General features: G+C 37.5%; 50 protein-coding genes and 1 pseudogene (1 of these 51 running past the window's edge). 35 read left to right on the top strand and 16 right to left on the bottom strand.

Translation table 11 applies throughout. From position 1 onward, the window contains the following. Both A6E06_RS09940 and A6E06_RS09935 read left to right on the top strand, forming a co-directional pair. Positions 1 to 1,674, top strand: partial view of an alkyl/aryl-sulfatase gene (locus A6E06_RS09940; RefSeq protein WP_065592394.1) — the 3' portion only. 294 nt of this gene lie to the left of the window's left edge; the window shows 1,674 of its 1,968 coding nt (coding positions 295-1,968); its start codon lies off the left edge, out of view; the stop codon is at positions 1,672 to 1,674. 247 nt (positions 1,675 to 1,921) lie between these two features. Continuing rightward, positions 1,922 to 2,206 carry a hypothetical protein gene (locus A6E06_RS09935; RefSeq protein ID WP_065592395.1) on the top strand — a complete coding sequence of 95 codons (285 nt, stop codon included), beginning with the start codon at positions 1,922 to 1,924 and terminating at the stop codon, positions 2,204 to 2,206. A gap of 36 nt (positions 2,207 to 2,242) precedes the next feature. Here A6E06_RS09935 and A6E06_RS09930 read toward each other — a convergent pair whose 3' ends face one another. Next, a complete protein-coding gene (locus tag A6E06_RS09930) occupies positions 2,243 to 2,728 on the bottom strand; it encodes a hypothetical protein (RefSeq protein WP_065592396.1) in 486 nt (161 codons plus the stop codon). 434 nt (positions 2,729 to 3,162) lie between these two features. Here A6E06_RS09930 and A6E06_RS20105 point away from each other — a divergent pair, with 434 nt between their 5' ends. Further along, complete coding sequence (locus A6E06_RS20105) at positions 3,163 to 3,285, top strand: hypothetical protein (protein WP_255310624.1); 123 nt, start codon at positions 3,163 to 3,165, stop codon at positions 3,283 to 3,285. A 42-nt stretch (positions 3,286 to 3,327) separates the two neighbouring features. On the opposite strand, the gene A6E06_RS09925 is transcribed toward A6E06_RS20105, so the two are convergent. Beyond that, complete coding sequence (locus A6E06_RS09925) at positions 3,328 to 4,017, bottom strand: DNA-3-methyladenine glycosylase I (protein WP_065592449.1); 690 nt, start codon at positions 4,015 to 4,017, stop codon at positions 3,328 to 3,330. A gap of 162 nt (positions 4,018 to 4,179) precedes the next feature. Between A6E06_RS09925 and A6E06_RS09920 the strand changes: the two genes are divergently transcribed. Both A6E06_RS09920 and A6E06_RS09915 read left to right on the top strand, forming a co-directional pair. Beyond that, entirely contained in the window at positions 4,180 to 5,109 is a 930-nt protein-coding gene (locus A6E06_RS09920; RefSeq protein ID WP_065592397.1) for a Gfo/Idh/MocA family protein, read from the top strand. A 49-nt stretch (positions 5,110 to 5,158) separates the two neighbouring features. Next, positions 5,159 to 6,130 carry a LysR family transcriptional regulator gene (locus tag A6E06_RS09915; RefSeq protein WP_065592398.1) on the top strand — a complete coding sequence of 324 codons (972 nt, stop codon included), beginning with the start codon at positions 5,159 to 5,161 and terminating at the stop codon, positions 6,128 to 6,130. Between the two features lie 101 nt (positions 6,131 to 6,231). Here the strand turns inward: A6E06_RS09915 and A6E06_RS09910 are convergent, their stop codons facing one another. From A6E06_RS09910 to A6E06_RS09890, 5 genes are all read right to left on the bottom strand, one after another. Then, the gene (locus A6E06_RS09910) at positions 6,232 to 6,891 is read right to left on the bottom strand and encodes a nitroreductase family protein (RefSeq protein WP_060992004.1); all 660 of its coding nucleotides are present in this window, start codon (positions 6,889 to 6,891) and stop codon (positions 6,232 to 6,234) included. Positions 6,892 to 7,138: 247 nt separating this feature from the next. After that, positions 7,139 to 8,146 (bottom strand): glycine betaine/L-proline ABC transporter substrate-binding protein ProX, encoded by a 1,008-nt coding sequence (gene proX, locus A6E06_RS09905; RefSeq protein ID WP_065592399.1) that lies wholly within the window; start codon positions 8,144 to 8,146, stop codon positions 7,139 to 7,141. Beyond that, entirely contained in the window at positions 8,143 to 9,237 is a 1,095-nt protein-coding gene (gene proW, locus A6E06_RS09900; protein ID WP_065592400.1) for a glycine betaine/L-proline ABC transporter permease ProW, read from the bottom strand. The genes proX and proW overlap by 4 nt, the downstream gene beginning before the upstream one ends. A gap of 4 nt (positions 9,238 to 9,241) precedes the next feature. Beyond that, the gene (proV, locus tag A6E06_RS09895; RefSeq protein WP_065592401.1) at positions 9,242 to 10,429 is read right to left on the bottom strand and encodes a glycine betaine/L-proline ABC transporter ATP-binding protein ProV; all 1,188 of its coding nucleotides are present in this window, start codon (positions 10,427 to 10,429) and stop codon (positions 9,242 to 9,244) included. Positions 10,430 to 10,892: 463 nt separating this feature from the next. After that, positions 10,893 to 12,005, bottom strand: coding sequence for an NADH:flavin oxidoreductase (locus tag A6E06_RS09890; RefSeq protein WP_065592402.1), 1,113 nt, complete (start codon positions 12,003 to 12,005; stop codon positions 10,893 to 10,895). 429 nt (positions 12,006 to 12,434) lie between these two features. Here A6E06_RS09890 and A6E06_RS09885 point away from each other — a divergent pair, with 429 nt between their 5' ends. The 5 genes from A6E06_RS09885 to A6E06_RS09865 all read left to right on the top strand — a co-directional run bounded on the left by A6E06_RS09885 (position 12,435) and on the right by A6E06_RS09865 (position 17,886). Beyond that, positions 12,435 to 13,901, top strand: a complete 1,467-nt coding sequence (locus A6E06_RS09885) for a peptide MFS transporter (RefSeq protein ID WP_065592403.1) — start codon at positions 12,435 to 12,437, stop codon at positions 13,899 to 13,901. 358 nt (positions 13,902 to 14,259) lie between these two features. After that, positions 14,260 to 15,744 (top strand): dipeptide/tripeptide permease DtpA, encoded by a 1,485-nt coding sequence (gene dtpA, locus A6E06_RS09880; protein WP_065592404.1) that lies wholly within the window; start codon positions 14,260 to 14,262, stop codon positions 15,742 to 15,744. 188 nt (positions 15,745 to 15,932) lie between these two features. Beyond that, positions 15,933 to 16,283, top strand: a complete 351-nt coding sequence (locus A6E06_RS09875; protein WP_065592405.1) for a rhodanese-like domain-containing protein — start codon at positions 15,933 to 15,935, stop codon at positions 16,281 to 16,283. A 174-nt stretch (positions 16,284 to 16,457) separates the two neighbouring features. Then, positions 16,458 to 16,694 (top strand): hypothetical protein, encoded by a 237-nt coding sequence (locus A6E06_RS09870; RefSeq protein ID WP_065592406.1) that lies wholly within the window; start codon positions 16,458 to 16,460, stop codon positions 16,692 to 16,694. A 64-nt stretch (positions 16,695 to 16,758) separates the two neighbouring features. After that, a complete protein-coding gene (locus A6E06_RS09865; protein WP_065592407.1) occupies positions 16,759 to 17,886 on the top strand; it encodes an HNH endonuclease in 1,128 nt (375 codons plus the stop codon). Here the strand turns inward: A6E06_RS09865 and A6E06_RS09860 are convergent. Together A6E06_RS09860 and A6E06_RS09855 are read right to left on the bottom strand one after the other, a co-directional pair. Continuing rightward, positions 17,881 to 18,465 carry a bifunctional 2-polyprenyl-6-hydroxyphenol methylase/3-demethylubiquinol 3-O-methyltransferase UbiG gene (locus A6E06_RS09860; protein WP_065592408.1) on the bottom strand — a complete coding sequence of 195 codons (585 nt, stop codon included), beginning with the start codon at positions 18,463 to 18,465 and terminating at the stop codon, positions 17,881 to 17,883. The two genes, A6E06_RS09865 and A6E06_RS09860, sit on opposite strands and share 6 nt — an antisense overlap. Positions 18,466 to 18,546: 81 nt before the next feature. Then, on the bottom strand, positions 18,547 to 19,590 hold the full coding sequence (locus A6E06_RS09855) for an alpha/beta hydrolase (protein WP_065592409.1): 1,044 nt from the start codon (positions 19,588 to 19,590) through the stop codon (positions 18,547 to 18,549). A 565-nt stretch (positions 19,591 to 20,155) separates the two neighbouring features. Between A6E06_RS09855 and A6E06_RS09850 the strand changes: the two genes are divergently transcribed. Further along, complete coding sequence (locus A6E06_RS09850) at positions 20,156 to 21,103, top strand: hypothetical protein (protein WP_065592410.1); 948 nt, start codon at positions 20,156 to 20,158, stop codon at positions 21,101 to 21,103. A gap of 75 nt (positions 21,104 to 21,178) precedes the next feature. On the opposite strand, the gene A6E06_RS09845 is transcribed toward A6E06_RS09850, so the two are convergent. After that, entirely contained in the window at positions 21,179 to 22,567 is a 1,389-nt protein-coding gene (locus tag A6E06_RS09845) for a DASS family sodium-coupled anion symporter (protein WP_065592411.1), read from the bottom strand. A gap of 645 nt (positions 22,568 to 23,212) precedes the next feature. On the opposite strand from A6E06_RS09845, the gene gbpA reads away from it, so the two are divergent. Then, a complete protein-coding gene (gbpA, locus tag A6E06_RS09840; RefSeq protein WP_065592412.1) occupies positions 23,213 to 24,688 on the top strand; it encodes an N-acetylglucosamine-binding protein GbpA in 1,476 nt (491 codons plus the stop codon). 573 nt (positions 24,689 to 25,261) lie between these two features. Beyond that, a complete protein-coding gene (locus A6E06_RS09830) occupies positions 25,262 to 25,753 on the top strand; it encodes a M48 family metallopeptidase (protein ID WP_065592414.1) in 492 nt (163 codons plus the stop codon). Between the two features lie 25 nt (positions 25,754 to 25,778). Here A6E06_RS09830 and A6E06_RS09825 read toward each other — a convergent pair whose 3' ends face one another. Beyond that, on the bottom strand, positions 25,779 to 26,135 hold the full coding sequence (locus tag A6E06_RS09825; RefSeq protein WP_255310625.1) for a YkgJ family cysteine cluster protein: 357 nt from the start codon (positions 26,133 to 26,135) through the stop codon (positions 25,779 to 25,781). A 311-nt stretch (positions 26,136 to 26,446) separates the two neighbouring features. Here A6E06_RS09825 and A6E06_RS09820 point away from each other — a divergent pair, with 311 nt between their 5' ends. Further along, positions 26,447 to 26,641, top strand: coding sequence for a hypothetical protein (locus A6E06_RS09820; protein ID WP_065592415.1), 195 nt, complete (start codon positions 26,447 to 26,449; stop codon positions 26,639 to 26,641). Positions 26,642 to 26,732: 91 nt separating this feature from the next. Here A6E06_RS09820 and A6E06_RS09815 read toward each other — a convergent pair whose 3' ends face one another. Next, positions 26,733 to 27,119, bottom strand: coding sequence for a hypothetical protein (locus A6E06_RS09815; RefSeq protein ID WP_065592416.1), 387 nt, complete (start codon positions 27,117 to 27,119; stop codon positions 26,733 to 26,735). A 331-nt stretch (positions 27,120 to 27,450) separates the two neighbouring features. On the opposite strand from A6E06_RS09815, the gene A6E06_RS09810 reads away from it, so the two are divergent. The 5 genes from A6E06_RS09810 to emrD all read left to right on the top strand — a co-directional run bounded on the left by A6E06_RS09810 (position 27,451) and on the right by emrD (position 33,319). Further along, positions 27,451 to 27,657 carry a DUF3283 family protein gene (locus A6E06_RS09810; RefSeq protein ID WP_065592417.1) on the top strand — a complete coding sequence of 69 codons (207 nt, stop codon included), beginning with the start codon at positions 27,451 to 27,453 and terminating at the stop codon, positions 27,655 to 27,657. Positions 27,658 to 27,748: 91 nt separating this feature from the next. Then, positions 27,749 to 28,471, top strand: coding sequence for a YebC/PmpR family DNA-binding transcriptional regulator (locus A6E06_RS09805; RefSeq protein ID WP_012551547.1), 723 nt, complete (start codon positions 27,749 to 27,751; stop codon positions 28,469 to 28,471). A 220-nt stretch (positions 28,472 to 28,691) separates the two neighbouring features. Next, entirely contained in the window at positions 28,692 to 30,203 is a 1,512-nt protein-coding gene (locus A6E06_RS09800) for a DEAD/DEAH box helicase (protein ID WP_065592418.1), read from the top strand. 348 nt (positions 30,204 to 30,551) lie between these two features. Next, positions 30,552 to 31,865 (top strand): diguanylate cyclase, encoded by a 1,314-nt coding sequence (locus A6E06_RS09795; protein WP_255312071.1) that lies wholly within the window; start codon positions 30,552 to 30,554, stop codon positions 31,863 to 31,865. Between the two features lie 251 nt (positions 31,866 to 32,116). Further along, a complete protein-coding gene (emrD, locus tag A6E06_RS09790; RefSeq protein ID WP_065592420.1) occupies positions 32,117 to 33,319 on the top strand; it encodes a multidrug efflux MFS transporter EmrD in 1,203 nt (400 codons plus the stop codon). Between the two features lie 118 nt (positions 33,320 to 33,437). On the opposite strand, the gene dbpA is transcribed toward emrD, so the two are convergent. Next, positions 33,438 to 34,826, bottom strand: coding sequence for an ATP-dependent RNA helicase DbpA (gene dbpA / locus A6E06_RS09785; RefSeq protein ID WP_065592421.1), 1,389 nt, complete (start codon positions 34,824 to 34,826; stop codon positions 33,438 to 33,440). A gap of 365 nt (positions 34,827 to 35,191) precedes the next feature. Between dbpA and A6E06_RS09780 the strand changes: the two genes are divergently transcribed. The 13 genes and pseudogenes from A6E06_RS09780 (at position 35,192) to A6E06_RS09715 (ending at position 51,807) form a co-directional block, all read left to right on the top strand. Next, the gene (locus A6E06_RS09780) at positions 35,192 to 36,640 is read left to right on the top strand and encodes a diguanylate cyclase (protein WP_065592422.1); all 1,449 of its coding nucleotides are present in this window, start codon (positions 35,192 to 35,194) and stop codon (positions 36,638 to 36,640) included. An 84-nt stretch (positions 36,641 to 36,724) separates the two neighbouring features. Next, complete coding sequence (locus A6E06_RS09775) at positions 36,725 to 37,456, top strand: siderophore ferric iron reductase (protein WP_065592423.1); 732 nt, start codon at positions 36,725 to 36,727, stop codon at positions 37,454 to 37,456. A gap of 59 nt (positions 37,457 to 37,515) precedes the next feature. Continuing rightward, positions 37,516 to 37,965: pseudogene (locus A6E06_RS09770) on the top strand (TonB-dependent siderophore receptor); the annotation flags it as partial. Between the two features lie 916 nt (positions 37,966 to 38,881). After that, positions 38,882 to 39,544, top strand: a complete 663-nt coding sequence (locus A6E06_RS19780) for a hypothetical protein (RefSeq protein ID WP_065592425.1) — start codon at positions 38,882 to 38,884, stop codon at positions 39,542 to 39,544. Between the two features lie 797 nt (positions 39,545 to 40,341). Then, entirely contained in the window at positions 40,342 to 40,563 is a 222-nt protein-coding gene (locus A6E06_RS09755; RefSeq protein ID WP_065592427.1) for a hypothetical protein, read from the top strand. A 9-nt stretch (positions 40,564 to 40,572) separates the two neighbouring features. Then, complete coding sequence (locus A6E06_RS09750; protein WP_065592428.1) at positions 40,573 to 41,526, top strand: OmpA family protein; 954 nt, start codon at positions 40,573 to 40,575, stop codon at positions 41,524 to 41,526. A 158-nt stretch (positions 41,527 to 41,684) separates the two neighbouring features. After that, on the top strand, positions 41,685 to 42,212 hold the full coding sequence (locus tag A6E06_RS09745) for a hypothetical protein (RefSeq protein ID WP_065592429.1): 528 nt from the start codon (positions 41,685 to 41,687) through the stop codon (positions 42,210 to 42,212). A 137-nt stretch (positions 42,213 to 42,349) separates the two neighbouring features. Continuing rightward, positions 42,350 to 42,811 (top strand): hypothetical protein, encoded by a 462-nt coding sequence (locus A6E06_RS09740; protein ID WP_141676934.1) that lies wholly within the window; start codon positions 42,350 to 42,352, stop codon positions 42,809 to 42,811. Then, entirely contained in the window at positions 42,811 to 45,519 is a 2,709-nt protein-coding gene (locus tag A6E06_RS09735) for a TcfC E-set like domain-containing protein (RefSeq protein WP_065592431.1), read from the top strand. Before A6E06_RS09740 ends, A6E06_RS09735 begins: the two co-directional genes overlap by 1 nt. 7 nt (positions 45,520 to 45,526) lie before the next feature. Continuing rightward, the gene (locus A6E06_RS09730; protein ID WP_065592432.1) at positions 45,527 to 46,264 is read left to right on the top strand and encodes a hypothetical protein; all 738 of its coding nucleotides are present in this window, start codon (positions 45,527 to 45,529) and stop codon (positions 46,262 to 46,264) included. 54 nt (positions 46,265 to 46,318) lie between these two features. Next, positions 46,319 to 47,317 carry a hypothetical protein gene (locus A6E06_RS09725; protein ID WP_141676933.1) on the top strand — a complete coding sequence of 333 codons (999 nt, stop codon included), beginning with the start codon at positions 46,319 to 46,321 and terminating at the stop codon, positions 47,315 to 47,317. 159 nt (positions 47,318 to 47,476) lie between these two features. After that, positions 47,477 to 50,266, top strand: coding sequence for a PAN/Apple domain-containing protein (locus tag A6E06_RS09720; protein WP_176713284.1), 2,790 nt, complete (start codon positions 47,477 to 47,479; stop codon positions 50,264 to 50,266). Positions 50,267 to 51,063: 797 nt separating this feature from the next. Next, positions 51,064 to 51,807, top strand: a complete 744-nt coding sequence (locus A6E06_RS09715) for a hypothetical protein (protein ID WP_141676932.1) — start codon at positions 51,064 to 51,066, stop codon at positions 51,805 to 51,807. Here the strand turns inward: A6E06_RS09715 and A6E06_RS09710 are convergent, their stop codons facing one another. The 3 genes from A6E06_RS09710 to A6E06_RS09700 form a co-directional block, all read right to left on the bottom strand. After that, positions 51,808 to 52,197 (bottom strand): hypothetical protein, encoded by a 390-nt coding sequence (locus A6E06_RS09710; RefSeq protein ID WP_065592436.1) that lies wholly within the window; start codon positions 52,195 to 52,197, stop codon positions 51,808 to 51,810. It lies immediately after the preceding gene. Between the two features lie 443 nt (positions 52,198 to 52,640). Next, positions 52,641 to 53,507, bottom strand: a complete 867-nt coding sequence (locus A6E06_RS09705) for an AraC family transcriptional regulator (protein WP_065592437.1) — start codon at positions 53,505 to 53,507, stop codon at positions 52,641 to 52,643. Between the two features lie 466 nt (positions 53,508 to 53,973). Next, positions 53,974 to 54,600, bottom strand: a complete 627-nt coding sequence (locus tag A6E06_RS09700; protein ID WP_141676931.1) for a hypothetical protein — start codon at positions 54,598 to 54,600, stop codon at positions 53,974 to 53,976. Positions 54,601 to 54,881: 281 nt separating this feature from the next. Between A6E06_RS09700 and A6E06_RS09695 the strand changes: the two genes are divergently transcribed. From A6E06_RS09695 to A6E06_RS09685, 3 genes are all read left to right on the top strand, one after another. Then, a complete protein-coding gene (locus A6E06_RS09695; protein ID WP_065592439.1) occupies positions 54,882 to 55,805 on the top strand; it encodes an SPFH domain-containing protein in 924 nt (307 codons plus the stop codon). 9 nt (positions 55,806 to 55,814) lie between these two features. Further along, positions 55,815 to 56,267, top strand: coding sequence for an NfeD family protein (locus A6E06_RS09690; protein ID WP_065592440.1), 453 nt, complete (start codon positions 55,815 to 55,817; stop codon positions 56,265 to 56,267). Between the two features lie 175 nt (positions 56,268 to 56,442). Then, positions 56,443 to 57,671 (top strand): methyl-accepting chemotaxis protein (locus tag A6E06_RS09685; RefSeq protein WP_065640694.1); only part of this gene is annotated, 1,229 nt, incomplete at its 3' end.

The raw sequence follows: 57,671 nt of genomic DNA, 5'->3' as shown, positions 1-57,671 counted from the left end.
AATCCTTCTTTACTTCGCCAAGCAAAATTAAATAACATCAATGGGTTATTTAAAGTTAAAGACGGTGTTTACCAAGTTCGTGGTTTTGATTTATCAGTAATGTCATTCATTAAAGGTGATGACGGCTGGATTGTTATTGACCCACTTATTTCTCCAGAAACCGCTGCAGCAGGTTTAAAACTATTGCGTGATAATGTGGAAGATCTGCCTGTTACTGGCGTTATCTTTACTCACTCACACGTAGACCATTTTGGTGGCATTTTAGGCGTTACAACGCAAAAAGCCATTGATGATGGTGATGTGGCTATTGCGGCACCAGAAGGTTTTTTCACGTACTCTATTGCTGAAAATCTAATGGCAGGCACCACCATGTCGCGTCGTTCTTCATACATGTATGGCAACCTTCTTGATGCGAACAATAAAGGTATGGTTGATGGCGGTTTAGGTAAAACAACCTCAACAGGCTCACCTGGTATTGTAAAACCAACAGAAATTGCAGAGCATACCGGTCAAGAAATGACGATTGACGGTGTTGATTTAGAAGTGATGATGGCACAAGAATCAGAAGCGCCTTCTGAATTCATGTTCTATTTTCCACAATATAAAACCATGATGGCAGCAGAAGTAATGACGCATACCATCCATAACATTTCAACATTACGAGGAGCTAAGACTCGTGATGCTTCTTCATGGGGGACCTATGTAGACCAAGCTCTACATACCTACGGTGATAAAGCAGACACTATGATTGCGTCTCACCATTGGCCAACATGGGGACAAGAAAAAATAAAAGGTCAGCTAGCTAAAACTCGTGATATGTATAAATTTGTACATGACCAAACGCTACGTCTTGCAAACAAAGGGTATACGCCAAATGAAATCTCAGCAGAAATTAAATTGCCAGATTCATTAGGTAAAGAGTGGTACAACCGTGGTTACTACGGTACGGTTTCTCATAATGCACGTGCGACTTACGATTACTACTTCGGCGCATGGTGGGACGGTAACCCAGCCAATCTAAACCCATTAACACCAACGGAAGAAGGCACTAAATACGTTGAAGCGATAGGTGGCGAGAAGAAGGTAATTGAGCTTGCTGAAGCGGCAATCAAAAAAGGCGAATACCGTTGGGCGGTGACTCTGTTAAATAACGTGACTTTTGCAAATCCTAACAATATGGATGCACGTTATTTAGAAGCGGACGCAATGGAGCAACTAGGCTATCAATCAGAGTCTGGTCCTTGGAGAAACTATTATCTAGGCGGTGCTAAAGAATTACGTAATGGTATTAAACCAGTCGCAACGCCAAACACAGCAGCAATCGCCGTGAACATGCCGTTTAATCAGTTCATGAAATACCTTGGTGTGACAGTGAAACCTGATGTTGCAAAAGGCATGAACATTAAAGTAAATATTGATGTTAAAGGCGATGGTAAATACTCAATGGATTTAAGTAATTCAGTATTGAAGTCTTATACAGATACTCAGTTTGATAATGCGGATTTGAACATTACGTTATCGCGTCAAGCGTTTGAAAACATGATGTCGAAAAAATCAGTATTGAAAGATGAAATGAAAGCGGGAGAATTTACGGTTTCTGACCAAGCTAAATTCCAGCAACTGATGTCGGTATTTGATCAATTCAATTTATGGTTTGGTGTAGTTACGCCATAAAAAAGTAAGTAAAGAGTAATACAAAGCCTCGTTGAATGAAGGGATTCAACGGGGCTTTTTTGTATACATTTTCTGAGGTTAATGCGATGAACATCTCTTTTATAAAACAATTTCATTGATAATTATGGCTAGTTAAGTGATATTGATTCATATATTGTATGTGAGCCGTTAGCTCTAAAAATAAAATATCACGCCAATTTAAAATTAAAATCATTTTGAGACGTTTTATTTAATAGAGGAAACTAATATGGCTAAGTATCAATTTTTTTGTATCCCCAATAGTGACCGTAAGCAATATAGCTTCCTTGATATGAGTTCAAGCACATTTCTACGCGAGAAAACCATGATATTAGATAACGGTTTTGAGGTTGAAGATGATGTCATCTATGCAGATACTCCAGAAGAAGCTGTTGAAAAGTTCAAATCAAACTTTATTTATGCTGTTGATGAATATGGTAAAGCAGACCCTAGCTATAGTTTTTCTGTGTTTCTCCAATCTCTTTATAAAATGCTTTTTATTAAAAATAAATAATAAAGGCAAAAGATTGTTAATCACCTAGTGAAGACTTCAAAACAGATCGTCGAACGATAACTGAAGATGGTGCATAAAAATTACGCCTTTTGAATCTGGCACAATCCCATTAACGAGAGAGAGGGCGATTGTGTCTGTTATAGGATAAGAAAGGGTAAGTTGCGGGATTAAATAAAGGCTAATGTCGTCATTAATATAAGTAATTATTTGATCTTGTTCATAACCCGTCACTAGGCCAATCATCGCCCCTAAACGAAACGACAGTTTCTGTATGTTAAGGCTATCGTCCATACTAAAGTTCCAACCAATAAGCGTGGAGTTATTATTATAAGAATTGACAAAATGAGCAGCACTAAAGCCATTGTTAATACTAAAACCGATCAGTATATGGTTTTCGTTATAATCATAGTTTCGGTCTACATGGTGGTTACTGTAGCCTAAAAAAGCAATTTGAAGTGAAGTGGCGTGAGTATTAAATGGGCATGAGAATAAAATAAAACCACATATGACAATCCATTTCATATCGTTCCTTAAATTAAAACAGATGAAATATAAGAATAGTCAATAAAGACTGATTTTACTTAATTTTTTGTCAGGCAACAAAAATAACATTGCCACAAATACAATACCAAATACAACTTGTTTCGCTATAAAACCACTCTTGATGTTGGCGGCAGCATGGGCAAACTAACTTATTCATATATTCTCTATCATTCTTATTATCTATAGATCAAGTATGGGATTAATTTACGTTTAATCAAATTAATATTTGGGTTCATTAGGCTCATTTAGATGTAAGCAACATTTATATGTAATCGTTAGAAAAAATAACCGAGAGAGTTAGTTTTTCGTCGTATTTTTATGCGTTCTTTCACATGATTTTGGTTGTTGTCACATTATATACATGTTGTTATGTTTAAAATGAGCCACCGAAAAGATTTGCTCAAGGAGGAGTTATGTTGATATCGGAAGGGTTAAGCCCACTAACAGAATTGGTCATTTGGATGAGCTACGCAGTCACTATTATCATCGCAGTGCTTGCTGTTGGCATATTATTTGAGTTGAATAAAAAAGAATGATTAATGTTATAAAGCACCTCTACGATGAGGTGCTTTATATTTTCAGAGAACCCTGTTGTCACCACAGCTATATGCGATGATTTGACTTATTTCCGACAGGCTACGGTTAGACTCAATTTTCCACTGTGTAAACGCTTTATTGGCTGCCTGTTGCGCTCGCTTTGTATCTCTACCACTGTCTATAATTCCGCAATTACGTAAATGAGATTCCACATCGGAAGATAAAATAAAGGTATCAACCCCCATTTGACGCAATGCATAAGCGCCTGTGTTACCACCTAAACGCTTACCGTTTTTCTTTAAATATCCCCACAACCCTATGATGTCTTCGCTTGGCCAGTTTGCGACCATCTTCCCAAAAGAACCATATTTAAGGCTGGCGATATTAATCATCATTGCATTAGCGGGAACCGTCATTACTTTTGTTAAGTGGCGGATTATCCGAGGGTCTTGGGCTTTCTTTTCCCATGCTTCATCAGGTTGAAGCAATAAAGGTTGAATACGGAATTGGAAAAATACGTCTTCAAATTCTGGCCATTTCTTACGAACTACATTCCATGATATACCGCATTGGAATACTTTTTCAGTAAATGCCGCTAACCAACGATCATCAGGAATCGAAGCTAACTCTTGAGATGATAATGGCTTATGTAGCAACTGTTCTAATTGTGCTTCTCCGCCTTTACGTTCAATGGCTCGTTGGTAAATGGAATCAAATTTTTCAATGGTCATGATGTTCTCATCTGTCAAAACGGTATGAATAGATTGAAGCATAAATAGCATTATCTTTGTATGCCTTAGAATAAATATTGCTTAATAATCTTATGCATTCAAGAATGTTAAAAATATTTAAATTATACTAAGGCGTAAGAGACTAGATGAAAAAGGACAGAAATGAAAATTGGAATTATTGGCTTAGGTGACATTGCTCAAAAAGCGTATTTACCTATCATTACTCAACTTGAAGGTATAGAACCTGTTTTTTGTACTCGTAATTTTAATACGTTAAAACAATTGGCACAGAAATATCGTGTGGATCAAATTTGTGAAGATTACCAACAGCTCCTGAAACTCAATATTGATGCAGTAATGATCCATGCTGCAACCAGTGTGCATTTTGAGGTCGCCTCTTTTTTCTTAAAAAATGGTATTCCAACGTTTGTTGATAAACCTTTGGCTGATTCAGCAGAAGATGTTGAGAAGCTTTATGAAATAGCGGAAAAATACAATCAACCACTGTATGTGGGTTTTAATCGTCGTCATATTCCGTTGTATAATCAACATTTGCCTGAGCTTTCAAAAGGGGAGGTAGGGCAGCTGCGTTCATTGCGTTGGGAAAAAAATCGCTACGCCCTTCCTGGTGATTTACGTACCTTTATTTTTGATGACTTTATTCACCCTCTTGATAGTGTAAATCTTAATGCTCAATCTTCGATTATTGATCTCTATATCACCCACCAACAACAAGGAAATCAACTGTCACGGCTAGATGTGCAGTGGCAAGTAGGAACCGCATTGTTACACGCTTCGATGAACCGCAATTTTGGAATAACAACCGAGCGTGTTTCTGCAAGCTATGAGAACCAAGCTTTTGAATTTGATTCTTTTGTTGAAGGCAAAATTTGGCATAAGAATACAGAAGAAAAACTTAACTTGAAAGATTGGACGCCGATGCTTACGAGTAAAGGGTTTGATGCGATGATCAAAGATTGGATTTCAGTGGTTGAAAAAGGCAATGTAGCAGATACTGTGATTGATCGTAATATAGCAAGTCATCAGTTAGCGGAGCGTATTTATCAAAAAGTAAGAAATCAAATTAAATAATAAATTTACGCTTAAGTTCATCATCGTTTAGCTAGAAAAAGGAACCCACATGTCATTGGTTAATCAGCTTTCACTTTTTATTGATATTGTACAACAAGGCTCATTTACTAAAGCAGCATCGCTGCATGATATGGATAATTCATCGCTATCTAAGCAGATAAAAAAACTTGAAACAGAGTTGGGTGTGCAGTTACTTAATCGTTCAACTCGTTCTTTCTCTTTAACGCCGGCGGGAGAAGAGATCTTAGAACAAGCATACCTCTTGGTTAATACAATAGGCCATGTGCAAACTATTGCGGATTCATATCATATTCAACCCAAAGGGCGACTTAGAATTACGGCGCCACTACATATTGGTCAACAATATTTGCAGCCAGTGATTAGCCAGTTTATGAAAAACTACCCAGACGTAGACATTGTATTGTTAATGGATGATAAACGCTCGGATATTATTACTGAGCATTTTGATATTGCTTTTCGATTGGGCCGTTTAGATGATTCAAGTTTAATAGCGAAAAAAATTGCAGATACCCGCGCTGTAATTTTGGCTTCAAATGAATTTTTAAAACAAAATGGTGAGCCGAAAACCCCAGAAGAATTGGTTGCTTTGCCTTCTGTTATTTATAGTAATGGTTCGATAACGGTAGATACAGTGAGATTAAGTGAGAGTCCACATTCTACTTTATTTAAAAGTTATAAAATGAAAGGAAAGTATAAAGTTAATGATGTGAGAACACTCATTGCTGCTGTGAGAGATGGATTAGGTTACGCGACAATTGCTTCTTCAAATCTTGATCAATCGATAGAAGAAATGAATTTAAAGCCATTATTAACTCATTATGGCCTTTGTAATCAAGGCCTTGCTGTTTATGCATTATATCCTCATAGAAAACAAACTGCATTAGTAAGAGAGTTTATTGCAGCCGTTCAAGCTTATATTGGTGAATCACCACGTTGGGAGCAACACATCCCTAACTTTGACACCATGTACCAAATAAATAAGAACGTAATAAAAAAATAACCCAGTCAAAAGAGCTGGGTTATGGTAGTTTTCAATAAAAAAGGCCAGACATCTGTCTGACCTTCTATTTCTATGATTAGCGCATAGGGTTGTTCTGTATATTATAGAACAGTAATTACATCTTCCATTGGTAGACGTGCTTTTGGAAGACCGTGGTTATAATCTTCAACGTCTTTGTGGTAACCCAACGCAAGAGCAAAGTCACAAACATAACCATCAAGCTCATCTTTAAATGTTTCGCCAATGAGTTGTGCATCAACACCTTCCATAGAAGTAGAGGCGATACCCATACGTGCAAGTGTGTGTAATGTGTTGCCTAAAGCAATGTAAGATTGTGCTTTAGTCCAGTTACCGTTAAAGCCTGTTTCATCAGTATTCAATTCAACAAAACCGTACGCGCCATCAAGCATATCGTTGTAACGCTCAGCAGGAAGGTGGCCTGAACTTACTTCTGCATCAACCACTTTTCTGTATTGGTCTTTATCAAACTTAGGGTTGTGTGCAAATAAAATAGTATGTGATGCTTCTTTTGCGTGTGGTTGGTTAAACTGGAACATGTTCGCGAATGTACCGTGGAAACGCTCTTTAGCTTCATCACTTTCAAGAACGATGAATTTCCAAGGTTGAGAGTTAATTGAAGACGCTGATAAACGGATAGCTTCTTTAATCACATCCATATCTTCTGCAGAGATGCGTTTAGTTGCATCGTATTTTTTAGCGGTGTAACGAGAGTTTAAATCGGCAATAATTGGATGAGTCATATCTACTTCCTAAAATAAGATGAACAAAAGCACAAGACAGAACATCCATCTAACGCGTTGTTGATGGAAGTAATATAAATAAAATGAAGTAAGAGAAACAGAGCGTATTTATCCAATGACTATGGAATAAAAATACCATAATCGATTGAGTTATAAAAATACCGATATAAAAAAGGCCAGTAGCTTATGCTATTGGCCTTTGTATTACTCATAAATAATGAGTGTAAACGAAGTAAGGGTAGATAAATTATAGAGCTGCTTTTTTCGCTTCTGTAATCCAGGCATCGAATTGAGCGCGGTTTGCTTTTATCCAACCGTTTACGTGAGATTCGATATCCGCAGTACTATTTTTACCTTTACTCATCATCATGTTTTGAGCACTAACGTCATTGATATTCAGTTTAATGATTTCAAATAGTTTTGCGGCTGATGGGTTCTGCGCTGCAAACTCTTTGTTTGCAATAATACGCATAGAGTTCATTTCAAATCCGTAGTTCTTGCCGTTAGATAGTGTGGTATCAATATTTTTACGATCTCCTGGTAGTGAAGAGAAAGGCACTTCTAGCCACACAACATCTTTGTTAGGAACAAGAACACCACTTACCCAATAAGGTGTCCAAGTATAATAAAGAATAGGTTCATCGTTTTTGTAACGAGAAATAGTATCAGCAATAATCGCGGCGTAATTACCTTGGTTGTGAGTTACTGTATCTTCAAGTTGGAATGACGATATTTGGTGTTCAATCACCATTTCACAGCCCCAGCCTGGGTTACAACCGGTTAAATCCGCTTTTCCATCGCCATCTGCATCAAATAATTTTGCAATTTTTGGATCTTTTAATTGACCAATATTGGTAATGTTATACTTCTCTGCCGTTTTCTTATCAATCAAGTAACCTTGAGCTGCACCACTCACATATTGACCTTGGCGGTAAAAGCTATCATCCCCACCAGACATTTTGTATTTATCAGCATGAAGAGGGAACCAACCAACGGCTAAGAAAGTCGCATCGCCTTTTGCTATTGAAGTATAAGCAACGTTGTAATCCACTTCTTTTGTTGGCTGTACATCATAACCAAGCTCTTCAAGCGCACGGTTTACAATAGAGGTTTGGAATGTTTCTTCAGCAACGGTAGATTGAAGAGCTTGAACGGTTACCCCTTCGCCAGGAAGTTTTTCAGCCCAAACGTTCGTTGATAAAGCCAGTGTTGAAACGATACTTACCGTGAGTGCTTTCTTCCATGAATTAATCATTCTTGTTTCTCCTTAAGTTTTAGTTCTGGTTTTTTTTCTTTCTTTTGTGCAAAAATTTGTAGCAGGATAGATACAGGTCCCATGTGGTACCAACGTAATTTAGTGTTACCTGCGTTTACCCCGAGTACTTGAGTAATCCTATCAAGCAAAATAGCAAGAATAACAATACCTAAACCACCGACAGCAGCAAGTCCCATATCTAAACGACCGATCCCTCGTAATACCATTTGTCCTAGACCACCGACGGCAATCATTGAGGCAATAACCACCATTGATAGCGACAGCATTAAGGTTTGGTTTACACCTGCCATAATCGTTGGCAGAGCAAGGGGCAATTGAATTCGGTACAGCATTTGTTTTTTATTAGCACCAAATGAATGTCCGGCTTCGATTAACTCTTCTGGTACTTGTTGAATACCAAGAATGGTTAAGCGAACAACAGGAGGAAGTGCAAAAATAATGGTTACAACAACGCCCGGAACATTACCAATACCAAACAACATAACGATGGGAACTAAATAAACAAAAGCAGGGGTTGTTTGCATTGCGTCGAGTATTGGACGAATAAATTTTGCAGCCGTTTTACTTCTTGCTAACCAAATACCCATGGGTAGGCCGATAAGCAGACAGAAAAAGACGGAAGTCATAACCAAAGCAAGGGTTGTCATTGCTTGAGACCATGCACCAATAAGTCCGATAACGAGTAATGATGCAGCGGTTGATACGCCAAGCTTAAAGTTAGAAAACTGCCAAGCCAATAAAAATAAGATAAGTAGCATGAAAGGGGCTGGCGTAGAAACTAACGTGGTTTCAAATGAACTCAAGATAAAATCGATAGGAACACGAATAGCTTGGAATAACGGGCGTCCATGTTCAACTAACCAATTCAAGCCAGATTCAACCCAAGTATCAACGGGTAGAACGGCTTCTTCAAATGGGTTTAAAATATCAAAAGGTTTTGTTTCAACCACTTCGCTGTTGAGCCAATCTGCCGTTGTTGATGTATCGCCTGTTTGACCCCAAGGATCAGCACTTGGCGCTGTTGTCGTTTGTGACCATGGGTCATTATTTGTTTGATCTGATGATGACATCGTTCTACCCCTTATCTAACGTTTGAAGTAGTCGTGATTTCGTCACAACACCAAAATAATTACCATGTTCATCAACAACAGGGACGGAATAAGGTACGTTAGCGACTAATCCTAAAATTTCATTGATTGCTTGGTTTGGATTGAGAGTTAAGCCATCGGATAGTTGAGCACTGACCAGTGAGTTATTATCATTATGAGCTTTACGAAGAGATTCTATAGAAACAATACCAGAGTAGAGACTGCTCTTATCTACTACAATTCCGTATTCTCTGTCGTTATCCATCAAATACTGTAAGGCAGAGGCTGGGCCATCATGCTCTGATTTTTTAAACATCGCGGCTGGTTTTTTACGAGCAATGTCTTTTGCTGTTAAAACATTCGCGACATTAACGCCACGGAAAAAAGCTTCGACATAATCATTGGCTGGATTATTAAGAATGTCATCAGGTGTACCAACTTGAACCACTTCACCATTTTGCATGATGGCAATTCTATCGCCAATACGCATGGCTTCATCTAAATCGTGTGAGATAAAGACGATGGTGCGTTTATCATCATTTTGGAGACGAATGAGTTCATCTTGCATTTCGGTTCTGATCAACGGGTCAAGCGCCGAAAACGCTTCATCCATTAATAGAATATCAGGGTCACAAGCCAGTGCTCGCGCTAAACCAACACGTTGCTTCATACCACCAGATAATTCATCAGGGTAAGATTCAGCGTAGACATCAAGTCCAACTCGCTCTAATGCACTTAATGCACATTGTTTACGTTTTTCAATATCAACACCGGCAAGCTCTAAACCAAAGGCCGCATTTTCAATGACTGTCATATGTGGCATTAGGGCGAAGTTTTGAAAAACCATTGAGATATTATTGCGGCGGACGTGACGAAGCTCATCTTCAGAGATGTGAGCAATGTCTTTACCTCTAAGGAAAACGTTGCCTTTAGTTGGTTCAATAAGTCGATTGAGGAGACGAACTAGAGTGGATTTACCTGAGCCAGATAGGCCCATAATGACGAAGATTTCGCCTTCTTGAATACTGAGAGAAACGTCATTAACACCAATGGTTAATCCTGTTTTTTCAAAAACGTCATCTTTGTTTGCGCCTTCATTAATCATTGTAAATGCGCGGTCAGTGTCCTCTCCAAACACTTTGTACAGTCCCTTAACTTCCAGTATGGGATTCATTTTTTAATTCCTTTGATTGAAAAATCATTAGTACTATAATTAAATTGATGGTAATTATCAAGAGTTACCATACGGTAAATATCCAAACCCCCTCTTTTGTTTGTTATTTACAATAAAGAAATCAACGTGTCGTTATTATGTAACCAATTGTTTTTTCGGTTATTTATTGTGTTTGTTTTGTATGCTCTATAATTTGGCATTATATTTTTGTGAACGAGAGGTAACGAGATAATTATTGAATGAATAATTAGGGGCGCGATGTTTTTTGTAATTTAATTTGAGTACGAACTAAAAGGGAGTGGCTGTTATTTACCTGTTTCAGATTATTGAGATCAATCTGGGCTTAATCTGGTTATAGGCATACAAAAATGAGGAAGAATAATGAAGTCATGATGGGGAGGATGTAGGTTGCTGTTTTGCTTAAAGGTTAGCGATTACACTAACCCTTATGGCTATCTATTTATTAAGCTTGTGATTTTTTCGGCTTTCTTTTTTTATATACCACACAGAAATTGCCACGCTTAGTTCGGCATTTAGAGCAGCGCTCGCAATCAACGTCTGCTCGATTACCTTCTTTCCAACGTTTAATTAGTTGAGGCTCAGCAAGTAGGGGACGTGATAAGGCAAAATATTGGATATTGGTATTCGCTAACATTGATTCCATAGCTGCAATGTTGGTCAAGCCACCCACGGTGATAACAGGAACCGAAATATCTTGGCTGATCACATCACCATACTCATGGAAATAACCTTCTTCGCGCAATGTGTAACCATCAAACGATTCACCAATCATGGTGCTGGCATTTCCGTGGATATTGCCAGAAATGATAATGGCATCAACACCAATTTCTTCCAGTTTCTTACAGATAATGCGTGTTTCATCAAAGGTTAAACCACCGTCAAAAAACTCAGATGCGGTTAACTTAACTAAGATAGGAAAGTCATTGCCTACCCGTTTTCTGATCTCTGCATAAATCTCTAATAAGAATCTCATGCGATTATCTAAGTTGCCACCGTATTCATCTTCACGACGGTTGTAATATGGGCTTAAAAATTGGTTGATGAGGTAGGTATGCGCAGCGTGGATCTCTACGCCGTCAAAACCGGATTCTTGAGCCCGCTTACTTGCTTGAGCAAAAGCCGTAACGATGTAATCAATGTCCTCTTGAGTCATCGCTTTACCTAAGGTCTTTGTGCCTCTTTCACACACCTCACTTGGTGCAAATATGACTCTTTCTTCTACATTGTAGGTTGTTTTTGTTCCACCATAAGCAAGCTGCATGACAATCTTTGAGTCATGAGTATGTACTAATTCGGTTAGCTTTTTATATTCAGCAATAAAAGAATCATTATACATTCCCATCATGCCTGCATTTGGCTTCTCTTCTTCCACAATGTTTGCATAACCGGTGACAATAAGCCCGACTTCACCTTTAGCCAGTTCTTCGTAGATATCGTATAGCTTATCGGTCATGTGGCCGTTTTCGGTCGCCATGTTTTCCCACGTTGCGCTTCGAATAAAGCGGTTTTTTAATGTCATCTTGCCAATATGGGTTTCAGTAAACAAAGTGCTCAAGTGTTATCCTCTTTAATTATGGTTTTGTTGTTGTCATCAGAAGACAAAAAGACCAAAAAAGAACAGCCTTACCGTAATGTATATGGCTGCTCTTTTTTTGTGTATTTTGGTCATATCGATGAGTTGCTGCCAATATAACCGACAATATAATTAAAATTCCTTAATCTATATTAAGAACGAGTCATATCGGTTGAAGAAAAAACGTAATTGCTCGTATTTTATTCATTATTTAATGTATTTATCAGTGGTTTATATTTGATATTTCCGAGTCATTTTTTGACCTCTATTTTTGAAAACTTATGTTGCACGAGATTTGCCGCAAACTTCTTGGTGTTTTAATCGTTGCTGTGTATGTTTACCCAATATTACTGAATAAGTAGCGAAATAAAATATCGATGCGAATTCGATACACAAGTCACGGGGCAACAGATGAATACGATCAAACAACCAAAAGGAATATTCCACATTATTGCGATACAGATGTGGGAGTTCTTTAGTTACTACGGTATGCGTTCTTTATTGATCCTTTTCTTAACGGAAAAGCTATTAATGTCAGACCAACATGCCTATGCCTTGTATGGTGCGTATACATCACTTGTGTATGTAACCCCAATCATTGGTGGTTATTTAGCAGATAAATATCTTGGTAATTACTGGTCTGTGGTGCTAGGGAGTTTATTGATGGTTGGTGGGCACTTTGTATTGAGTATTCCCAGCAGTGATCACTCGACATTGTATTTAGCCTTGTCGCTTATTATCTGTGGTTACGGCTTCTTTAAAACCAATTCAAGTTGCTTGTTAGGTGAGCTTTACCAAACCAAAGAACAAGAACACGGACGTGAAGCGGGTTTCTCCATCTCATATATTGGGGGCAATATAGGATCAATGATTGCGCCTATTTTATGTGGTTTCGCTGCGATGAAATGGGGTTGGAATATCGGCTTTTCATTAGCTGGGATTGGTATGTTTGTTGGTTTGTGTGTTTTTATCTCAGGCCGTAAATACTTCAGTCATGTAAGCCAACCAAATATGCCAGCATTAAAGAAAAAAAGTGCAGGTATCCCTCATTGGTCTTTATTAATCGTAGCGGTTGCAGTGGCAACCCTAGGTTTAGTCTTTGTGCTTAAAAACCTATGGGCAGGGTACATCTTATTTGTTATTTGTTTAATGTCTTTGGTCCATATCATTAACCTATATCGAAAAAGTGATGCAGAAGATCGCCAAAAGCTAAATTCAATTATGTACTTTATGTTGTTTGGTACGGTTTTTTGGGCATTCGATCAACAAGGTGGTAGCTCTATCAGCTTGTTCATTGAACGTAATATTAATACTAATATTGGTGGTTTTACGATCCCAACGGCTTTCTTCCAAGCCATTAACCCAATAGCCGTGATTATTGGTGGCGCAGCGGTTGCTTGGTTATGGAAAATTCTGGATTCAAAAAGTATTTCTGTAAGAACATTAACTAAGTTAAATATTGGTCTTTTATTATTAACCGCAGGGTTTAGCTTAATTACGTTGTCTTCTAAATTAGCCATGGCGAGCGGTGAAACCACTTTTGTTTGGTTAATGGTTGGTTTGTTATGTATTGGGGTCGCCGAGCTGTTTATTGACCCAGTAGCGCTTGCTGCGATTACACGATTAAACCCACAAGGCGCAACAGGAACATTAGCAGGTATCTACATGCTTGCAGGGGGCTCTGTAGCTAACTATTTAGCGGCTGATATTGCACAGTTTACCTCAACAGATACTGGGGCAAATGCAGGCACATTGGATCTGATTGTGTCAGCAACTCAATACCACCATGTATTCCAAAGTATCCTATTTGTGACGGTAGGCGTATTTGTACTTGGCATGTTGGTTGATTTTAAACACCGTAAACAAACCGCAATGTAATTGGTCTTATGAGCAACAACAGATAATGTGTCTGTTGTTGCCTCTATATCCCGCCTTATCGCTTTTATTTCCTTCCATTTTTGCAAGTCATCCATGTATATTTCTTAAATCTTTTCTCTGCATTAAAATTCATTTTTGATTGTCATCATTACGTCAGTAAATTTTGTTGCTAAATGTTTCTTGGTGTTTCATTTTGTAAGTCATTGATTAAATAAGGTCTTGTTGGTCATTCCAAAAATAGTATTTTAGATTTCACTTATGACTAGTGATAACTAAATGTTAAATAAGTAAGTTGGTTGTGTAATTAGTAAAAAACCATAAAAAAATAGGTAACCACAACATACACAGGGATTTATTTATGTCTAACTTGAATGTATTCAAGCAGCCTAAGCAGTTTTATTTAATCTTTTCTATCGAGTTTTGGGAGCGTTTTGGCTTCTACGGTATGCAAGCCATTTTAGCCGTTTATTTGGTTAAAATTTTAGGAATGTCAGAGTCAGAGTCTTTTATTCTTTTTGGTGCATTCTCAGCATTAATCTTTGGCTCTGTAGCCATTGGCGGTTGGGTTGGTGATAAAGTCATTGGCACCAAACGAACCATCACACTCGGCGCGTTAATATTAACCATAGGTTACGCACTCTTAGGTGTTTCTGCATCAGCAGGAAATATCGGTGGTTCAGGTCTTATCTATGTCGCAATGGGCTTCATTACTATGGGTAATGGCTTATTTAAAGCGAACCCATCAAGTCTGCTTGCTAAAGTATACGACCAAGACGATAAGCGTTTAGATGGCGCATTTACCATGTATTACATGGCGATTAACCTTGGCTCATTTTTCTCAATGCTACTTACACCATGGATAGCAAGTAAATTTGGCTATGGTATGGCGTTTAGTGTCAGTGCCGTGGGTTTGATCATTACTGTAATTAACTTCTTAATGTGTTCACACATGGTAAAAGGAGTCGGTTCAGAGCCTGATCTAATTGCCGTGAATAAAATGCGTTACTTAGGCGTTGTAATTGGTGCCGTTGCATTGAGCTTCTTATGCTCAGTATTACTGCAACACCTATTCTACGCTCACGCTATTTTAGTGGTTGTTGGTGTTACGATTGTCGCTCTTTATATGAAAGAAGCATTCAAAATAAAAGGGCTAGAACGCGCTAAAATGTTAGTGGCATTCGCATTAATGCTGCAAGGTGTTGTGTTCTTCGTACTTTATTTCCAAATGCCAACGTCGTTGAACTTCTTTGCTATTCACAATATTGAGCATAATCTGTTTGGTATCTCAGTGGCGCCAGAGCAATTTCAAGCGTTAAACCCATTCTGGATAATGATTGCGAGCCCAATCTTAGCCATCGCCTATAACAACCTAGGTGAGCGCTTTGCAATGCCATACAAATTCGCATTTGGTATGGTGCTGTGTGCCTTATCTTTCCTTGTTCTAAAATTTGGCGCAAGCTTTGCAAACGCAGATGGCATCATGAGCTCAAACTGGTTAGTCGCTTGTTATGCTTTCCAATCATTAGGTGAGCTACTGGTTTCAGGTTTAGGTCTTGCGATGGTGGCACAACTTGTACCACAACGCATGATGGGTTTTGCAATGGGTATGTGGTTCTTAACCTCAGCAACTGCCGCGGTTATTGCTGGCTGGGTAGCAACACTAACCACAGCACCCGCAGGTCTAACTGATGCAAACCAAACATTGGCTATCTACAGCGATGTGTTTGGGAAAATTGGTTATGCAACCGCGGTTGTTGCCGTATTTACACTACTGATTGCACCTAAGCTAACACGCATTATTCGTGGCGAAACAACAGAGCAAATAGAAGTGGTTAACGTATAATAAAGAAAGATAATCAGCCTGATTGACTCTGGTTGATATAAAAAGAAAGCCCGTGCTATCACCTTATTGAGGTGAATACGCGGGCTTTTTTTGATCTAGCCTATAAAACAGATCAACACCTTATATGCAAAATTACAATCCAGATTAAAATAGGGCAAATTTTATTACGCATTTAACAAGGACAATAAATGAAAATTAAAGCGGGATTATGCCTTCTACTTGTCATGGCCTCTTTTACTAGTTTGGCATCAGAACGAAGTGATAAAGCGTGGGATCTTGTTGATAATGGAGCATTACTTATTGATGTTCGTACCTCTGGAGAATTTAATCAAGGACACGTAGATGGAGCCGCAAATCTTCCCTTAAATACCGTGAACACCGCCTTTGCAGACATAGATAAAGACACCCCAATCGTAGTGTATTGCCGCAGTGGTAATCGCTCAGGACAAGCCATGAGTTACTTACAACAAGAAGGCTTTACTCAAGTACACAATGGTGGTGGTTTAGATGAAATGCTTTCAAGCCAACCGACCAAATAAATAACCGATTAGAGATCATCAGCAGGTTATTGTTCTTCACTTACCCAATGATGAAGTAAAAAACAGAGGTGCTCTTCATACAACATGCAGAGCGCGTCCAGTTTTACTTGACCGTTACAGAACTTGGATCTACTGTGCCATAAAATAATAAAAACATTCTAGTCAGAGGTTTATATGAAAATAGAAGCGATTGGTAAAATTCAAACCGAATCTATTGAGCGAGACAAAAGCCAAGAAGAGCTTAAAAACAGCATTAGCAATATGAAGATGCAAAATGAAGGCGTTTACGACCAAAAAGCCATAAACTTCGCCATGAAGCGCGGAGAATTAAGAGAAAAAGAAATTGAATCAAGAGTCAACAGATTAAAGGTCTACATGGACCAACAGCGCAATTTAAACAACGTAATGTAAGCCCCCTTCGGGCAACCTGCTTTATCTCGCGAATTGGGGTTAGGTTTTATTTTTAGGATGATGTATGTCTGTCGATTATTATGTAGACAAGTTCCGTAATTTAAACATGAATAGTAGTAAGGGGAAGAAAAGTCCTCATAAAGTATGCATGTTACTTGCTGTTATGGATTTAATACAAGCTGGCTATATCTATGAGAATAAGATTAAGCTTGATGCAACATTAAAAGATCGGTTTACCCATTTCTTTAATGAACGCAAGCAAGGCCAAGATAGAGATACTCCAGAAAATCCTTTTTATCATTTGAAGAGTGAAGGTTTTTGGCATTTAAATTATCAAGAGGGGATAGATGAATCTCTTGTCAAAGGCTATTCAAATAAAGCAATTGATTATGCTTATTTGGATGGGGAATTATTTGATTATTTAAAAAGTGCGATAGTCGTTAATGACTTCAAGGATGCATTAGTCGAGAATTTATCTGATCTAACCGATCTTTATACTCAATGGCTTATTGATATAGGTAAATCAGAAAAAACAGCTAAAAATTACTCTCAAGCTATTCGAGGATCTATTTCTAACTGGATGGTACAAGAGAATCTTATAGATGCGCCATTAACAGAAGTGAAGTCTTTTCGAGAGTTTTGTCGTCTTTCAGAAAGCGCTCGCTCTCTTGAGAAATTCAAAGAATTTAATGCTAGAGGAAACAGCATGTATAGTGCAGCATTAAACTCATATCAACGTTTTCTTGCTGATTTATCTCAAATAGATGTTAAAGCTGACATCCAAAATATTTTTGAAGATAAAAAACTTACGCAAACTGAAAAATCAATAATGGTTAATACCAGAATGGGACAAGGAACATTTAGAAAGCAGCTTATAGAGATGTGGAAGGGATGCTCAGTCACTGGGTATAAAAATACACAAATGTTAGTTGCTTCGCATATTAAACCTTGGCGAGATGCGAATAATGATGAACGATTAGATAAATTTAATGGTTTATTATTGCTTGCAAACTTAGATAAAGCATTTGATCTTGGGTTTATATCTTTTGAAAAATCAGGAAAAGTTATGGTATCCAGACAGTTAGAGAAACCAGAAGTGTTAGGTATTACTGATGGAATGGCTTTTCATGTAAATAGAGAGCATGAGAAATATTTGCAGCATCACCGAATGACTTTATTTAAAGGTTTATAGTTTAATTAAAATGGTATTTAGCCATTTTTCATCAGTTCTTCCTAAACGTAAATCTTCGGTTATCCATGTTTTTTTAATAGATAAAGGTGAGTATTTAAGTTGTTGAGTTAACAATGCTTCATTTAAATTGGTAAATTGACGACCATTGCGGTTAGTTTCATTATCGCCATATTTGAATGAACAATAGAAAACACCATCTTTTTTAAGGAATTGACTGAGATGGAAAAATGTTTGTGGTAACTCATTCATTGGAACATGGAGCAAAGAAGCACAAGCCCAGATAGCATCTTGACTCTCTGGTTTAGTTGAAAATCCCAAAAAAGTAGTATGTAAAATAGAATGCTTTGTTTGTTCTGTGGCGAGTTGCCCTAACTTTTTACTTGCATCAAAAGCGATAACATCATGACCTTCCTTTAAAAAATAGATCGTATCACGGCCAGAACCACAACCAGCATCAATGATTTTTGCATTGATAGGAAGATAATGCATGAATTCTTGGTAGAGAGATTTAACATTGACATCAATGGTATCGCTAAAAAAAGCATCTGCATTGTTATTGTAGTAATTATTATCAGTCATGACGATCTAGCCTAGAAGATTGTATCTTCAAATAATAGCAAGCTTTTCATTTTTAATGAAATAATCACTTATATACATTTATCAATCCCACTGTTTTCCTCTGTTTTTTACAATCCCAATCGTTACTGGTTTTTTCACTTTTAAGTACAATTGTCCTTCTGTTTTTTCTCTTGTTGGAATTGCGAATCTATCAATATCTCCCATTAACGTGAGTGCTAAATCTTCAGCGAAATGTTTACAGTAAAAATGCCATGAGTGCGTCCAATTACCTATATTCTCAGGTGATGGCTCAATCAGAGACAGCCAATGATCACCACAATGCACATTAACGACATTGTTTGGTGCATTATCAGGAATACCTGTGCGTCCACAGCGTGAAAATACCCCCGAACGTTTTAAGTTTGATGTTTTTAAAGCGGTATCGTAAGGGTTTTGGTAGTTAGTTATGCGAGTTGATTGCTCAAACAACGGTTTTGATTTGCTGTCATCTTTTTGAAATGACTTTTGTGCTATATCTCCACCGATAAAGCACACTTGACTAACGTTCCAATGAATTCGCTGCAAGGTCCGATTTTTACTGGCTTGATAAAATGCTTCTCTAATCACATAGGCCCCTGTTGAATGCCCAAGGAGATGCACATTAATGTCACATTGGTTTTGATGTTCATTCAGCTGGTTAATTGCCAATGGGACAATGCCAGACGTAACCAGTTGCAATGCACTTTGGTAGACATCAATTTGGTTCTCTAAATAATGTAGAGTGTAAGACGAACAAGGCCAATCAACGCTAACAAGCGTTCCTATAAATCCTTGCTCTTTAAGGTTCTTATCCAATAGTTTATGTCGTTGTATTACTTCTTCTTGGCTACTGTTGTAACCGTGAACAAAGAAAAGAATATTCCCCGTTTTAAAGTGAGCCAATGCATGGTGGGTAGGGTGATGCCCAGTAGTCGCTGTTGCTGTTAGGTCAGAAATCCATTTTTCTTGATCTATATTATGGATAGAGTTATCGGCGTGTGTCGCCTCATCAGGCAAAATAAGGTAATCCGCATAGCTTGCTTTCTGCATGTATAGAGCTTGCGATGGTGTTTGTTTTAATTGACGTGTACTTAATATGAATATCATTTAACACTCTCGTTACACCGATTTAATAATCCTACAGAATAGAAGGTTTCAGGTAGATAAATAGTCTCAGAGTAAGAAGTTGTGAAGAGGGGGTTAATAGCGATGAAAGAAGGTGCAATATTGTCTCTATTTTAAGAGGGAAATATCGAATTCCCTTTAATTGCGTTTTATATCAATAGTTTAAAGGGTTTAAAAATTGTGATGTATGACAGTATCCTTGTGAGGAATTGATGCTAATTATTTTTTTATACAGCATAATGACAATCAAAAAAAAGTATAGGGTGTATTCTCTACTAATAAAAAACCAAAAATAAGTAGAGTATATTAGTCTCTGGTCTAGGCGCAAACGGCTTAATCAACATAGGGTAATGAGATGTTTTTCAGTGGTTCTCAGAGTTCATTCATGGTATTTATGGAATTTTTAATCGTAGGGTTAGCGATTGTGTTAATTCCTATGGCAATACACACACTTCGTATTTTGAGAGAAAAAGAGTAATAACACCTTTTCTTTCTTAATATTATTTATTGGGTAAAATAGGGTTTTATTTCTTAGTTCGGAAACCCTATGGCCCACTACTCTCTTATTGATATTCCTTTTAACCTCAGACATACCTGTTGGTTCTGTGGTGAGCCTTCATTCGATCTTCTTTCTTTTCCAAAATCATCCCATCAAATCGCACAAATATCGCATCAACCAATAGAGCTACCTGCGTGTAAAGAGTGTTTATCCTTACCTACCGGTGGAGTGGTTGAATCTATTTGGTCATTTCGAGATAACATTAAACACGCGTTAATGAATAAGTACGCTAAACATTTAGGTATAGGATTACAGTGGACAAAAGAAGAGTTAGAAGACTCTGAATTTGACGGTGCTATTCTTGAAGGTTTTGGTAAAAGTGCATGGCCAATGTATGAAATCGCGAAAGAACGGGTTGAATATATGGGATGGGACATTACCGTCGATGGTGAACCATTAGATGGATATGATGAAAGTTATGGGTATGAATTTCACGGTGTTCGTTATTTAAGTATTCAAGCGTGTATTGAATATCATGTAAAAGCGTTGTCTCTTGATCTTGTTTTGTTTGAAACGTTGATTGAAATAGTCGGCTCTGAGCGTTTTGCTTATGCCTTACGTATTGCAGAGTTAAATAGAAATATTTCGAGCAGAGATCGTAATTCCATTATTAATGAAGTGTTGGAACAAGAACAAGATAAGAATGATATTGCAGAGATAGAATTATCGAACCAAAACCAACAAACATTGCCTTTGGTTCCTGTATCAATTGATGGGATTGTCGTTCAGCCTGAAGCGATTGAATGGGCGATTAAAAATCAATGCATTAGCTTAGGCTTATTAGTTGAACAAGAAGACGCATTTTTTGATGAGTTTGAGCATTTAGGTGGGCCAAGGGCTTTTGCTTTATTTGATGGTCTGCAATCTTATTTGAATGCGAGATCGATAAGCCAATGGGGAAAAGAAAATGATCCGAATGATGAATTTTGGCGTTAATTGGTAAGTACTTATTTTCCATAAAAATATAGCCTCTGTTTTAACAGAGGCCATAGTTATTTTTAAGGTAAGTGATTACGCCCAGAAGATAGAAGCGAACGCGGTTAAAATAACGATACAAACAAGGTTTAGATAAATACCAACGCGCATCATCTCTGATTGTTTAATATGACCAGACCCGAATACAATCGCATTTGGTGGTGTCGCAACAGGTAGCATAAAGGCACAAGAGGCAGAGATAGCTATCATGGCTGAAAGTACCACAGGGGAGATCCCAAGTACTTCGGCAACGCTGGCAAACACAGGAATAAGTAGCGCAGCACTGGCGGTATTACTGGCAAATTCGGTTAAGAACACCACAAACGCGGCAACGGTAAGTATGGTAAATAAAATACCGGCTTGAGATAAAATATCACTCAGGCTATGTGCTAAAAAGCTGCTTGTTCCTGTTGCTTTTAAGATGTTACTTAAACAAATACCACCCCCAAATAACAGCAGAACACCCCAATCTGTGGTTTTTTCTACGTCTTTCCAGTGTACTACTCGAGAGAAGCCAAGTAAGACAATCGCCATTAGTGCAACTAAGGTATCGAACTTTGAGAACCCACCTAACATCGCATTAATAGGTTTACTAAAAATCCATAAAGTAACAGTAAGAGCAAAGATCATAAGAGTGACGATTTTACCTTTATCCCACGTCACTGGTTCATGGTTTAATTCAAAGACTTCATTTAGATTTGGTTTTAGCATCACATACAGCAAAGCGACAGTGACTGGTAATAAGATAAGTGTGACAGGAACACCAAAAGCCATCCATTCAGTAAAGCTTAAACCCACTTCGGCAGCGGCAATCGCATTCGGTGGGCTACCTACGATAGTTGATATGCCACCAATACTCGCACAATAGGCGATACCTAAAAGTACAAATACGTAAGTGTTATGACCTGTTTTTGAATTTACTTTACTTAGTACACCCAAAACCAGTGGCAACATCATTGCTGTGGTCGCGGTGTTGCTTATCCACATTGATAAACCGGCGGTGACACCAAAAAGCATATAAACCGCAGTACTCATTTTTCCTTTTGCTAAGACTAATACTTTATCCGCAATGACTTTATCCAGTTCTTGTCGGTGCAGTGCAGCCGCAAGAGCAAAGCCTCCTAAAAATAAGAAGATGATTGGATTAGAAAAATTACTTAGGGCTTTTGTAGTGTCAAAGATCCCAAAAGCAACCGCCAATAAAGGGACGAGTAATGCAGTAATACTGACGTGTAGTGCTTCGGTTAACCATAAAATAGCGACAAAAACTAAAATACTTAAACCAAGAACAACCTCTCTCTCAAAAGGTAAGAAGTGATATAGAAGAGCGAAAAGAATAATATCAAAAAGGATGATAAGACTATTTTTATTTAAAAACCATTCCTTGGTATTTGTGGGTAAAGGCAGATGTTCGTTTTTGTGCATGATGAGCTCCATTCTAACGATGAATTGTTTCTGATGAGCAAGATTTATTGTTGGATAACAGCGTCTTGTTCGATAGTTATTGATTAACTTTTTCACTATTGTCACAGAAAATTAACCTTGGTAAATAAAAGGTTATGAGCTTTGTCGTTTCGATCGTTTCTGTAATGTCATAAATATGCTTTGCTTCACCATTTAAACAGAAAATTGTCGGTAATTGTTATGATTATGTTATCTGAATTTTCATTGATAATATCAAGCTATTTGGTTTGGTTCTTACTATTGGGTATTGATATTTATGTAATTTTTGTGGGTTTTTTCTGATTATTCTCATGTCATTCATTTATCACGTGAATGGTTGTTGTTTTGTTTATTCTGTTTTCTTTGATTTTGTTCTTTATTTACAAATGGTTAGCTTATTTTGTTTTGTGATTTGACTTCCATTTTACATTAATGTTAGTCGTGTTTTTTTGTGCTTTCGACTACATTCCTTCACCCACGCAATAGGCTTGTTAATTTATATAACAAACACGAAGACGTTCTTTACTGTTCTTTTTAGGGCAGGTAGATATCGCTTTAGTTCGCTGTGAATACAAGTCAATTAGCGGTGTGATATGAACAATATAATTATAATATCAAGGAATAATAATGAACAAATGCTCAAGAAAAACGTTATTAGCATTATCGTTAATCGCTGTTAGCTCTGGTGTTTCTGCCCATGGTTATGTTTCTCAAACCAATGGCGGTATTGCTGGCTCTCGTGCTGCGCTATGTAAATTTCCAACGTCTGATACACAAGAAAAGAATACAAACTGTGGTTCAGTACAGTGGGAACCTCAAAGCGTTGAAGGCCCTGAAGGATTTCCTGAAAAAGGCCCCGCAGATGGTCAAATTGCAGGGGCAGGTTTAGTTCAATTTTCTGAGTTAAATGAACAAACAGCAGATCGTTGGGTTAAGCGTCCAATTGCAGCAGGGCAACAAACGTTTGAATGGACATTTACCGCTAACCACGTAACAAAAACGTGGAAGTACTACATGACAAAACAGAACTGGAATCAAAATTCAGTATTAACGCGTGACTCTTTTGATTTGACGCCGTTCTGTGAACTTGATTACAACATGGCAAAGCCGCCGCTATATCCACAAACATTTTCTCATGCGTGTGTCGTACCTGAGCGTGAAGGTTATCAAGTAATTCTTGCGGTTTGGGATGTGGGTGACACTGCGGCAGCATTCTACAACGTGATTGATGTTAAATTTAACGGTGATGGTGGAGTGGTTGACCCTACCTGGACTCAAGGGGGGCAAATTAACCCTACTCGTGATCTTAATGTGGGTGATAGCGTCTTTACTCGTGTATTTGATGCATCGGGTGAAAACAACCGTTTATCGACTAGCGTAACGATTGAAAATGCAACTCAAGGCCAAGCAAATAATTGGACGCATGCATTAGCAACTAAAATCAATCAAGAGCAATCAAATATTGGCGCTGGTAAATTGAATGATAAAGGCGACTTTGTCCCTGCATTTGGTTCAAATCCAGTGTATTTAAAAGCAGGCAGTGGCTTAAAGAGTGTTGAAATTGGTTACCAAATTGAAACGCCAGAACCAACGTATGAGCTAGATTTACAAGGCCTAGAACCTATGTATATGGTTGGTGAATCTGCAACTGAATTAGACCTTACGTTATATGCCGTAGGTAATATGAACGTTGAACTGACTGTCTACAACCATGCAAAAGAAGCACTATCTAATGCGGTTGTGGAATTAAACGATGGCGAAACTAAATCTGTATTAATGACATTGTCTAAATCAGAAGAAGGCCATCACATGCTTGTATCTCGTATCAAAAACACTGATGGTGAGTTAATTGAGCAAACAATGTCTGATTTCCATTTAATGGAAGATCAAACACCGCCACCCGCAGGTGATTATGATTTTGTATTTCCAGAAAATGTGAAAAATTATACGGCAGGTACTAAAGTGCTGGCTGAGGATGGGTCTGTTTACCAGTGTAAAGAATTTCCATATTCTGGTTACTGTGTTCAGTGGACAGAAACAGCAACTAACTTTGCACCAGGTGTTGGTTCTGATTGGTCAATGGCTTGGGATAAAGTGAAGTAATTATTTACCGTTAAAATAATGCTCAAGCCGACTTATTTAATGAGTCGGCTTGATTTTTAAGAATAATTAAATTTAAAGAATGTTATTTCTGAATGCATATATTCATTCTCCTTTTCTAATTCCTCAATAACGGCTCGTATGGAACGTTCTTACTGAAGAACGCGCTATGGAGCTTGCATCACTTTACTCTAATTAACCGATGTTCTACGTTATTAAGTATTAGCACTATGATTTGTGACCGTCTCATGGCGTCTACTTTTTCTATCATCTCTGTGCTGTATTGTCTTTTCACCATCCATTGCATTGGGGTTTGAAAATTATCTTCATTGATAACAAATGACTCGTCATTGAGCGTACCTTCGTGGATGTTTATAATCCAAATTCGAGATTGAAACTCAAGGACTTCGCTCATAGATGTTGTGATCTGACTAATAGTACGGGAGATAAAATGACGAAAACTCATGAGGTCTCTTTTAATTGGTTAAGGATAGAAAACGATAGGGGTAGGGTAGCGATAAAGAAAGTAGGGTACAATAGTACATTATTAGTAAAATGAGATCATGAGTATAAAGCATGACTAAATTGCGATATTTAAAAGGGTACCCTGAACATATTTTGGCTCAAGTTGAACCGATGATAGCCAATGGTAAGTTAGCTGAGTGGGTGAAAAATAAATACCCAACGATGCATGATATTACGTCAGAAAAGGCGTTGTTTGATTATACTCAAGCATTGAAGAATAAATACATTAAAAAGTCTTCGCCATTAAGTAAAGTGGTGTATGACCCTAAAATTCATATTGTGAATAACGCGTTAGGCTTGCACACATTTGTTTCTCGCATTCATGGCAATAAGCTAAAAGCAAAAAATGAAATACGTATTTCGAGTGTGTTTCGTAAAGCGCCAGAACCGTTATTAAAAATGTTAGTGGTTCATGAATTAGCGCACATCAAAGAGAAAGATCATAACAAGGCATTTTATGCGTTGTGTTGCCACATGGAACCTGATTACCATCAATTAGAATTTGATGCGCGTTTATATTTAACGTATTTAGAAACCGTGTAGATTTTTTACTTAAAGGTCGGGGTGTCTATTTATCGATGCCCTGTACTTTTCGTTCTTCTTCACATTCATAAGAAGCCATTTCAAATTCACGGCAGATCCATGGACGGTTTTCATAAATCGTACACATTAGAGTGTCGCGATCAACAGCAGCACACCAACCATCATCTAGACGTAACATAACCTCCCCTCCCCAATCATCATGATCAATATACTCTTCTGGTACCCCAGTGTCGGTAATTATCATCACTTCTAATTTACAGCAGCAAGCTTGGCAATTCTCGCAAGTAATGCCAGAAGCGGTATTGAGTGATGCCGTAGTGAGTAGCGATTCTGTTGAAGGTGACTCGGTAAGAACCGTAATGTCGATAGCGTTGATGGTCATAGTTATCATTATTTTTATCAATGTAGAAACTAGGGTAACTCACCTGAGTAAATATCACGAATAATAAAAAATAAATTTTAATGAAAAAGCAAAGTATAGAGAATGGGTGCGACTAAATAAGTGATATAGCGCAGATACTTTTCTTGCGGGTAGAACCTTAAATGTAGTCCAACTGATACTATTAAAGATAGTGTTTTTGGGAAAAATAATCACAAATATAGCTTCGATCACATTATGAAAGAAATAGATTTAACAAGTGCAATCGGCTTTGCTAAATATACATCTGAAGGGTATGGATTTAGGAGGTTATTATGTCTATAAATTCTATTGATCACGGTGAAATCACCGATATGAAAGGCAAGTATGAAATTGCTGATGAAATGGTAACAAATATTACAGAGTGTCAGAAAAAAGTAGCAGCACGTCGTCGTATTGAAGCAATGCGAGAAATTAGAGAAAGTGGTCTTACGCTAGAAGAAGCGAAAGACTTAGGCCTTATCCATTAATTTTTGAGTTCTACATTCATACCTTCAACGCTTTATTATCAATGCGCCTACTTCGGCGCATTTTTGTTGCTTTTAATTGTAAGTTTGGTTCTTAACATCCACTGTTTTCTATGACATAACTTGCTGTGAGTGTGGATTCATTGGCTTGAGTATAATGGAAGTAACATTTCGTATTTTTAAGTGTTTTCGGAGAGTCAGAAAAACCGATATAAACGCTATTGTTATCTACTGATGTTAGTAAGCTATCTTGTGGATTAACAAGTCTAATTACAGAGTCGGTATCAAAGTCTGAAGCGACTGATGAGGCATCATTAAGTGTTTGTGTGTGGGTAACAAAGGTTTCAATGCCTTCTAATACTCTCAATTTAGATTGATGCTCTATGTTTGATAAAAAAGGCTTTGCCGCGATACAAACTGGAATTAATACCGTGAAGACGATGATAAGGTTTTTAACCGTAGATTTTCTGTTACTTTTCATTTTAGTTACTTAAATTAGCAAGATTTTGATATTGAGTGACTCTCGTTATATTGAGATAGTCATTTAACACCAACGTATCTAGACGATGATAATGCTTTAGTTTAGCTATTATCGATAAATGAGAGAGAGATAGTACCTCATTAATTGATAGAACTAATGTTAACAGGTGCTTTATTGTTGAGAATTTTGGTTATGTTTTAAACCTGAACGTTATGCCGTTGGTATTTCTATTGATGAAGGAAAATTGTTTTTCTTTGTGAATACGTTTTTGACTAGAAAATTTAACGACGAAGCATTAAACTTTATTCGTGATTAATTAAATGAGCTTGCTATGAAAAACTTGTCCTTATTGCCTCCTAAAGAAAAAAATGAAATAGAGCTAGATAAACAAGCGGCGTTCTTTGTTTGGAAGGTTAAGAATGCAAAAGCAGGCCCAGACCTTTGGAAAACAGAGGAAAATAAGTTAGAAGATGAGGCTGAACGTTTCTTTTTTCAGCAATCAATTGAAAAATATAAGTCAAAAATGGGTGTAGCGTAAGGTTCCTTGATCTTTACTAGCGTATAACCACTGTAATTTGGTAGAATCTGCCGATAATTTTAAGTCCACAATCAAAAAAGAGAGAATTCCGATGGGAAGAAGTTTTGAAGTGCGCAAGTCTTCAATGGCTAAAACACAAGGCGCAAAAATCAAAGTTTATTCTAAATACGGTAAAGAAATTTACATGTGTGCTAAGAATGGCGGTCCTGATCCAGACATGAACTTGTCTCTAAAACATCTTATTTCGAAAGCGAAAAAAGATCAGGTACCGACACACATCATTGATAAAGCGATTGATAAAGCAAACGGCGGCGGTGGTGAAGATTACCAACACGCACGTTACGAAGGCTTTGCTCCAGGCGGCGCAAGCGTAATCGTTGACTGTTTAACAGATAATGGCAACCGTACTTTCCAAGACGTTCGTCAATGTTTCGTTAAAACAGGTGCTAAAATTGGTAGCCCTGGTACAAGTTCTCATATGTTTGATCACCAAGCTGTATTCCAGTTTAAAGGTGAAGATGAAGAAGCAGTACTTGAAGCGTTAATGATGCAAGACGTAGATGTCACAGACATTGAACTTGAAGATGGCGTGATCACAGTATTTGCACCAAACACCGAGTTCTTTAAAGTAAAAACAGCACTGGCTGCTGAATACCCTGATTTAGTGGTTGATGTTGAGGAAATTACATTTGTTCCTCAAAACCCAATGGAAATCACGGGTGAAGATGCTGAGAAGTTCCAAAAATTCTTAGATCTATTAGATGATTGTGATGATGTTCAGCAAGTGTATCACAACGCAGAATTAGAAGATTAATTGTAATTATTCAATTAAAACATCAAAAGCCGAGCTATATTGCTCGGCTTTTTTATAGCCGCAATGTATTAATTTCATTTTGCAGTATTGTTGTTTTTAAGTTGAATTAATTAGAGTTTTAGTGGTTGTGGTAATCAAAGATTGAGTAATCTCTCAGTTACTGTATCCTACAGCGCTCGCAGTTTTGCGCTTAATGAACATTGATAGAGTAAATTTTAGTATGGGTTTTACCTCTCTGGGCTTATCTGCCCCTATTTTAAAGGCTGTAGAAGCACAAGGTTACAGCACGCCTTCACCGATCCAATTACAAGCGATTCCAGCGGTAATTGAAGGGAAGGATGTTATGGCGGCAGCTCAAACGGGTACAGGTAAAACAGCAGGCTTTACACTACCTCTTCTTGAGCGTTTATCAAAAGGCCCGAAACTTAAGTTTAACCAAGTTCGTGCATTAGTATTAACACCAACTCGTGAGCTTGCGGCGCAAGTACATGAGAGTGTTGAAAAATACAGTATAAATCTTCCGCTAACGTCTGATGTCGTGTTTGGTGGTGTTAAAGCTAACCCACAAATGCAACGCCTTCGTAAAGGTGTGGATGTATTGGTTGCAACGCCAGGTCGTTTATTGGATCTTGCTAATCAAAATGCAATTAAATTTGACCAACTAGAAATCCTAGTATTGGATGAAGCTGACCGTATGTTAGATATGGGCTTTATTCACGACATCAAAAAAATCTTAGCTAAGTTACCTAAGAATCGTCAAAACTTACTGTTCTCAGCAACGTTTTCTGATGAGATCCGTCAGCTAGCAAAAGGGCTTGTAAATAACCCTGTAGAAATTTCAGTAGCAACGCGTAATACAACAGCAGAAACGGTTGAACAATCGGTGTACGTTGTTGATAAAACGAAAAAAGCACGCGTTCTTACTAAGCTAATTAAAGACCATGACTGGAAACAAGTATTGGTTTTCAGCAAAACTAAACATGGTGCAAACCGTTTAGCAAAAACACTTGAAGAAAAAGGCATTAGCTCTGCGGCTATCCACGGTAATAAGAGCCAAGGCGCACGTACTAAAGCATTAGCTAATTTCAAATCTGGTCAAGTGCGTGTTCTTGTTGCGACGGATATTGCGGCTCGTGGTTTAGATATCGAACAATTACCACAAGTTATCAACGTTGACTTACCAAAAGTACCTGAAGATTACGTTCACCGTATTGGCCGTACTGGCCGTGCTGGCGCAACAGGGAAAGCAATTTCTTTTGTGAGTGAAGATGAAGCGGGTGAACTATTTGCGATTGAGCGTTTAATTCAAAAAATCTTACCTCGTCATGTTCTTGAAGGTTTTGAGCCTGAAATGAAAGTGCCTGAGTCAAGATTAGATTCTCGCCCAATAAAAGCGAAAAAACCAAAGAAAACTCAGGCGCCAAGACAAGATCATAGAGATGGTCAGCGCTCTGGTGAAAACCGCAGTGGCCATAGACAAGGTGCTAAACCTGCACCAAGACGTAATACAGAGAACAAAGAAGGCGGCGCTGCTAAGAAAGAGGGCGGCAATGCGAAGAAACGTCCTACTGATGGTGGTAAACCTAGATCGAAAGGCAATGGTGAGAACCGTGGAAATGGCAGCAACTTCGGTGGTGGAAAACCAAACGGTGCAGCAAAGCCAAAGACAGACGGTACAAAACCACGTCGTCAAGGTCCACGCCCTGCACGTAAGCCTCAACCACAGCAATAATGGTTAGGTAGATAAACAGAAGCCAGCTCATGTAGCTGGCTTTTTTGTGTCTATAGTGTGTAGATTTTTAGATATTAGATTTATCAATTAAGAGACAGTGCCTCATTGGTAATACTGTTGCTAAAATTAACAATGATTTATTTTTATACAAAAAATATTCCTGTACCGTGTGAACATTGAACACGACTGTGAATGTTTTGGGGAAAAATGAGGGTAAAACGAATTATTTTGAGCGGGTCACTGCTGCTATTGGCTATTGCTTTAACTTGTTCTGCATTTTATATCGTGAAAAGTTATCAGAAACAGAGCCGCATTATTGAAAGTGAACTAAAGTTTAATGCGAATTTTGTGTCTATTTGGCTTCAAACTGCCTTTAATCACTCCAACTTTGTATTAACTCAATTATCTAGAGAGTTAACTCAAGACAGCTTTGCTCAATTAGCCCTTTCAGACGATCATTATCAAGAGCAAGCTAAGGTCTTCGAGTTGCACTATCAAACGTTAATGAATGCTATTCATGTGTTTGCTGTAGATAAAAATTGTGTGTTACTAAAAACGAAGACGGTGGGTGGCGTCGATCTTTCTTCTCGTGAGTACTGCCAAAAATTACGAAATAATCATGGTGAGATAGAATCCATTATTACCGCGCCTTTTAAAGATATCCTCAATCGCAATGTGGTGGTGCAAGGGGTGAGGATAACGGATAAAAAAGGAGAGTTCGCGGGTATTGTCGGTTTGCTAACGGATTTTACGTTTTTTACCAAAGCATTAAGAAGTGCCAATTTATCACAAGGTTCAACCATTACGATACTTAGTCGTGATTTTACGGTGCTTGCGACCAGTGTGCCTAAGTATTTACCTACTGGTGAGACGATTGACTTTGATTATGTCCCTTACGATAAAATCAATGGATTAAAATATAACCAAGAATTGATGTTTGATTCAAGTAAAAAGTATGACGGTGCTTATCAAGGTATTTTTGTGAAAAAAGCATCTGATTTACCCTTTCTCATTTTGGTAACGAAGGCGAAGGAGTATTGGTTTATTCCTCTGTATATTACGATGGCGACGGTTTGCTTTTTATTGTTGGCGCTAAGCTTATTTTTGATTAAAAATATTTATTACGTTTCTAAGTTAGACACTAAAGCTCAGCATTATTCTAAACTGGCGTTATATGATGATTTAACGGGATCATGCAATCGTCGCTGCTTTAAATTGAAAGCAAGTGAATTTATTGACAATTATCATGAAAATAAACAACCTTTTTCCGTCGCTCTTTTTGATATTGATTACTTCAAGCAAATTAACGATACCTACGGTCATGATATTGGTGATGAGGTATTACGCCAATTTAGTCTAATTTGCGAAGAGAGGGTGGCCAAGGGGGACTTGTTTGCGCGTTTAGGAGGGGACGAATTTGTCATGATTTTAGTTAACACGACAGTATTACAAGCACAAACCCTACTTAACGAGTTACTTCGTTCTATTTGCAAGATAGAAATAACCACAAGTATTGAGATCGTTCAATTCACGAGCAGTATTGGTGTGGCTGAAGTCAATAAAGAAACGCTAGATTGTACTCGATTATTAAATAAGGCAGATGAAGCACTTTATCAAGCCAAAAAACAAGGTCGTAATCAAGTTGTTGCTTATTTTGATTAAAATAATGCTGATTAAAAAAGAGGAATGCATTGTTTCCTTATTTGAATTTAACATTAGTAAAACTAATCCAAATAATATAAAAAATCTCTCCTGAAATAAGACTGAATTAGATTGCCAGTTTTATCTAATCCCCTTATTATCCGCATAAATAAAGAGAGCAGCGTTGCTCTCTTTTCTTGTTTTAAATTTGTTATCTATTGTCTTAATTTAACTTATCTTATTAATATTTTGCTGTTTTTCGGAGAGCAGTCATGCAAAAGTCTTATTCACTTGCGACGTTCAGTTTCCTGATCGTTATTTTAGTTGCTGTTGGTCAAATGAGCCAAACTATGTATGTACCCTCTATTGGTTACATGGCAAGTGAATTCAAAGTAAGCCCTTCATCATTACAAGCGGTTATGGCTGTTTACTTAATTCCTTATGGATTATCACAGTTTTTTTATGGCCCAATCTCTGATCGCATAGGTCGCCGTGTTGTAATCTTATCAGGCCTTACTCTATATATTGCAGGTACGTTACTTGCCTTGTTTGCTCACGACTACATGCTATTTTTAGCCGGTTGTTTTGTTCAAGGTTTAGGTATCGGTGCTGCAGGCGTTATGTGTAGAACGATCCCTAGAGATTGCTTCTCAGGTGATGAATTGCATAGAACAAACAGCATTATCAGTATGTGTATGATGTTTTCTCCATTATTGGCACCTGTGCTTGGTGGCTACTTAACCGAAGCTTTTGGCTGGCGTTCAAGCTACTTGTTTTTGGCTTTGTTTAGTATTGCGGTGTTGATCATAATGACCACCTCGATGAAAGAAACATTGCCATTAGAAGTTCGTCGTAAAGAACCTGTTTGGAAGAGTTACCGTCACGTATTATCAGAGCACCGCTTTCAAGGGTATTTGATTTGTTTAGTTGCCACGTTCGCTGGTGTTGCCGTATTTGAAGCGGCTGCTGGTGTATTATTAGGTGGTAAATTGAAACTGCCAGCAACAACGGTAAGTATTTTATTTATCTTACCAATTCCTGGTTATTTGGCTGGAGCTGGTTTATCAAGTGTACTTGCTAAGCATTGGTCTGAGAAAAAATCGCTAGATGTAGGTTTAGTGTCGATTGTGCTTGGTGCGACAATTGTACTTGTTCCTGGCATCATGGGGCTAACAACGGCACCTACGTTAATTGGCGGCGCGGTATTGTATTTCTTAGGCGCAGGTATCTTATTCCCTGCGGCAACAACTGGCGCATTATCTCCTTTCCCACAACATGCGGGAACCGCGGGTGCTTTACTGGGGGGAATGCAAAATTTAGGTGCGGGTTTGGCAACAATGGTTGCAGCTATGATCCCAGCTAACAGCCAGATGCCTGTTGGATTGATTATGTTCTTAATGTCATTACTTGCTGTATATGGCTTACGTAAAGTGCATTCAATTCCACCATCAAGCGAGATGCCATTAGCGGTGTAAATGAAGTTATTGCAATTAAAAAAGGCCGAGTAGACATTATCTACTCGGCCTTTTTTGTATGTGACGCCAACTAAGCGGTGTGCCGCATTCGTTGACGTTACTTATTTTTTATTCGGTATTAGCCGCGCATACGGCTTACACGGAACGTACGACCTTTCATTTTACCAGTTGCGATTTTATCTAATGCTGCTTTAGCAATTGAGTTATGAACAGCAACATAAGCGTGGAAATCAAATACGTTGATTTTACCTACTTTCTTGCCATCAACGCCGTCTTTACCCGTTAAAGCACCAAGAATATCGCCAGGGCGAAGTTTGTTTTTCTTACCGCCATCAAGCCAAAGCGTAACCATTTCTGGGTAATGTGGTTGTTCGCTTAGGTAATCTTCACTTGGTAGTGGTTCGTCATTAATAGTAATGCTCATGTAATCTTCGATTTGAGCAAAACTGTTTGTTTCTTTATTATTGAACAAACTTAATGCGATGCCTTTTTTACCAGCACGACCAGTTCGGCCAATGCGGTGAACGTGAACTTCAGGATCACGAGATAGCTCAAAGTTGATTACTGCATCTAGAGAGTCAATATCAAGACCACGAGCAGCAACATCGGTTGCAACTAGGATAGAGGTACTCTTGTTAGCAAAACGAACTAATGCTTTATCACGGTCACGTTGTTCTAAATCACCATGAAGTGCGGTTACGCTGAACTCAAAATGACGTAATTCATCAGCAACTTCTTGAGTAACACGTTTTGTATTACAGAAGATAACCGTAGATTCTGGACGGTGCTTAAGCAGTAGAATTTGAAGTGCTTTTAAACGGTTTTCAAAATCATCTACTTTATAGAAATGTTGTTCGATAGATGTATTTTCTACTTTATCTTCCGCTTTTGTCATGATTGGATCATTCATGATGCGATCAGCAATCGATTTGATTTGTGGTGGGAACGTAGCACTGAACAGTAAGTTTTGACGCTTAGCCGGTGCGTGATCCAATACCATATCAATAGCGTCTTGGAAGCCCATTTCTAGCATACGGTCAGCTTCATCAAGAACGAATGTATTTAGGTTGTCTAGGTTTAAGTAACCTTTACGTAAATGCTCTTCAACACGGCCAGGAGTACCAACAATGATGTGTGCGCCGTGTTCAAGTGAACCAATTTGTGGACCAAATGGAACACCACCGCATAAAGTCAGCACTTTAATGTTGTGAATAGAGCGAGCAAGCTTACGGATTTCTACCGCAACTTGATCAGCAAGTTCACGTGTTGGGCATAATACTAACGATTGAACGCGAAAACGTTTTACATCTAAGTTAGCTAATAAGCCTAAACCAAACGCTGCTGTTTTACCTGAACCCGTTTTCCCTTGGGCAATAACATCTTTCCCTTTCAGCATGAATGGTAAGCTTTGAGCTTGAATTGGAGTCATCTCTGTGTAGCCTAAAGTATCTAGGTTTTGAAGAAGAGATGGATGTAGATCTAATGATGAGAAAGAGGTCTGGCTCAAGGTGATTTCCTATAAACAAGTTGCAACAAGGTAAGAATTACCTAATGGATGGAGAGTAATAAGAAGAGGGCTAAAAAGCAAGTTAGATCACGTTTTTTCTGTCTATAAAAGCAGCAAGTGGAGGGTTTGGCTAAATTTGCATAAGAAGTGTTTTTTATTTGTGCTTCTAACTTAGCAATTACATCAGGCAGTTGACGTCTCAAAATAAGGAGGTAAGTGTGAGGCGTTATCACCGATCAAGTGCGTTAACACTAAATTTTGGGATAAACAAATGAAAAAATGATTTATTGTCATTGATTTTACAAACGCATTACCTATGGTATATTTCGCCCGAGATGGAACCGTCTTCACATTATAGGAAAGGTATGAGGAATAGAAGTGCATTTGTTTACAGTTCGATGATTATTGGATTCCTTATTTTTTTTCTTTCTGCATCCTATATTTACAACGCCTATAAAACGGATCGCCTCCGAGTTATTGATCTATTGCATTTTAATGCGAGTTTTGTCGATCTTTGGTTAACGAAGTCTTTTTATGATTCATCTATTGTTTTAGATGATATGGCAGAAGACCTTTCAGCTAATGGCATTCATTCTCCGGATCATGACGAGCAAGATTATGCGCGTGAGATTGATTACCTTCGAGAAAAAGAAGATGCATTACCTAATGCGACATTAGCCTTTATTATTGATAAAAATTGCATTTTAACTCACAGTAAAACTCTGAGTAATATTGATGTCTCTCATCGTGAATATTGCCGAGTTTTTAAAAGTAAAAAAGAAGAAACAACGCTCGTTACGTTACCTTTTGTTGATTTAGCTGGGAGGAATGTTGTTGTTCAAGGGATTAATATACTTAATGAGAATAATGAATTTGCTGGAATGGTAGGAATATCTACAAATCTACGCTTCTTTAATTCGACAATTAGTCAATTAGCCTTACCTTCTTCAACTGGGATTGCCATTTTAAGTTCTAACCTGAAATTATTATCTTTTGTACCAAAAGGAAAGGAGCGAATAGGAAAAAGGATTAACGTAGCCAAAATAAGGCCTGAAATATTTGAAGAACTCTATAAAAATGGAGAGGTGGTTTTTAATTCAGATATATATAATGATGGCATGATGGATACGATTTATGCTCGTAAAATTAAAGACCTTCCTTTTATTATCGTGGTCACAAAACAGCAAGACTATTTACAAACCATGGTATCGGTTTCACTCATCAGTATAGTGGCCTGTTTCTTTATTATTGTTGGGCTTTTGGTTTTTAATTTATATTATGTTAAGCGCACGAAAGAACAAAAAGAAAAATATTCAGAGCTGGCTTATAACGATTATTTAACGGGAATCAATAACCGCCGTTCTTTTGAGTTAAAAGCATCACAAGTTCTTGCTACCTATCGCCGTAAGACAATCCCTTTTTCTATTATTATGTGTGATATAGACAACTTTAAAGAATATAACGATAAATATGGACATGAAGTAGGGGATATAATGCTCACAGCTTTTTCCGAAGCGTGTTTAAAAAACTTACGTGACTCTGATATTTTAGGTCGTTTTGGTGGTGATGAATTTGTGATTTTAATCCCTGACCAAAATAGCGAACAAGCCTTGTTAGTTGCAACAAAATTACAAAACGTTATTCGTAATATTTCTGTTTTAGCTGACCACGAAAGCTTAACAATGACTTGCAGTATGGGGGTTAGTACTATTTCTGATCCTAAGATGACCGTTCAGGAATTACTCAATATTGCTGATGGCAGCCTGTATGATGCAAAAAAATCAGGACGTAATTGTGTAAAATGCAGCATTTGATGCTATTGATAATCATTTGTATTAGTGGGTTTTATTCGTTACTCTATTAACTCTTTTGTGATTACTAGATAACATTTAATTTTTATGCAAAATAATGATGCCTTTGAGCTACTTTTTTCATTATCTAAACAAGTTACACCATACTTATCTGGGCATTTATCGAGCACGATGCTATCGAGTGATATTTCAAAGCAACTCAATATCTCTTGTGATAACAGTAAAGCGATTAATATGCTTTATGAACGCATATCGCAACACTCTCCAGAAGCAGGGAATGCCTATTGGTTAACTCGTACATGGGATTTACTCTGCTGGCAGCCTATTTATGTTAGTTTTATTGCTGTTTATCGATTGAATGCGCTTCCTGATATTCAAAATATGAGTCAATCTATTCAGTCTGATTTTATTGCAGGATTTACCTTTCATAATTCAACATTGGTCGTTGGTTCGCCTGAAGAAACGATCCCTCTTGCTGCTTTACAGCTAAGAACGATGTTTGATTCATATAGAGATGAAATCTCTTGTTGGACGCGTATTCGCCCCGGTTTTACGAATCATTTGGTTGCTGATGGTTTGTTAAATTGCATCATTAAACTTCAATCTTTTCAGCCGACATTATCGAATGAGTATCTAATAGCGCAAGCTCAATTGTGGTTGGAGGCTTTTGAATTGCCGAATAAGCACCTCTCAAGTTTACAGGTTGATCTTATCTCAAATAAATTGAAACTGGTGCGTACCAGTTGCTGTTTAGTTTATAAATGTGAGGGACGAAAATTATGCCTCGATTGCCCACGTCATTCAGATAATAAGCGTTAATAGAATGCTTGAATTTATAAACCCAAGACACCCTTTATTTAATTGTTGATTATAAAATGCAAAAGAAAATTGTTGCAGGGAACGGCTCTTCTGCTGATGCGGTTCCTGGGGGCGAAACTAATTATTCTATAGGCTTATTTAATATAGGCACTATCTATAAGCTTATTTCTGATTCACAAGTGTGGGCAAATTTCTCGCAAGGGGGCGACCTTGCTGATCCTGCGAATTTTATGGGCAAGGAAGTTATTCATCGGTTGATGCCAATGGACATTATGCGCTTCAAGACAGCATCAATGTATCTGGTTCAAAAATGTCAGGGATTAAAACCAACAGTTATGAGTTACCCGTGGGTAGTTTAGGGTTTGGTATTCAAAACTTGTTTAATAAAGACTACACGACGTCATGGGGGCAACGAGCTAAAATTCTATGCGAGCCATTACGATGCAGCCGCTTATGATTACAAAGGCCGTGGACGAACCTATACGCTTAATTACCAAGTTAACTATTAATGTCTATGATTTATTTAAGGTGTAATGATATTGCATTTATTTTTTTGTAATACATAATCGAACATTTTTTTGATATTCGGTTTCTTATAGTACTGGTCTAAAGAAAATAAAAGAGGTTATAACTAAAATACTGAGTCTGATATTCCTGTTCTTAAAATACCAGCCCTAACAATTGGTGTTATTTCCTTGGTTGATTCATCAGTTAACTTTGTGGTTCGGTCTTGGTGTAAGCAACAGAATACTTGGATGTGTATTTTGGTACGCTTCAAGTGATTAAAGAAGGCTTGGACAAAGAAGGTATTCAGATCTCACTCTCATAAATGGATGTAAATTTAAATAAGGATTAATATTTATAATATGAAATGCTACCTTTAGGTGGCATTTATCTCTTTTAGAAATCAATATTAAAGTAACATCCCCATAGTGCTAGTACCAATCAGGTATTTTATTATCAACTTCGTGCTAGTGAAACAATTTGTAATGAGTATTAACCATTCTGTTCATTTATTTGAGTAATTCATTCATCATTGCGCATTGTTTTGTGAATGCGTGCATATGTGGTTTTGTGTTATTGCGCCAAAGCATAATGTTGTTTAGATTAAGTGATAGAGACTCATATAGCGGATATTATTAGGTATACTTAATAAGATTTTGTATCAATAGAAAGAAAAAATGAACAATAAAGACAAACGAAAACCTTTAATTATGTATTTTTTAACTAAAAAGCATGAAGAATATGGATATACATCCTTAGAAACATTAGCGAGTTGGAATAGTAAACTATCTAGAAAGAAAGAAGGTAAATTTACTTGTAAAAAGATAAGTTTTTTAATAAAAAATAATTTCTAGTTTCTTGGGTTTTAACTTAAAGATACTATTTCTCTGTTATCCTATTTGCTTAATGTGTTGGTATGTTATGTTTTTTTTATTTTTTGAATTTATTGTTAATTCTATTATATTGTGTACTGCTGTTTTCTTGATTTACTATATTCAAACTAGACCATCATTTATTTATAACCTTAGTCACCGATACCTAAAAACTGGCAGTATCGGATTGTTATTGTTTGGAATTGTTTTTTTTAAATTAAAAAATCCTAGTTATTATTTATATGGTATAGTTATTTGTTTTATAATAATTCATTACTGTTATGGATTTCACGTAGTTTCTTTGCGTACTCGAACTGTTATAATTACTCCATCACTGTATGATAAGAAGAAAGTGATGGTTCATCTTTCAGTATTTTCCAAATCACTAGATAAAGAGATATATAAGGATTTATTAGTTGTGCTTGATGAATTAAAAGAAGCAGGGGTTACTATTGTAGTATTGATTTTTCCTTTATTCATTAGACACAAAAAATTAAGAAGTACGTTGTTTTTTCAATATAAATTAGAGAGGGAAAATATCATCTTGGAAAGTGATACTATCTCTTGTCACAAAAAACCATGGTTATTTTTTTTACTCATGTTTAAAAAATACATATTGAAAACACCAAATCTTAAATTAGTGCCATTAACTAATTGGTATCAATACACGTTGTTTTTACCACATAATAATATTAGTAATAATTATTGCTAATATATCTTTTATTTTATCGTTCTGCGCTTACTATGGCCAATGATTTAAAAAATGATTATAGATATAAATCACTCGTCCTAGAAATTGCTTAAAGTATCTGGTCAGTTAGGTGATGCTTCTGAAAAATTTGATGCTTCATCTAAGTCGCAAATGATACAACGAGAGAATATAGTTAAGGTGAATGATCTAGCAAAAGATACTGTAGATGATGTTCAGGATAATGCATGTATAGTGGAAGAGTTAAATACGATGGCGCTGTATTTAAGAAAATCGTTGAGAATATTTAAAATATAAGCGATTATTATATTCATAATTACTCTAATAATAGATAAAAGTAATATTAATTAATTTGTTTTTGTAATTAAATGGCAATGTTGTTGTGATTATATAACAAAATGGCATTTTAGATTAATGGGTAGTGACATATTATTATTCATAGCGTAAATTATAGTTTTAAACTTGTGATTATTATTTTAATAGTTTTATTTTATAGATTAAGTTTTTATTTTTCGTAGAGTAAATGGGTTTTATCGTTACTCAAGTCGCTGTGGTTGTGGTTATTAATTTTGGTCTGACGGTATTATTGATATTCTATACGTAAATATTAAGTATGAAAATAGAATGGAAATCTGTGTTAATTTTCATTCATAACTAACGCGTTAATGACTATATATTTAAATACTCTAATTCCTTTTTGTATTAAAAGAGTGTGGCTTGTTATTTTTTAAGTGTTGTTTTCTTGAAATTAGTGCGATAGATACAAATTAAATAATGAACACTTTACTAAAGGTGTCGCTATGACTGTAGGTTTGACTGGTTCAATGGAACGACTTTTATCGATTGCATTAGAGCAATCAGAGATTAAGTCCCAATTGGCCTCTATGCAAAAAAAAATAGTGGAAGCAATTGATGTAGGGGATTTTGAAGAAGGGAATCTATTACTCCTTAGTTACGATGAGTTATTGAGAAATTATGATCGGTGCGGACAATTATTACAGAAGAATAAAATTAATTTGTAGGAATGCTATATGTTAACTCGTTATTTATTAATTATTTTGTTTACAGGTAGTGCATTACCACCGGCATCAGTTTTTGCTGCTCAAAATGGTGATTTTGTTCCTTTTTGGTATGCGGGCATTAGTGTTGCACATAATGTTGATGAAGAAACGAAAGGTGATAGTTATTCACATAATGGCTTGAACGCTATTATTGATGGATTGCATCTTGGATATCAATTTAATTCTTATGTAATGACTGAATTTGAATTTCAATATTTAGGGGATATAGCGACCAATCAAGGTAGGGATGATTTTCGACAAGGTGTTGTTAGTGTCAAATTAGGGTATCCAATAACTGATGAATTTACGCCTTACATAAAAGCAGGTGGCGCGGGGTGGTCTGAAAATGAAGGGTATAATTATGGGTTTTCTGGGATCCTAGGAGGAGGGTTGTTATATCACGCTCTGGAGAACATTGTGTTCAATGTGGAATACCAATACACAGATGATATTAATTATACAGATCATCAACGAATTTCACTTGGAATAAGTTGGCGTTTCGGGTATGAAAATCCGCGTATTGTAACGGTTGAAAAAATCGTCGAAGTTGAAAAAGTTGTTAAGGTTAGAGAGGAACCACTGCTTGAACACATTGTTTTGACTGACGTTCAGGGTGCACAGTTTAATAATGATTCAAGTGAGCTTAGTAACGTTAACGGCTTACTTTCTGTAGTCGAATTACTGACTGCAAACCCTAGCGTGAATATTGTCATTTCAGGGCATACCGATAACGTTGGTCGTAGCTCTTACAATCAATGGTTGTCAGAGCAACGCGCAGAAAGTGTCGCGATGTACCTAACGTATCGAGGTATTGACGCGCATAGGATTAGAACGGTTGGTTATGGTGAGTTAGCGCCTGTAGCAACTAACGAAACGGCAGAAGGCCGTGCGTTGAATCGTCGAGTGGTTATCGGGTTTGAGTAAATAGCAGGGGGTCGCCTCAGTGTTTGAGGCGGCATCATTGTTAAGTGTTTATTACGGTAAATGTTTAACAATGATGCAATAGACTCGTTATTTTTGGGCCGATTTGACTCATTAATCTATTCAATTTTGAATTATATTTTAACTTTAGGATTTATATTATGAAAAAAACATTATTAGCAGTAGTAGTATTGGCTTCTTTCGGCATGATATCAACAGCAATGGCTGCTGAGACAGCGACGAACACTTTCCAGTGGTCTGGTAGTGTTCCTGTTGTTTCTGATGCTGCTGGATTTGAAATCGTACAAGTTGGTGCGGTTGATTTTAACTCAGGTTCAATGAAATTTGCTAACAAAGCGGGTGTTGTTACGCTTGAATCATCAAATGAAATTGCCTTCAATGTTCTTGAAAAAGCAGCTCCAGGTGCTCGCGCTGCTGGTGATCAAGCTGCTTACACCATGACGTTAGAAAGTCTTAAACTTGGTGATAACGAGCAAGATCCAACTGCTCTAGAGTTAAAAATTGTAGCTGATGGCGTTGACTTAGTTCGTGATGAGGCATCAACATCAGTTTCTAAATCTACACGTCTAAAGGTTGCTGCAGCTAAAGCTGATAAAACAGTTGTTGCCACTCCTGGTGCAATGGCTGTTGTTCAAGCAATCATCAAGATTTCTCCAACAGTAATTTAATTCTGTAGTCTGAATTAATAAGCTGATTATAGCCCGCCTCTCATATTCTATGGTGGCGGGTTTTCTTTATGGAGTCATTCTTTATGTCGTGTTTTATAAATACATTGTGCTGTAGGGTTTGTTTTTATTGGGTATTATTGATTAGTTCCTCCGTATTTTCATCAGAATTGCAACCGTTGGAGTTCACTCCTCAGGTAACGGTTCATCAAGGCTCGTCTGGAGGTGGAGGATTAGAGATAACGGCGAAAAAGACAGAATTTGTTGCCTTATACTCTTCATTGCTCAACACATTTAAACCATTAGCTATCCCTTTTACTGTGCGGACGTTGGATGGAAATAATCATAATTACACCATTAAATTGCAAGACTCACAGCATTACTGTCAAGTAAAAGGCGATGAGGCTAAGTCTTTATCTGGTGTTGGTATTTCGCTGGACGGTACGCTATTACCAAGCGGCTCTGGGTCGGTCGGTTTTCCAGTCCTTAATAAAAAAGAAAGTAAGCACAACATGCGCGTAGAGTTTCCTCTTATCGAAGTCGTGGGTAATGAAAAAAGTTGCTATGGCACCTTAATATTAATTGCAGAGATAGATAGCTGATGAAAAGTTCAATGCGTGCAGTTGCCTTTATTGGCTTGTGTTATACCGGATTTGGTTGGGCAAATAATAACTACCCATTGGAATTCGCTGATTTCTTCGAAGAGCGATTAGAAACCATTGAAGTCGTTGTTGCTGGTGAGACCCGCAGTCAAACTATCGATGGTTTAGTAAGTTATGAGACGTTTCGATTGCGTGATGAATCACGCAATGTTGAGGTATTGACCTCGTATTTAAAATCTCTACGCTTAACAGACGCCGCCGTCGAAGAAATCACAAAACAACTCCTCAACGGAGTGTCCGCAAACCCTGGATGTGAAGGGGCTTTATCTAAATGTATTCCCCAACGTGCTCCGAATGCGGCAGAGTTTGTATTTGATTTTGATACCCAACAACTCAAAGTGTTTGTGGGTGGAGACATGTTGAGTCGACAGGCTGATGACGCTGAATATTACTCTTCTGCTCGCGTTGATAATGCACTAATTAACTGGTCTGACTTGTATTTCTATGTAGATGGGAATGGTAACGACAGTCTGACATGGACAAATAACGTTACATTAGGGTTACCGTTAGGGTTTTTATCCGTTGAAACGCAATATCAACACAATGAACGCCATTTAGAATTATATCAAGCGTTGTATGATGTTGAAATTGAGAGCACTCGCGCCATTATTGGTTATCAAAGTCGAAATGCGGTTGCGTTTAACTCCACGGATTTCTTAAATTACAGTGCGAACTACGCTGGTTTAGGATTATCGATAGGCAGTAGTCAAAATTTATTAAAAGGGCAGGCTCAAGCGCAAAAACGAATTTATTTCTTTGCACCGCAAGCGGCTCAATTAGAAGTGTACCAAGGCGAGCGTTTATTGTTAAACCGAGTGGTATCTCAAGGCCAGCAATCTATTGGCTACGATGAATTACCATCAGGGGTGTATACATTAACGTTAGTTCTAAAGCAGGGTGAGCAAGAGTTATTGCGAGAATTACGCCCTATTGTAAATACATCACAATTTGCTTTGCCAGTGAACAGTTTCGATTACCGAGTGGATGCCGGGGTGTTTGAAGAATGGGATAGCAATGATGACGCTTCTCGTTTGCGTGGTGCTCCTTCTGGTGACCGTGGTTACGGTAGGGCTTCTCTCTCATACCGCCCAGTAGAAACCTGGTTATTGGCAGCGGGAGTCACTAGTAATGTGGATGATACCTTCATGCAGACTGGGGGATATTGGGTGTATGGAGACAGTCTTAGTGCGCAATATAATCTAGGTGTTTTTGCTTCTGGCTCTCAATCGCATTATGGACAGGTATCTGTTGGTCCTTTCTCTTCTTCAATTCGAAATGTGAACATGACAGACGAGCCAAGTTCGTTGACCCAATACCTCTATGGTGAAGAGTCGTCTACGGATTGGAGTTTGGGGTTGTCTGGTTCGGTGCTAGGCGGAACAGGGTACGCAAGTTACTTTAATTATAAAACGCCAGACTTTCAAAGTGACAATGTCTCCATGTCTTGGACAAGAGATGCGCTTGGGGGGTTGTTTAGCGCCAGTACCACTTACAGTATAGATGATGAGCAGCGAGATTCGTGGTCAACAACATTGGCGTGGACGTATTCGTTTGGGGATAACGTATCGGCTCGAACCGGATTGTATCTCGACAAGGAAGGTGTGGCTTATAACCAAAACAGCGTGACATACCAACGTAGTGGGGATTATGGCTATGCGTCGTCAACCGTAGGCGTTAAGCGTGGTCGAGAATCCAATGCGGAATGGTCAGCTAACCTGAGTGGTCAACAAGATAAATTTGGTTACAGCGCTTATACGTACATGAGTACAGATGGAGAGCAATCACTGTCTGGTAGCTTATCTGGCAGTCAAATGCTCTCGCTACAAGGGGGGGCGATGACGCATCAGAACGGACGTACTTTTGTTGAGATTGCCCCTAAATCTAGTGAGCCAGAGTCGAGCTCTGTTGATGTGACTTATGATGTATTAAATGATGGCGAGTACTTGTATCGCGACAGTGCGTCTCTTGAAGAAGCCAAAGTCGTGCGTTTGAATGCATACACAGATGTCGCATTTAAACTTAATGCGGACGTGGATAACGTCGATATTGAGGGAGGTGATTATCATAACTTTGTGGTTCCGGGGACATTTTACCAATTGAACAGTACAGTTATTCCGTTGATGAGTCAGGTGTTTTTGCTTAATGACATGTTCGGAGAGCCAATTCCTTCGGTTCGTTGTTTGGGTGACAGCTGTAAAAGCGTAGAAACCTTGTCGGATGACGGTGTGTTTCGTGTGAATTTCAGAAAAAATGAACCGTTTAAATTGATATCAGCTAAGCGATTGTGTGTGTATAACCCTGAATTAATGGGCGAGACGTACGTACAGGCTTATTGTTTGCCAGGACTTGATGAAGTGGATGGCAATGTGGTTTGGGAAGATAAGATGGATTTAATCGACCAATCAGACACAGAGAGAGCCTTGTTATATATCGGGAAGTATGAATCTACAAATGAGGCATCTCATATTTTGAAAAGATTACAAGAGGTAGGGTTAGCACCTAAGTCTATTGAAGTGGGTGATAACATGTATGTTTATGTTCGTTATTTAAAACAATACAGCATAGCACAGCGTGATGTTCTTGAGAGCCTTGACGCTTACGTTGTCCTTGATTCGATTAACGCCAATCAATTATTTAGTGTGAGATAACTTTACTATGAAAAAATTACAATACGGTTTATTACTGGCCGCTCTTTCACCTCAATTGAGTTACGCCTCTATTGGTATTAATTCGATGGTTGAGTTTGCTGAAAAAGGGCAAGGTTTATTTACCATCTCTAATGTGGCGGATTACCGTCAATTTCTTAGTGTTGCGGTTTCTTCGATTTCAGTTGTCGATGGAGAATTAGTTAAAACGCCTTATACGCGAGAAAATATCGATTCATGGAGTTTAACGGTGCGTCCAGCGCGTACGGTTATTGATCCAAAGCTAAAGAAAGATTTTAAACTGCGTTATGAGGCTAAAGCGTCTGAATCAGCTGAGCGTGACAAAATGTATCAATTGACGTTTGTGCCTACGCCTTATTTTGCTAAAGGAGAGCCTGAGACTCACGTTATGCAAATAGCGATTGGTTTCGCGCCTATTTTTGTTGTACCGGCAGAAAAAGACCAACCGTTAGATTATGACGTGACATACAAAGGCGAAAGCATCCAGTTAGTTAATAATGGGAACAGTTACCTTCGTGCGATTTTTGATGCCTGCCCAGAGTCCGCTAAGGGGGATGCACGTAAAGCGTGTTCAAAAGTTGTGTATGGGCTATCGGGCCGTAATTTGACAATCCCATTGCCTCCAGAGATGCAATCTGCTTCGCAAATAAAGGCGGAGTTCTCGACGCATAATTTGACGTACAAAGCGAAATTAACACTGGAAAAGAATCAAAAAATTAAGGGATAGGTGATGAGAATTATTTGTTTTACCTGGGTGTTGGTCTGGTCGGCAATGCCGGCCATGGCTGCTAGCATTGAGGGACGTATAAAAGGTGAGCGTTTTGAGTGGATGTCCGCTCAAAATTCCACCGGGATCGACTTGACGTCATCCGTTTGGGATTTGCCGTTACATTTACCAACTGCAGAGCATGTTGTACCTGGTGGTGCTATTGCAGCAAATCGGAATATTGAATTAAAACAAATGGATGGTTCTGGAAATGCGTCATTACGTTTGCAAATGATGGGGGTGAGATACCGATTAGCAAATCATAATGCCTCTAATCCTTATGACGGGGGAGATGCTTATGCAACGACAACCGACATAGGCGGTGATGTTTTCGTTTTAGGTGATGGGGTTGGAAATAAAGTATATACGCTGAGTAAAACCTCAAACCCTTTTACTCATTATAAACCAGTATTCAGGATTAATAATAAGAATTGGATGGATGGTATGAAAGGGCAGCCTTCAGGTACCTACCGTGGTGTGCTGAACTACGCTATCCCATATAACTATTATAGGAATGGCATCATTATTCGTAACACCATGCAAGCGTCTCTTGTAGTGACGTTAGAATACGCGCCAGCCATGTTAACGAGCGTTCGTTTTGTCACTAAAAATGATGATATTAATCCTCGATATCATGGATTTCCTGAGCGAATGGTGGGAGGTCGAACTGAATATCAAATTGAAGCTACAGGCGTTTTCCCTAATGGGGTTTTGATGGGATTAAAACCGCTGACCGGTCGTGCGAGTCAATATCAACTGGACTCATTAAGCACGGAAGATGATTCATTTATTACCTACAGCGCCAGCTGTGATGTAGGCTGCAATGGCTACCAAAAAATCATCACGGATGGTCGTGCGGAGATAGACATGGTTAACAAATTAACCATTAAGTCACAACATGGAACCACCGCTATAGCGCTTATCTCGGTCGTGCTGACAAATACAGAGTTAGATACATTGATTAATGATACTTACCGCGGCTCCTTTGTGCTGATGTTTTCGGCGGGGTTGTAAAGACTTAGTGATTAAGTCATGTCATTGAATTTTTGATAAAAATAACCGTTATTTAGACTTAGACGCACTTTATATTGAGTGATTGTTCATTTGTATGGAATTATAATTATGTACAGAAAAGTAATGAAACAGACTGGTCTTGCTATCAGCATGGCACTCATGCTTTCGGCGTGTGGCGGTGAAGGGGATGACGCATCATCAGAGGTTAAACCAACGCCATCGAGCGCCATTACGGCGTTGAATGGACTGGCGACGGCCAAGGTTAATACCCCAACGTCGTTAGATTTGACGCCTTATGTCATCGGTAATGGCTCGTTGGTCAATATGTTTAGTGGTGATCCACGATGTGAGTCGTCAATAGGACATGGATTTGGTGTCAATGTCGTCGTAGGACGAGCAGGTCGTTGTGATTATACTTATACGGTCTCTAATGAAGAAGGGCTGCAAAGTTCGGCACAAATGGTGGTTGTTACCTCTAGTATCCCTAACCCTGTACTGACGCCTGTTTCTGTCGCTGTTATTTTAGGACAAACTAATGTTGCCATTAATTTAAAGACTTTATTAGGGGAGGCTATTCCTGACGGTTTTTCGCTGACAACTGATTTTGTCATACAATCTGCCTCTGGCTCAACGAATGGCGAAGTCAATAAAACGGGCGCGCTAGAGCTAATGTATACCGCTCCTGATGCATTAGGGTGGAACTATATTGCGTATACCTTAACGAATGCGAGTAGCGAGACGTTAATTGGACACATTTTTGTCTCAATTTCAGATGAGATTAATGAGCCGCCACTAATAGAGCCAGAAAAAGGATTTACCTATCCACATTCTGTGGTTATCAATACGCCTTTAATGTTGGACTTAGAAAATACGGAAGGGTTGGCTATCTCGGATGACTCAGGTAGCTGGCAATTATCGGATGTAAAAGCCATTGGCGCAACGGTTAACGCCAACGACGCAAACGATATAAATAATAAAAAATTTACGTTCACGGCCAGCACGGTTGGGCGATATGATGTGGCCTACATCGTGTCCGACCATACTGGTGGCAGTACGTTGGGTGTCATTCGTTTTCACGTTGATTCGGTTCCGACTATACCAAGCAATTGGACAGATATCACAGTAAATAAGGCATTTTATACGGCGCCTTTAACACGAGATAAAGCCGTGGATGCTGGCTTTACGAGTGGCTCATCAGAGAAGGAGTTGATTAATGGGAACTATTTTGATGTAGCGAGATGGAGTGTTACCGACGCACAAAAATATTGTGTTTCGATAGGGGGGAAACTGCCGAATAAAAGCGAGTTGGATACGTTACGCGGAAGTGGTTCATCTGAACTGAATAAGTGGCCTAAAGCAATACCGTATTTTACGTATGACCATGCGACTGATGCAAGCGGGCTATATGGCCTTAGCGATGGAAGTTCTTCGATGTTCATTCCAGGTTATCAAGCTTATCTGACGTGTATTGATAAAGGATTGGCGAATTTGACATTAACGCCAGCTTACGACAATGATGGCGTTAATACTACGACAGACAGTGTTATTGCAGGAAAACCGTTAGTGGTAGAAGCTAAATTAACGTTGCGCAGAGACCCAACGGTTGGGGTGTCAGGTATCACGATTGCACCGTCTTTAGACAGTGTTGTAAATCCTACTGGTTATTATTTTGATTTAAAGACGTCTAGTAAATTGTCATTATCGGCAAAGACCGTCCTTAATGACGTTACAGTAGGAAATTGCGCGAAGAAATGCGTAGATGAAACGTCGTTTTCGTGTCAAGCGGCAACGTATGACAGGTTAGAAAAAGAGTGTGGATTATACGATGAAAGCCCAAATGGGAGTCAAATTGTTTCTGGTTTGTCACATGAATCGCTGTATGTTCGTAATAATCTTATAAAGGGTGTTGAAACCATCATTTGTCCGAGTGCAACTGATGATAAAGGGCTGACAAGCTGTACATACACGAACACCACCGCGGGTGACTTTAGTGTTCTTGCTACGGCAGAGCTAGGGGCTGAAGTGGGAGAGGATGCCAAAGCGACAGCGAGTGTGAAGGTCACTCCAGATATGGCGCAATTAGAATGGACAGCGCCAGACAATGTGTTTGTTGGTCTCGGTACGGATACGTTGATACCGGTCAAGAAAGCCGATGTATACGGCAATGTGGTCCCAGGTATAAATGCGGAGATAATAAACAGCAACCCACCTACAGCGAATTGGACGTTAGGTCGCGCGAAAGCGGGCACGCCGAATATTTCCGCTCCGACAGACGGGGATATTGTATTGAATACGCAAGTAGACATAGACGCTAGTGCAACGTTACAATTATCCAGTATAACGCATGCTCTGAAGGAAAAGTCGGTGCATTTGCTCTCTGGTATGACGTGTCCTATTAACGAGGAAGGGGTTTCTACGAACAAGGGAGCATGCGTACAAGCGGTCGAGTTATTTAGCAATGATAAAAGAGGGGCGATGCTCACTGGCCAGCTTAGCGTGGAAGCGCTTGAGGAAATTAAAAGACGAGGGATAAGCATACCGACAGGGCTAAACAAATACGTATCCGACATCGGAGGAACGCAAATAGTAATTGCATCTATACACTCGTATACGATGGGTTTTGAGGTATGCAGTATGTACAATGATTTAAAAATAGCCGGAAGGACTAACTGGGCGCCGTCGGATGATACTATACCGAATAATACAGACTTCACAGAAGCCGCGATAAAATCGTTGAAGACGGAGGACGGCAGAATCAGGGGCGTTTTATGGAGTAAGGGACAAGGGGCGTTTGTGCATACTTCCTGGTTGGCCTTTGTCGAAGGTGAGGATCAAACGGGGACGGGTTATGGGGCAGTATACGAACAAACCCATCGTGCCAACGCCGGAGGGGCGTATAGTCGGGATAAGGATACCATTACGATTCACTGCGAATCGGGTCCTATTTAGTCAGTTTCGGTCACGCACACACAGTTTTGGATTTAATGTATTACGATGGTGTATCTCATCTGATGTCGGAGAGCGACAGCACAGGTGAAGATAGAGTTGAGATTTCAACGAAAAAATCCAAGCTGTCAATGCTGTAGTTCACGAACGTACCGAAGATCTGGATAGATAGAGTTCTTCGAGTGTGCGTCGAAACAGGGGTAGGTCTCGTCGACCCAAGATCAAAATAGCGAAGACTGCGCTCAATCAGCCGTAAAGGCTGATTTTGGGTTCTGTCATGTGACAGAACCCTTTAATTGATATTTATGAGCTAATAGATTGATCTATGTTGTAATATCAGGATTTACGTGGGCATGCTTGGTTGTGACCAAAATAGATAGCTAATCAGTGTCGAAATTGCGTAGTAGATAATTCCAAAAAGGACGATTTAAGAAAAACTTAATATATAGTCATAATCAAAATGGTACAATATGGTTATATAGCCTAGGTGAATGCCTTAGTGCTAGGATCTATGAAGATACTTTATATTGTTTTTATCTATAAAAAATCAGTATAATATCAATAAATGTTTATTTCGATGATAATACATTCTGATTCTGTAGAAATTAAAAATTCTGTAGCGAGGTTTGTATAATGAGATTAATTTATTAAGTATCTCTAATATAAAATATAAAATATATTAATAATTACATTTGTAAGTTGTCATTCTGTTGCAAAAAAGTAACTTAATGCTACATGCATGTTTTTTATATATAAAGGTACATTTATTGTGTTTTTATGTTGATATGAGTGTCAGTAATTTGAAAATAACAACTAATAAGATATCTGATTGGGAAGAATTTATTTATTCTGAACATAAATTACCATTAATTGTTAAAGAATATCAAGAATATCATTTTTTTAGTGATATGATTATTGTTCCTGTAATATTTAGTGATGATATATCTTTTGCTGAATCACAAAGTGTAAAACAAATGATACAATCACGGGTAACAAGTGAATTTAAAGACTCTTTTCTTATTGCTCATTCAATGAAATCTTTTTCTTATGAGAATAATGTGATGCAACAAAGTATGAAAAGTGGTTCTTTTGTTCTTGATTTATCTAATTCCTTTTCGGGGGAATTTTTAGTGGATTGTCACACTAAGTCTTTTTCTATTCCTTTTGATTTACTGCCAGGTAGAATTGTTGATCAATTGAAAATTAAGAAATTAGAACATCATCCATTATACTATACGATTGAATCCTTGTTAAGGAGTATGAGCGCTTCAGATGAACTACATAATATTAGTCATAAAGTAGCGGCAATAGTTAACCTCTTATCTATTGATGATTTTCTAGAAAAGAAAAACTTTATTCATGATATAGAAATATACCTAAGAAAGAAAATGATAAATGGAGAAAAAATAAATTTAGATATAGTAGCAAGAGATTTTTGTATGTCCAGGCGTAAGATACAATATGTATTTTCTGAAAATAGTACTAATTATATAAAAGTAATAAATAAAATTAGAATGGAATTAATTAAATATAAAAAACAATAATCAGATTATTATATTGTTGAGCAACTGTTCCTTATCGTCTCTTTCATTGATGAGGAATAGAAAACATGAGGTTTTTTTGTATGAAATTAAAAATCTTACTGTGGAATAACATTTGTTCGCAAAAATCTCATTAGCAAATGTTGGTGTTAGTTTTTCTTGGAAGAGTCTATCGATAAAACTACAATATTCAAGATTAGCAATAATTAAAGGATCTGAATGTTGCATGATAAATTCTTTATATTTTAAATGACTTATATTTGAAAAAAACTCTGTGCTTTTTGTATTCCTTAGCATTATTTCTCTAGTTTCTAAATTTACAACTAAAGCCGCATCTGAGTAATTGATAACAAAATTAGTTATTGGGCAGTTATCGCGTGAAACATAATACATAAGTAATTTCCTTTATTGAATTTATAGATTGTAGTATGAATTTAATTATAGCATATATATCTCTTTATATCATTAAAATAAGAGGTGCATATATCTAGAATATGTTTATAAGGTGAGGTTTTTAATATACTTACCTAAATCCTATCTCACTGCCAAGTAACCATAAAGAGTAATATAAAATAAAGTCCCACATGCTTGGCATTGACACTTTTTGCAATTAGATTTAACTATCCTTTCCCATAATGTTCTTTTATAACGACATACAGGTGTTACTTTATTGCAGAACTGGCATTTATATTCAAAAACCACTCAACGAACTCCTTTTATATGCCAATTTATGTTAACGACCTAATATATACATTCATGCTAAATTTAAAATAATCCCCTCAATAATTAATTAGTATCCTTTGCGTATAATATTTACGATAAGAGTATTATCTATATCAGACGAGATAAGTATTTCTGTATTGCATTGGTGTCATACCTTTCATTATTTTGAATGTTTTTGATGCATAACTTGCAGAGTTAAAACCACTTTCATAGCACAGTGTGATTATAGAAGAGTTTCTTTTTAATAATAATTGTTTAGCAAGATGATTAACTCTATACTCAGTAATTAATTTAGAATAAGATGTTTTTTTCTCGGATAAACAATTGTGCAATTTTCTTTTTGAACAATAAGAAAGAGTGGCAGCTTTATCTAAAGAAAAAAAAGCATCTATAAAATTATCTTCGATAATTTTATTTATCCGATAATATAAAGATATTTCGTTTGTATTTTTAGGTTTGTTTTCTATTACGTGTGGTAATAAATAGATAATGGATAAAATTTTATTGTGTATTTTCTCATCATCTTCGCAGAAAATCATTTCTCTAATAATAGACTGAATAGAGTCAGAGTAAATAAACTGGTGTCCTTTAATTATTGTATTTACTGTTTTATCATCATAAAAATGGTAAGGAATAAAAATACAGCTTACAGAACCGCTGGTTGTATATGTGAACGGTTGCATACTATCGAATACAGTAATGCCACCATGTTCCAGTGAGTCATTATAATGTCCATTATTCCAGTTTATTTTATTTGTTGAATAAAATAAACACAAAAAATTAGGTTTGTTAAAATCTATTCTTTGAGGGTGAGAGACTTGAGTATGAATAGTTATAACATCAGTTTCTTGAGTTACCTTTAATATGACAGAATAACCATTTTCTTTTTTAGCGTTCACATAATAACCATTGTATGACTTAAAAATAGTGTCAAAGTTTTTACTATTTAATTCAGAAGTCATAGGTAATAGCTGAGCCATAAAAATATCCTTGTAATTAAATATCTATAATTAGAATTATGTGGTTGTAAGTTATTTTTAGATGTATTCATCAAGAGGTCATTAAAATATTTTATACAAATGGTGAGTGTTATACAATGGAGTGGCGGTGTTTGTGCGCAAATCATAATAATAAAAGCACAAAGATTAATGGAATAAATAAATTATTTTTGATGTGAGTTTATGTTATCAATCAAATTAATATAAAAGAAATTAATTTACATCACAATAAACAGAGTGTTGAATTTTTATAAATATAAAACTAGTTTAGTTATCTTTGTTTGGTTATTAGTAATGTGGCATTCAAAAGAGCGGATAGTAAGTGAAAGGTGTTTTATAATTTAACTTATAGGGTAAATTAATTATAAATTTAGCAACCAAACGATAAGGATAATGGTAAGACCAAGTAAGTTAACAACTATCATGATGGACATCATTTACAATCCTACTATAAGAGATTTTTTTTAATTAAAGCAACTTCAATTTTTATACCATTTACCAATTTTAAAAAGGTAATGTTATTCTTTGATAGAATATATTGCATTTTCCTTCGTGATACAAAGAAATGAGCAGAAAGACCGTCTAGTGTTACTTTTTCTCGATTGAATATTTGTTTGAAAATTATTGATTTTATTTTGAAAAATAAATTTTTTTCATCTGAAAAATAATTTACATTTATAATGTAAAAGATTGCCTTTACTTTACATTCAACCTCACTGTGATTTTCACTATTTATATCAATACTTGAAAAAAGATAGTTTAAAGAAACCCCCATAGGATGATTTGATAAATCACATATTTTTGTTAAATAGGTTGCTATCTGTGCATCAAAGGTATCTGTTTTTATTGCGATTGTTTTTATAGTGTCATATCGTTTATCAATTAAATTAAAGATTATTATATCATTTTCAAGGGAATAAACATCAGGTGTAATTGTCTGCTTTAAGGCTAAAATTGATGATTGACTATATACAATGCATTTATTTTCGACATTAATCATTATTGATTTATTAGTGTAACCATCTAAAGTATGGCTTAAAAAGCTAAAGTTACTAACAGATATGTAAATAGTCATGCTGTGATGTATTAAAGCGAGAGTTAAAAATAATATAGATACTCTATACAATAGTGATATGTTTAACAATAAAGGAAAAGAAACTGTGCGTAAAACGGTAATTTTATGCGTACTGATGAACGAAATGTTTAAATTAATGAGGTAATCTTGTTTTTTTATTAATAACTGCCTAGTGTGTCCATACATTTATAATAAAGTTAGGTATGATTGAAAAATAAACATTTATTTAGTAAGACGCAGATATATTTAGATAATTATTAATTAGACAAGGAAGGAAAATAATGACATATGACACGTTAATAACAATTGGGGTACTGGTATTTCTTGTACTCGTGTTGATTGCTCTTGGTGTAAAAACGGTTCCTCAAGGCCATAATTGGACAGTCGAACGATTTGGTCGATATACCCAAACGTTACAGCCGGGTTTAAATATAATTATTCCATTTATTGATGGCATTGGTCAGAAAATAAATATGATGGAGCAAGTGCTGGATATTCCTGCACAAGAAGTTATTTCAAAAGATAACGCGAATGTCACGATTGATGCGGTGTGTTTTGTTCAAGTGGTTGATGCAGCAAAAGCCGCGTATGAAGTAAGTGATCTTCAACATGCCATTCGTAATTTAACGCTAACCAATATGCGTACAGTGTTAGGGTCTATGGAACTGGATGAAATGTTAAGCCAACGTGACATGATTAACGTGAAGCTTTTAGCTATTGTTGATGCCGCAACCAATCCATGGGGCGTAAAAATCACACGTATTGAGATTAAAGATGTGCAACCACCAGCAGATCTAACGGCAGCGATGAATGCACAAATGAAGGCTGAGCGTCATAAACGTGCCGATGTACTAGAAGCTGAAGGTAAACGTCAGGCTGAAATACTAAAAGCAGAAGGTCATAAACAAGGTGAGATCTTAAAAGCAGAAGGTGACAAACAAGCGGCAATTCTTCAAGCGGAAGCTCGTGAACGTGCGGCAGAAGCTGAAGCAAATGCAACAAGAATGGTATCAGAAGCAATTTCTCAAGGTGATATGCAAGCGGTGAATTACTTTATTGCGCAAGGCTACACAGAAGCACTAAAATCTATAGGACAGGCTGAAAATAGCAAAATTATTATGCTGCCTCTAGAAGCGACAGGTTTAATGGGTTCAGTTGCTGGTATTGCTGAAATGTTTAAAGTTGACAAAGAGGGTTCTAAATAGGAGTTCATTATGGAATTTTTTGAACAAATGAATCACTGGCATTGGTTAACGCTGGGTTTGTTATTACTTGCTGGTGAGTTATTAGGAACGGCAGGCTATTTTTTGTGGATAGGTTTATCCGCCGTCGCAGTGGGTGTGTTGTATGCCGTGATCCCACTTAGTTGGCAGTTGCAATGGGTCAGTTTTGCGGTTTTTTCTTTATTTACAACCTGGTTGTGGTGGAGATATCAACATAAAAAAGACGAGGTCTCTGATTCTAAACGCGCATTAAACCAAAAAGATAAACAATTAATCGGACAAACGTCTCGTTTGGAAGAGGATGTTATCGCGGGTTCATGTCGAATTGTACTGGGCGATAGCACTTGGTCAGCAAAAAGTGTGCAAGATATTCCAAAGGGTACGCTCGTTCATGTTGTTTCTGTTGATGGCATTGTTTTGACTATTGAGCCAGTCAACACATAAATTAATACCGCTATAAACTCAAATGAGTAATTGATTATCGTAATTTGGTAATTGTTACTCATTTTTTATTCAACTTTTTTGAACTGCTGCCGATACGGATATAAGGATTAAAGGGGTCTCTAAAAAAGTAATACTCATGGAACGAGTTATTAAAATCATTTAAAGGTATTAGTACATGAGTTATAAAAACTTAGCAGTAAGAAAAAAAATTGCCGTTGTCTTTTCTGGCATTGGTTTAGTGATGATTGCATTTGGTTTTTTTCTATTGCAAGAATTAAACAAAGTAGAAGCTGAGGTGATTAACTTTACCGATTCGACTGTACCAAGTGTTTTGTCTGTTGAAGGTATTTATTTCGACATGAACGCCTATCGTCGAAATCAATATGCGGCTTTAACCTATCAAGAAAAAGATCTTCCTGGTTTATTGTCTATTTTGTCTTCACAAAAAAATGATATCAAAGTTGACCTTGCAAAGTACGAAGCGACAGTAGCAAGTGCTGATGAGCGTCGTGTATTTGACCGTGTTAATAATGGTTGGAAAGAATACTTACGTCTTTTAAATGGTTTCACTCAAAAAATCAGTGATGGTGAGAGATCTTTAGCTCAAGCTGAACTTCTGGATTCCTTCCGTCAATTTGAAGAAGTTGGTGCAGCAATGGATAAGTTAGTTAAAGCTAACTTAGGGTTTGTTGCTGACAATCGAACGTCAATTATGGCCAGTGTTAATAATGTAACAATGGCAACAAAAGTGTCGTTTAGTGCTTTAATTGCATTTATGATTTTTATTACTTTCTTCTTAGCTCGCCAAATTTGTCGCCCATTAAATTTAGTGGTCGAGCAATCTAAAGCGATTGCGGCTGGTGATTTAACCTTCCGTCTTCAGCGTGAAGAGATTGGTAATGATGAACTAGGTGAATTAGCTGACACCAATATTGAAATGCAAAATCAACTGCGTGAACTGATTGAAGATACAATTTCAGCCGTGACTCAACTTTCTGCAGCAGTAGAAGAGATGAGTGCGATTTCAGAGCAATCTGCGCGTGGTATGCAACAACAACAATCTGACATCACAACGGTAGCCGCTGCGATGGAAGAAATGAAAGCAACGGTAGCAGAAGTCGCAAATAATACAGAAACGGCGTCTACCTCAGCATTAGAAGCGTCTGAAGAAGCAAAACAAGGCAATCGTGACGTTCAATCGAACATTGACCAAATTCAAGTGGTCTCTCGTGATATCGAACAAGCAGGCGAGCTGGTTGAAGAATTAGAGCGTGAATCCAATAACATCAGTGTTGTGGTTGAAGTTATCCGTGGTATTGCTGATCAAACAAATTTATTAGCATTAAACGCAGCGATTGAAGCGGCGCGCGCTGGTGAGCAAGGCCGTGGTTTTGCCGTGGTTGC

Origin of the sequence: Aliivibrio sp. 1S175, assembly GCF_001690985.1 — a bacterium.
GTDB lineage: Bacteria > Pseudomonadota > Gammaproteobacteria > Enterobacterales > Vibrionaceae > Aliivibrio.
Note: the sequence above shows the minus strand (reverse complement) of the source record. Positions and strands in the feature narration are given on the sequence as shown.

Excerpts from the sequence above, each read along its gene's own strand:
- A6E06_RS09935 (WP_065592395.1), top strand. The coding sequence starts at position 1,922 with ATGGCTAAGTATCAATTTTTTTGTATCCCCAATAGTGACCGTAAGCAA.
- A6E06_RS09930 (WP_065592396.1), bottom strand. The coding sequence starts at position 2,728 with ATGAAATGGATTGTCATATGTGGTTTTATTTTATTCTCATGCCCATTT.
- A6E06_RS20105 (WP_255310624.1), top strand. The coding sequence starts at position 3,163 with ATGTTGATATCGGAAGGGTTAAGCCCACTAACAGAATTGGTCATTTGG.
- A6E06_RS09925 (WP_065592449.1), bottom strand. The coding sequence starts at position 4,017 with ATGACCATTGAAAAATTTGATTCCATTTACCAACGAGCCATTGAACGT.
- A6E06_RS09920 (WP_065592397.1), top strand. The coding sequence starts at position 4,180 with ATGAAAATTGGAATTATTGGCTTAGGTGACATTGCTCAAAAAGCGTAT.
- A6E06_RS09915 (WP_065592398.1), top strand. The coding sequence starts at position 5,159 with ATGTCATTGGTTAATCAGCTTTCACTTTTTATTGATATTGTACAACAA.
- A6E06_RS09910 (WP_060992004.1), bottom strand. The coding sequence starts at position 6,891 with ATGACTCATCCAATTATTGCCGATTTAAACTCTCGTTACACCGCTAAA.
- proX (WP_065592399.1), bottom strand. The coding sequence starts at position 8,146 with ATGATTAATTCATGGAAGAAAGCACTCACGGTAAGTATCGTTTCAACA.
- proW (WP_065592400.1), bottom strand. The coding sequence starts at position 9,237 with ATGTCATCATCAGATCAAACAAATAATGACCCATGGTCACAAACGACA.
- proV (WP_065592401.1), bottom strand. The coding sequence starts at position 10,429 with ATGAATCCCATACTGGAAGTTAAGGGACTGTACAAAGTGTTTGGAGAG.
- A6E06_RS09885 (WP_065592403.1), top strand. The coding sequence starts at position 12,435 with ATGAATACGATCAAACAACCAAAAGGAATATTCCACATTATTGCGATA.
- dtpA (WP_065592404.1), top strand. The coding sequence starts at position 14,260 with ATGTCTAACTTGAATGTATTCAAGCAGCCTAAGCAGTTTTATTTAATC.
- A6E06_RS09875 (WP_065592405.1), top strand. The coding sequence starts at position 15,933 with ATGAAAATTAAAGCGGGATTATGCCTTCTACTTGTCATGGCCTCTTTT.
- A6E06_RS09870 (WP_065592406.1), top strand. The coding sequence starts at position 16,458 with ATGAAAATAGAAGCGATTGGTAAAATTCAAACCGAATCTATTGAGCGA.
- A6E06_RS09865 (WP_065592407.1), top strand. The coding sequence starts at position 16,759 with ATGTCTGTCGATTATTATGTAGACAAGTTCCGTAATTTAAACATGAAT.
- A6E06_RS09860 (WP_065592408.1), bottom strand. The coding sequence starts at position 18,465 with ATGACTGATAATAATTACTACAATAACAATGCAGATGCTTTTTTTAGC.
- A6E06_RS09855 (WP_065592409.1), bottom strand. The coding sequence starts at position 19,590 with ATGATATTCATATTAAGTACACGTCAATTAAAACAAACACCATCGCAA.
- A6E06_RS09850 (WP_065592410.1), top strand. The coding sequence starts at position 20,156 with ATGGCCCACTACTCTCTTATTGATATTCCTTTTAACCTCAGACATACC.
- A6E06_RS09845 (WP_065592411.1), bottom strand. The coding sequence starts at position 22,567 with ATGCACAAAAACGAACATCTGCCTTTACCCACAAATACCAAGGAATGG.
- gbpA (WP_065592412.1), top strand. The coding sequence starts at position 23,213 with ATGAACAAATGCTCAAGAAAAACGTTATTAGCATTATCGTTAATCGCT.
- A6E06_RS09830 (WP_065592414.1), top strand. The coding sequence starts at position 25,262 with ATGACTAAATTGCGATATTTAAAAGGGTACCCTGAACATATTTTGGCT.
- A6E06_RS09825 (WP_255310625.1), bottom strand. The coding sequence starts at position 26,135 with ATGACCATCAACGCTATCGACATTACGGTTCTTACCGAGTCACCTTCA.
- A6E06_RS09820 (WP_065592415.1), top strand. The coding sequence starts at position 26,447 with ATGTCTATAAATTCTATTGATCACGGTGAAATCACCGATATGAAAGGC.
- A6E06_RS09815 (WP_065592416.1), bottom strand. The coding sequence starts at position 27,119 with ATGAAAAGTAACAGAAAATCTACGGTTAAAAACCTTATCATCGTCTTC.
- A6E06_RS09810 (WP_065592417.1), top strand. The coding sequence starts at position 27,451 with ATGAAAAACTTGTCCTTATTGCCTCCTAAAGAAAAAAATGAAATAGAG.
- A6E06_RS09805 (WP_012551547.1), top strand. The coding sequence starts at position 27,749 with ATGGGAAGAAGTTTTGAAGTGCGCAAGTCTTCAATGGCTAAAACACAA.
- A6E06_RS09800 (WP_065592418.1), top strand. The coding sequence starts at position 28,692 with ATGGGTTTTACCTCTCTGGGCTTATCTGCCCCTATTTTAAAGGCTGTA.
- emrD (WP_065592420.1), top strand. The coding sequence starts at position 32,117 with ATGCAAAAGTCTTATTCACTTGCGACGTTCAGTTTCCTGATCGTTATT.
- A6E06_RS09780 (WP_065592422.1), top strand. The coding sequence starts at position 35,192 with ATGAGGAATAGAAGTGCATTTGTTTACAGTTCGATGATTATTGGATTC.
- A6E06_RS09775 (WP_065592423.1), top strand. The coding sequence starts at position 36,725 with ATGCAAAATAATGATGCCTTTGAGCTACTTTTTTCATTATCTAAACAA.
- A6E06_RS19780 (WP_065592425.1), top strand. The coding sequence starts at position 38,882 with ATGTTTTTTTTATTTTTTGAATTTATTGTTAATTCTATTATATTGTGT.
- A6E06_RS09755 (WP_065592427.1), top strand. The coding sequence starts at position 40,342 with ATGACTGTAGGTTTGACTGGTTCAATGGAACGACTTTTATCGATTGCA.
- A6E06_RS09750 (WP_065592428.1), top strand. The coding sequence starts at position 40,573 with ATGTTAACTCGTTATTTATTAATTATTTTGTTTACAGGTAGTGCATTA.
- A6E06_RS09745 (WP_065592429.1), top strand. The coding sequence starts at position 41,685 with ATGAAAAAAACATTATTAGCAGTAGTAGTATTGGCTTCTTTCGGCATG.
- A6E06_RS09735 (WP_065592431.1), top strand. The coding sequence starts at position 42,811 with ATGAAAAGTTCAATGCGTGCAGTTGCCTTTATTGGCTTGTGTTATACC.
- A6E06_RS09730 (WP_065592432.1), top strand. The coding sequence starts at position 45,527 with ATGAAAAAATTACAATACGGTTTATTACTGGCCGCTCTTTCACCTCAA.
- A6E06_RS09725 (WP_141676933.1), top strand. The coding sequence starts at position 46,319 with ATGGCTGCTAGCATTGAGGGACGTATAAAAGGTGAGCGTTTTGAGTGG.
- A6E06_RS09720 (WP_176713284.1), top strand. The coding sequence starts at position 47,477 with ATGCTTTCGGCGTGTGGCGGTGAAGGGGATGACGCATCATCAGAGGTT.
- A6E06_RS09710 (WP_065592436.1), bottom strand. The coding sequence starts at position 52,197 with ATGTATTATGTTTCACGCGATAACTGCCCAATAACTAATTTTGTTATC.
- A6E06_RS09705 (WP_065592437.1), bottom strand. The coding sequence starts at position 53,507 with ATGGCTCAGCTATTACCTATGACTTCTGAATTAAATAGTAAAAACTTT.
- A6E06_RS09700 (WP_141676931.1), bottom strand. The coding sequence starts at position 54,600 with ATGACTATTTACATATCTGTTAGTAACTTTAGCTTTTTAAGCCATACT.
- A6E06_RS09695 (WP_065592439.1), top strand. The coding sequence starts at position 54,882 with ATGACATATGACACGTTAATAACAATTGGGGTACTGGTATTTCTTGTA.
- A6E06_RS09690 (WP_065592440.1), top strand. The coding sequence starts at position 55,815 with ATGGAATTTTTTGAACAAATGAATCACTGGCATTGGTTAACGCTGGGT.